We start from the raw sequence: 57,671 nt of genomic DNA on the forward strand, positions 1-57,671 counted from the left end.
GTCGGCCATTGTCTTTGCAGTAGAGGTGGGCAACTTCGTCACGAATGAACTCAAAGTCGATAGCAGAATCAATTTTGCGTACAAGATGGTCTTTGGGAACCAGTTGTTCCATCGTCACCATTTCGAGTTCGTACTGTTGTGGAGAGGGTTCTTGGAGCATGTCAGAGTATCCATATTTCGATACTCCTATTAGATCAAAGGTCTAGCTCAATAGCTAGACCTTTGTCAGCAGTCTGAGGCGCTCATTAGAGCGCCTTTTTACTATCTTAAGTGAAGGATTAAACCCACTTCGTCTTAGTTGCTTCTTTCACTGCAGACATAACGAGCGTCGGTAGTGATGCGGCCATGATGACACCGAATAGGTGACCTGCTGCCAGTGCTTCCGTGTTGAAGATTAGCTGACCTAGACCTGTGTAGATAACCCCTAGCGATAGAATCGCTGACACTGATACCGCACCTAGTAGGTACTTGTTGGTGAATGGGTTTCTGCGGTATAGCGACGTAAATGTACGTGAGTCAAATAGGTGCCATAGCTGAGCAAATACTAGCATCGCAAATGCCATTGTCTGTGCGTAGTTTGCAGAGAAGCCATTCGTTAGTGCCCAGTTGAACGCCATGTAGCTCATGCCACCCAGTGCTAGACCGCGAGTTAGGATACGAGTACCTAGATGGTCGCTGAAGAAGCTCTCGTTACGTTTGCGAGGCTTACGCTCCATCAGATCTTTCTCTTCTGGCTCAACACCTAGCGCTAGCGCTGGTAGACCATCCGATACCAAGTTGATCCATAGAATCATCAGTGGAGTTAGCGGCAAGATAGCCTCTGGCCCCATCATTAGGAACGCAAACAGAATAACCGATACTTCACCTACGTTCGCTGTCAGAGCCTGACGAATGAACTTACGAAGGTTATCGAAGATTTGACGACCTTGGCGTACCGCTTTCACGATAGTGCTGAAATTGTCATCCAGTAGGATAAGGTCACCTGAGTCTTTCGCTACAGATGTACCAGTGATACCCATAGCAACACCGATATCAGCGCGGCGCAGTGCTGGTGCATCGTTCACACCGTCACCTGTCATCGCTGCTACTTCATTGTTGAACTGCTGAGCCTGAACGATACGTAGCTTGTGCTCTGGTGTTACACGGGCAAATACTGCAACTTCCGGACAGATCTGACGAAGCTTGTCATCGTCCATCTCATCAAGCTCTGCACCCGTTACAACCAGATCTTTCTCACTGCGGATGATACCGATATCACGTGCAATCGCTGCCGCTGTTAGCGCGTGGTCACCGGTGATCATTACCGTTCTCACACCTGCTTGGTAGCAGCTTTCAATCGCATCGCGTACTTCTGGACGCGGTGGATCCATGATGCCGTAAAGACCCAGTACCGTAATGTCTTTTTCTAGCTCTTCGAAGTCACGCTCTAAGTCTGCTTCTGTTAGCTCTTTGAAGCCAACCGCTAGGGTACGTAGTGCGTCTTGAGCAAAGTTCTCAATTGCCGCTTCGTAGTTTGCAACGATCTCCGCACTTGGGCTCGTCGCGAGTGCTAGGTTGCCGTCCGATGCTGTTGGCGTGTGCTCAACAGACGTACCGTCAACCATGAATCCTGCTGCGTTGCGAAGAATCACATCTGGCGCACCCTTGATAGCAAGGAAGTGGTTGCCCTCAGGGCCTTTCACGATAACCGAAGCCATCTTACGAGAAGAGTCGAACGGGAACTTCTCAACGATAGAGTAGCCACCTGACGTTAGCATCTCAGACTGGTTCAGACCTGCCTTCGCTGCTGCCACAATCAAAGCACCCTCAGTTGGGTTACCACGCACGGTCGACTTGTCGCCGTCCATGATGTACTCAGAATCGTTACATAGCGTCGCGACGACTAGACCCTTCATCATCTCAGGGCTTTGCTTCGCATCTGTGCTGTGCGATAGCGGCTTGAATTGACCTTCAGGGCTGAAGCCTTTACCGCTTACTTCCCAGTAACGACCGCTTGCATCGTACGCCTTCATTACCTGCATTTGGTTTTGAGTCAGCGTACCTGTCTTATCTGAACAGATAACCGTAGTCGAACCTAGCGTCTCAATCGCAGCCAGCTGCTTAGCAAGCGCGTTGTTCTTCACCATGCGAGTAGAACCCATGGTTAGAACGATAGTGATCACCGTAGGAAGACCTTCAGGAATCGCGGCTACAGATAGTGAGATACCTGTGTTTAGGATCTCTAGCCATGGCATACCGTAGTAAAGACCGATAGCACACACAACCGCTACCACGCCCAGTGCAACTAACATTAGCGTCTTCGCGATGGTGTCCATGCGCTCTTGCATTGGCGTCTTGGTTTCTTCGGTATTCGCCATTAGGTCAGCGATATGACCTACTTCGGTCTGCATACCTGTCGCAACTACTACACCTAGACCTGTACCCGATGTCACCATCGTGGTCATAAAGCCCATGTTTAGCTGGTCGCCAAGACCTACGGTTTCGTCTTCGATAACCTTAGACGTCTTGTCTACCGGCTCAGACTCACCTGTTAGCGCGGCTTCGTCGATAGATAGACGGTTAGCCTCAAGAATACGTACGTCAGCCGCCAGGATGTCACCTGTGCTGATTTTTAGGATATCACCCGGAACGATGTCGCTCGCTGGGATGTCAATCCACTCACCATCACGCTTAACCTGCGCCGACGGTGCCGCCATTTGACGTAGCGCTTCCATGCCTTTCTGAGCTTTGAACTCTTGCCAGAAAGCAATCAACGCGTTGATAAAGATGATCGCCGTAATCGCGATCGCATCCACTAGGTGCCCGGTGAAATAGGAAACAATGGCACCGACTGCAAGAATGAAGATCAGTGGATTTTTGAATTGGTGGATAAACAGCTCAAGCGCAGATTTGCCTGCCTTCTCTTGCAGCTCGTTTTTTCCGTATTGTGATTGACGCTCGGCTACTTCCTTTGAAGTCAGGCCTTGCTCCGCCGACACACCCTGCATCTGCTGGGTATTCTCAACGGTTTCAGTGAACCACTTTTTAGTCATGGGGTAACTCTCCAAGTAAATTCAGTCGACATCGGTAGAACGACAAACCGATAAAAAACAATCGCTGAATAAAATGATGAAAACGCCCCGCTCTTAATTTGCATTTTTATTAACAATTAATGCGTAAGCGGAAAGCCAAATTACGTTACCCGAAACCCAATATCCTTGTAATTAACTTTCGGAGTGCTTGCATGCACTCTAGGACGCTTCTTTGATTTAAAACAAACTTGATTTTTATTCAAACCTCAAAGGGAACAAGGCTTTGTAAGCAATGATTAATAACACCTAATTTTGGCTGAAATGATACTTCTGTTTTTTCGAAGAATGAAAGTGAGTGACATTATCGGGACGATGGTTGAGGGGGACATTTTGGTAGCGAAATGGGATTTGGAGGTTTTTATTCAATAGTTATTCAGTGGAAATATATCATTTGGATCGGAAGAATGACCACATTGCGATGCGACGATAGGAGCTAGCATAAGTTCTCCCCCTTGCTAAGGGGGAGCTAGAGGGGGTAAATGCGGCGAACTCCTTATGCGTCAACAATCGGAAGTTTACACCTGAGTTTAGAAACCAATATAGAAGCGCGATCGCTGAAACTCCTGCGCATTCACCCCTCCCAGCCTCCCCTTAGTAAGGGGAGGAGCTAATGGCTCGCTAACGCATCGCCCAGTCATTGGAAATAACAAAGCCTTGCGACGCTAGGAGCAAAAGACTAACTAAGCACTAATCCCAGAATGACGCAGCAACGCATCAATCTGCGGCTCACGGCCACGGAAGCGCTTAAACAGCTCCATCGGCTCTTCACTGCCACCCATCTCGAGGATGTTGTTTAGGAAGCTTTGACCGGTCTCTTTATTAAAGATGCCCTCTTCTTCAAAGCGCGAGTACGCATCGGAAGATAGCACTTCTGCCCATAGGTAGCTGTAGTAACCAGCGCTGTAGCCACCAGCAAAGATGTGGCTAAAGCTATGCGAGAAGCGGTTCCACTCTAAGCTTGGCAATACAGCGACCTTGGATTTCACATCCGCGAGTGTTTCGAGTACGCGTGCGCCAATGTCTGGATCGTATTCAGTGTGCAGCGTGAAGTCGAACAGACCGAACTCAAGCTGGCGCAGGATAAACATCGCCGATTGGAAATTCTTCGCTGCCAACATTTTATCGAGCATGGCTTTTGGTAGCGGCTCACCGGTCTCGTAGTGACCTGAGATAAACGCTAGCGCCTCTTCTTCCCAGCACCAGTTCTCAAGGAACTGACTTGGTAGCTCAACCGCATCCCAAGGCACACCGTTAATACCAGACACAGCACCAGTATCGATCTTGGTCAGCATGTGGTGGATACCGTGACCCGTTTCGTGAAATAGCGTCACCACTTCATCGTGAGTGAACATAGCAGGCTTGTCGCCCACTGGCTTGTTGAAGTTACACGTTAGGTAAGCCACTGGAGTTTGCAGTTCGCCATCAGCATTGGTGCGGCGCACTCGGCATTCGTCCATCCACGCTCCGCCACGTTTGTGCTCACGAGCGTAGAGGTCTAGGTAGAAGCTGCCGCGCAGTGTGCCTTCACTGTCGAAGATATCAAAGAAGCGTACCGACTCATGCCAAGTATCCACGCCTTCACGTTCAGTAATCTTCATACCGAAAACACGATTAAGCACTTCGAACAGGCCGCTAACCACTTTTGATTCTGGGAAGTATGGACGCAGTTCTTCGTCTGAGAACTGGAATAGGTGCTGCTTTTGCTTCTCACTGTAGTAAGCGATATCCCAAAGATTTAGCTCAGTCACACCAAACTCTTTTTCAGCAAACTGGCGTAGCTCTTCAACTTCACGCTCACCTTGAGGCTTCGCCTTGGTCGCTAGGTCGTTCAAGAAGCCAAGCACTTGTGCTGGGCTCTCAGCCATTTTCGTTGCTAATGATTTCTCACTGAAAGTGCCAAAACCAAGTAGACGTGCAATTTCGTGACGCAGCTTTAGCTGCTCAGAAATGATTTCTGTGTTGTCCCATTTACCCGCATTCGGACCGCGATCCGAGGCACGAGTCACGTACGCTTCGTACAGCTCTTTGCGCAGCGCTTGGTTATCACAGTATGTCAGAACCGGAAGGTAAGACGGAATATCCAGCGTTAATAGATAGCCCTCAAGCTCTTTGGCTTCAGCCGCTGCCTTCGCGGCGGCCAATGCTGATTCCGGCATACCCGCGAGTTCTTTCTCATCGGTGATGTGCTTGGTCCAGCCCATAGTGGCATCGAGCACGTTGTTCGAAAACTGTGAGCCGAGCTCTGACATGCGTTTGCTGATTTCGCCGTAGCGATGCTGCTCGTCTGCAGGCAAACCAATACCTGAAAGCTCAAAGTCACGTAGGGAATCTTTGATGGTTTTTTGCTGAGCTTGGCTGAGCGCAGCAAACTCATCACTGGCTTTGATCGCTTTGTATGCTTCATACAAACCTTTGTGCTGACCCACCCAAGTGCCATATTCAGACAGAATAGGTAGACAGCTCTCATACGCTTCGCGCAGCTCGTCGCTGTTGACCACAGAATTCATATGGCTCACTGGTGACCAAAGGCGGCTTAGCTTGTCATCAATCTCTTCGATTGGCGCAACAACATTATCCCAAGTCGGGTTGGTATTGCCTTCAAGCACCGCATCAATCTTCGCGCGGCAGGCATCAATCGCTTGCTCGACTGCTGGTTTCACATGTTCTGGTTTAATTTGTGAAAAAGGAGGTAAGTCGGTAAACGTCAGTAATGGGTTTGACATGCAGCGTCCCTTTTTAGTTATTGGGTTCCCTCACTCATTTGGTAGCAAGTGAGCGTAATTATTAAATAAATGTAGTCATTGGACTCGAATTTCAATCCTTACGACATGACGAAGTTGTAAGATCTCTGCCGCTTCGGGAAAGAAGAGGTTATACTTCGTGCATTATTGTCTAACCGAGTCTTTATTTTGCTGAGCTATCGTCACAGTTTTCACGCGGGCAACCATGCCGATGTCGTGAAGCACATAGTACAAAGTCTTATCCTTAATTCTCTAAAAAACAAGGAAAAGCCATTCGTTTATCACGACACCCACTCAGGTGTAGGTCGTTACGATCTGACCCATGAATGGTCAGAGAAAACGGGCGAATACAAGCAAGGTATCGGCAAGCTTTGGGGTAGTTCAGACATCCCAGAAGACATCGCCAGCTACATCGAGTCGATTGATACGCTAAATAACGGCGATGCGCTGCGTTACTACCCAGGTTCACCACGTGTGGCGCGTGCGCATCTGCGCCCGCAAGACCGTATGGTGCTGACCGAGCTGCACCCAAGCGACTTCCCGCTACTGGAGCAAGAGTTTCATCGCGACCGTCAGGTTAAGATCTTTAAAGAAGATGGCTTCAAGCGCCTTAAAGCGAGCCTGCCACCCGCAGAGCGTCGCGGCTTAGTGTTGATTGACCCACCCTACGAACTTGCCAGAGAGTATCGCGATGTGGTGACCGCAATTGCACAAAGCCATAAGCGCTGGGCAACCGGTATTTACGCGATTTGGTACCCAGTGGTGAACCGTTACGACATCGACGATATGATTGATGGTCTGGAAGGGCTTGGCATTCGCAAGATCCTACAGATTGAGCTTGGGGTGTCTCCTGATACCAACGAGCGCGGCATGACGGCTTCGGGCATGATTGTTATCAACCCACCATGGATGCTTGAGCAACAGATGAAACAGATCCTGCCTTACCTTAAAGAGAAGATTGCCCCAGCAACAGGTCACTTTAAGGTAGAGTGGATTGTTCCAGAATAAGCTCTAACAAAGATTGGCGAACAAAACACAAGGCGCAAGCATCTGTTTTTCATAACAAGCTTGCGCTTTTTTATTACCTTAATCACCTTCACTTAAAAATATTTCGACTTTTTTGAAATTATTTTCGTCTTTTTCAAACACCCTTCGTCTTACTAGTGAAAGTACTGAAGCAGTACACCCAAATAACATCCTAGTGAGGAAACCAACATGATTAAGATTGTTAGCTTTAAGATTTGTCCCTTTGTTCAACGCGTGACAGCAGCACTGGAAGCTAAGCACATCCCTTACGAGATTGAGTACATCAGTCTAAAAGACAAACCGCAGTGGTTTTTAGATATCTCACCGAATGGCCAAGTGCCTGTCATGGTGACCGAGTCCGGCACGGAGTTGTTGAGTCTGATGCGATTATTGAATACATCGAGGATGAGTATGGTCCACTAGAACAAGGCGTCACCAATGAGCAGCGCGCTCTTGACCGCGCATGGAGCTATCTAGGCTCGAAGCACTACCTTGCTCAGTGCGGCACCATGAGCAGCAAAGATAAGGCAACCTTTGAAGAGCGTGCAGATAAGCTGATTAAAGCGTTCCAAAAAGCAGAGAACCAACTGTCGGGTGAGACAAAGTTCTTTAAATCGGATGCGCTCAGCAATGTAGATATGGCATGGCTACCGCTATTGCATCGAGCTGCCATTGTTAAAGCACACTCTGGGTATGATTTTTTCTGTGGTCTACCGAAGATGCAAGCATGGCAGCAAAACATTCTCGAGTCGGGTTGGGTTGAGAAAACCGTATCTGAAGACTTCGATACGCTGTTTAGCAACTTCTATCTCACTAATACCTATCTGGCCGAAGGTAAGGATATGGCGCCAACATCAGGCTGCGGCACCAGTAGCTGCTGCGGTTAATCATAACGCTCTGAGGGCGTTAGCTCTCAGAGTCATCGACATTAATCGTTATTAGTCATAATCAACGCAACTTTTTCCCATTGGAGAAAGTTGCTAGACTCGATTTATCATACGGACAGAGATTGTGGCTAACATTTTGGGTTGTTGAGTTCTGACTACATCGCCCCAATATGCTTTAGTACAAGCAATCAAAATATTTATAAGCTCTTGGAGAACGTAATGGCAACGCATTTTGACTATATCTGTATTGGTGGCGGTAGCGGCGGTATCGCATCTGCAAACCGTGCGGCAATGTATGGCGCGAAGGTTGCGCTTATCGAAGCGAAAGACCTAGGCGGTACTTGTGTAAACGTTGGCTGTGTACCTAAAAAGGTCATGTGGCACGGCGCGCAAATTGCTGAAGCCATGAACCTATACGCGGAAGACTATGGTTTTGACGTTGACGTTAAAGGTTTCGACTGGAACAAGCTCGTTGAGAGCCGCCAAGCGTACATTGGTCGTATCCACCAATCTTACGATCGCGTACTAGGTAACAACAAAGTAAACGTTATCAAGGGCTTTGCTAAGTTCGTTGACGCAAAAACTGTTGAGGTTGATGGCGAACTATACACGGCTGACCACATCCTTATCGCTGTCGGTGGTCGTCCAACAATTCCAAACATCCCAGGTGCTGAATACGGTATCGACTCAAACGGCTTCTTCGACCTAGATGCACAACCTAAGCGTGTGGCTGTTGTAGGTGCGGGTTACATTGCTGTTGAGATCGCAGGCGTGCTAAGCGCACTGGGTACAGAGACACATCTGTTCGTTCGTAAAGAATCACCGTTACGTAGCTTTGATCCAATGATCATCGACACACTAGTAGAAGTGATGGATGCAGAAGGTCCAACGCTGCACACTCAATCTGTGCCAAAAGAAGTGGTTAAAGAAGCAGACGGCAGCCTGACTCTTCACCTAGAGAACGGCGAGAGCCAAAACGTTGACCAACTTATCTGGGCAATTGGTCGTCACCCAGCAACGGACGCAATCAACCTAAGTGCAACGGGCGTTGAAACTAACGATCGCGGCTACATCAAGGTAGACGAGTACCAAACAACCAACGTTGAAGGCATCTACTGTGTGGGCGATATCATGGAAGGTGGTATCGAGCTAACACCAGTGGCAGTTAAAGCGGGTCGCCAGCTTTCTGAGCGCCTATTTAACAACAAGCCAAACGCGAAAATGGACTACGACCTCGTTCCAACCGTGGTATTCAGCCACCCACCAATTGGCACTATCGGTCTAACTGAGCCAGAAGCGGTTGCGAAATACGGCGAAGACAACGTGAAAGTGTACACATCTGGCTTTACAGCCATGTACACCGCCGTCACTAAGCACCGCCAACCATGTAAGATGAAGCTAGTATGTGCGGGCGACGATGAGAAAGTCGTAGGTCTACACGGCATTGGATTTACGGTTGATGAGATGATTCAAGGCTTTGCGGTAGCGATGAAGATGGGCGCAACCAAAGCGGACTTTGATTCAGTGGTTGCTATCCACCCGACAGGCTCGGAAGAGTTCGTGACAATGCGTTGATACCGTTAATGTGACTAAGCGTTAATCGCGACAAACGTACATTACCTAAAAGCCCAGCCATTGCTGGGCTTTTCTACATCTAAAGTTTCGAACCACCACACATCTTTACGCAATCGAGTTATTACTCATTCCCTCCCGCCATGAATCGCCTCGCAGCAATCCAACAACAAGCGCAGAACTAATGGTTTTCACAGTAACCAGCACATAGCCTTTGTTTTAGTTTTTTCTGCTAGCTAATAGATCTCTCTTAGCATGAGTCTCTACAAACTAGCCCAATGAAATATAAGGAACGTGAAATGAAACCCAGCCAATTGTTGGTTACGGCAGCACTTGTAGGTACAAGCCTGCCAGCACTTGCCGTCAACCCTCAGCCCGACCCTACTAATCCGACTGGCTATGTATTGTTGAGTAGTGAAGTGCAGGCAAGCGCTGCGGCACAAACCAGTGACCCGATGTACGCGGTTTGGGCTAATGCGCTTTCGACAGCACCGAATACCATTGTTGACGCGATTGATGCGGGACTGGCCAGCAACCCTGATAACGTCAAGCGAGCAGAGCGCGTGTTCCCTCGCTCGGAGTGGGACTTTCTCACTCAAATGGCCGCCCCGGAATACACCTATCAGCGATTTTTACAGGCCATAGGTAAGTTTCCCGCGTTTTGTGGTGATTACACCGATGGACGTGATGCTGATGCTATCTGTAAACGTTCTATCGTTACGGCATTTGCCCACTTTGCTCAGGAAACAGGGGGGCATATCGCCATTGATAACACCTGGGATAACCCACTGGCTTTAGAAGAATGGCAACAAGCCTTAGTACATGTGCGCGAAATGGGCTGGTCCGAAGGACAAGAAGGCTACACCACAGGGTGCGGTCAAAATGATTGGCAAAACAAGCGCTGGCCATGTTCACCTAACCAAGGGTACTTCGGTCGCGGCGCCAAGCAGCTTTCCTACCATTTTAACTACGGCCCTTTCTCGGAAGTGATGTTTGATGGTGACGCAACCGTTCTTCTTGATAACCCAGCCTTGGTAGCAGATTCTTGGCTCAATCTCGCCTCTGCCATCTGGTTCTTCTTAACCCCACAAGCACCAAAGCCCGCGATGCTGCACGTGATTGACCGGACTTGGACACCCTCGCAGCGTGAGATTGATGCAGGCATTGGTTATGGCTTTGGCACGACCATCAATATCATCAATGGTGGTATCGAGTGTGGTGAACAGAACAAAACCAAAGGACAACCGGTCAACCGTATTCGCTATTGGGAAGGACTCGCAGCGCATTACCAAATCCCGACTGAGGCCGATGAGGCGAATACCTGTTGGCAACAAACACCTTACGGTAGCCTGAACCTCAATGGCGCTACCGACGTGTTATACACCAACTGGGAAGCAAGCTGGAAATATCATGCCGATCGCCCTGGCGGGGTCTCGTTTGAATGTAACCTGGTCGGGTATCAAACGGCATACTCTGCGCTTGTCCCTGGCGATTACGAGAAGTGTGTGACTAATTTTTATGGCTCACATGCCAATTGGCCTGAAGTTCGTATCGTTGATCAGCTACCCAATACAGGTGGTGGCGATACTGATGGAGGCAATGACGGCAGTGATACCAGCACACCATCTGGCGTCATCGTTTGGGAAGCGGGAGTGACCCAAGTCGACGTGGGCGATACCGTGACACACCAAGGCAAGTGCTTTACCGTGAAAAACAAACCTGGAGTTTGGGAGACGCCCACTCAAACCAATTGATTCTGGGAACAGGTCACCTGCCCATAGACTAGCAAGAGCCGCAGCTTGGTTTTTAGCTGTGGCTCGAGTCCTCTTTTTGACTTACTTGCCTGAGTTCAGGGCAATTTTTACACAACTCTGATCCACTCTCCCTTTCCTAGGTCGGAAAACTTCCTTATAGTTTGTTAAGACTGTAAGGAGTTGTTAATGGACAAAAAACACGTTTATTTCTTTGACGCTATGCGCTGTGTCGCCGCACTGGCGGTGATCATCATTCATGCTCTTGGGCCTTACCGTCATGAATTAGGACAAATCCCAATGGGCGAATGGGTCACGGCGATCACCTTTAACGGCTTCAGTCGCTGGGCAGTGCCGGTATTCATACTGATCACAGGTGCATTGATGCTCAATGACACACGCCCATTTGATCTCAAATATTACCTATCGCGCCGACTCGGCAAGGTGTTGATCCCATTTTTGGTGTGGTCGCTGTTTTATGCGTATTTATCAGGCTGGACGATTGAGGGCTTTGATGGCGGCACGGTGAAAGAGGTACTGGCAGAGAGCTACCATCACCAGACCTATTACCACCTTGGGTTCTTCTACTACTTCATTCCTTTGTATGCGGCTATTCCGTTTCTGCAAATCTTTGTTCGCAAGTTTGATGATGCAGCGCTCTACGCCTTCACGGGTCTTTGGCTACTGACGACTCTGCTGTTTTTGATGCGCATCGACGGTCCTTGGAGTGAGCAGTTTTGGCTATATATGGGATTATTGCCCCTTGGCTACATTCTGTATCAGAAGCTGCCTGCCAGTCGCAGCGTGATTATCGCCTCGGTGATTTTAGGTGTGGGTGCTATGGCCCTGAGCAGCTATATGGTGGTGCAAGGCAGTATCGAAGCCGAACGCTATTATGTGGGTCGCTGGTTCTCTTATAAGACGCTGAATACCGTCTTGGCAGCCAGTATGATTTTCATTGTTTGTAAGGCGTACGCCGATAGCCTAGCACCGAAGGTGAAAAAAGTAGTGAGCTTTATCAGCCAATACAGCCTTGGTATCTACATTCTACACCCACTGTTTTTGTGGCCTATGAACGAGCTCGGGCTACATCATGGTCACCCTATTTACATGATCCCATTCTGGGTTGTTATCAGTGGCGGCTTAGCACTGGCAACTAGCTGGCTTTTGGCTCGCAGTGCCAAGACCCGCTGGTTACTGCCGTAAAGGCAATTGCGTTTACTTCCCTACACACACCACGTTTAGCAGGGTGTTGCCTTTTAACGGTGACACCTTGCCGTTGGTGAACAGCCCCTTTTGACCATCTCCCCAATAGGGCATTTGTAGCGGCCATTGATTATTGACCATGACCTTAGAATCCACCAAAGCTTGCCACTCACTGTTGCTCACCAAATGCATATCAAGATCGCTGCACACCTTAATCGCGCTGTTGTAGCTTAGACGATTCCACGCCTTGTCATGTTCCATATAAAACTGGTGGTCACCGCCTGAAAGGTAGGGAACCGCATAGCGCTTACCATCAAGTTCTGCGGAAAGTCTGACTGAGAGTGGCGAGGGTTTAGTGGTTGGTAGTTCAGGAATGGTCGCTGCCTTTTTAACGGACTTGCTCGTGGCCGGTGAAGAGGATTGAGAAGCGGCTGGCTTAGGAATGGCTTGCTTTGCGAGTTTTTGCTCTGAGACTTGAGGCTGAGCGAAGGCTGCTTTGACGCCTGTGGGGTTTGATTGAGACGAGGACGAAGCCTTTGCAGTCTTCTCGCCGCGCTCCACCACTCGGATAAAGGCATCGCGGTAACCGCGGACTCCCTTCACCTCATTTAAGTCTTGCTTAGCTTTATTCACATCCGTATAGGGACCAATTAGGCAGCGGTAGCTGCTTTTTTGCGGCAACATCCAAACATCAGAAGATATCTCAGAGTACAGTGGCATGGCTTGTTCCAAAGGCATGGGCGCTTCGAGTATCCCACATTGAATCCAGTACACCGCGCCATCAGACACTGGCACCGTATTCCCCCACACACCATTTCCTATTGGGCAATTTTTCGCAAGAACAGGGAGTTGATTGATGGAGGCTTGGCTAGCATCACATAGCGCATCATCAGCCAACGCCCCTGACGATATGACCAATATTCCGAGCAGAACACTACTACGCAGCCAGCTTATTGATGCGCTCGCTAATCCCTTTACTCTGCTAAAAGAGCTCATATCTATCCCCTGAACACTTCTTGTGAAATTTGCGACACAAATAAAAAGAGCCGCAATGATTTGCGACTCTTAGTGTAGTGAGGATTGGGTTTAAAAATCAATCACTCTCGATCACCCTTTGTAGATTTTCGGGTTAAATACATCACGCAACCAGTCACCTAATAGGTTGATTACTAGTACTAAAGTGACCAGAACCAGACCAGGAAATGCCGTGATCCACCAAGCACCAGAGAAGATGTACTTAAAGCCGATACTGATAAGAGCACCCAGCGACGGTTGGTCAACCGGCAGACCAAGTCCAAGGAACGACAGCGCCGCTTCAGACATGATCGCGTTCGCCACCTGTACTGTTGAGATAACCAAGATAGGCGACAAACAGTTAGGAAGAATGTGACGGAACATGATGCGAGGCGCTTTAAAGCCCATCACACGTGCTGCTTCTACGTACTCTTTCTTCTTCTCAGCCAGTACCGAAGCACGAATGGTACGTGCATACTGTGGCCATTCGGCAATACCAATGATCACCACCAGCATCAGCACCGCATACTGACTGAAGAACTCGCTACCAAAGCTCGCCTTAAAGATAGCGGAGACAATGATCGCTACCATCATGGTTGAGAACGACAGCTGAACATCCGCAAAACGCATTAGGAAGCTATCAACACGACCGCCGAAGTAACCTGCTGACAAGCCAATAACGGTACCCAGAAATAGTTGAAGACCGACTGCCGCAAAACCAATCGTCAGCGATAGACGAGAGCCGTAAAGAATCGTCGACAGAATATCACGACCTTGCTCATCGGTACCCAGCGGGAAAGTTGCGTCGCCGTCTTCCATCCAAGATGGTGGCAGCTCGGCATCCATAATGTCGATGGTACTGAGATCATACGGGTTATGCGGTGCAATCAGCGGAGAAGCTAACGACATCACTAGAATCACCATAAACACAGTGAAACTCGTCATCGCTACCTTGTCGCGCTTGAAGTAATACAGAAAATCCGATTGTTTGAAACGCTCCCAACGTGAAGGAACGACTTGTACTGCTTGTGTCATGGTTATGCTCCTTTACCAGTTAGGTTTACTGTTGGGTTAATCAAGCCGTATAGCAGGTCGACGATAGTGTTAGTCACTACAAAGATAAGACCTACAAAGATAACGTACGCGGTGATAAGCGGCGTATCTACGCGGTTGATTGCCTCTAGGAAAAGGAAGCCTGTACCAGGCCACTGGAATACGGTTTCGGTTAGGATGGTGTACGCCACCATGGTACCGATTTGTACGCCACCTACCGTCAATACTGGTAGCATGGTGTTTTTAAGCGCGTGTTGGTAGTAGATCTTATGCAGAGCTAGACCTTTCGCCTTACCAAACTTGATGTATTCCGAGCTCAGCACTTCTAGCATCTCTGCACGCACTAGACGAATAAACAGCGGCAACATAATGGAAGCCAGTGCGATACACGGTAGCACTAGGTGCGCCAGACCATCAAGCGTTAGGAAGCCAGAGTCCCAACCAAACCAGTTCGCGGTTTCACCTCGTCCGTAGGACGGGAACCAGCCCAGTTCGATAGAGAACACATACATCAACATGATTGCCGTTAGGAAAACAGGGATCGAGATACCGATGCTGCTTCCTGCCATCACGACTTTGGTAAAGAAACTCTTCGGGTTAATTGCAGAGTAAACCCCAAGAGGGATAGATAAACAGATTATGATTAACGTGGCACCAAATACCAGCTCTAGCGTCGCCACTAGTTTGCTCGCAATCACTTCAACCGCTGGACGCTTGAAGAAGTATGAGTTGCCTAAATCACCTTGTACCGCGTTACCAAGAAAACGCGCGTATTTCGTAATGAAGGGATCGTTGAGGCCCATTTCATCACGCATCGCTTGACGCTCTGCTTCTGAAACCGACTGACCTACAAGTTCACGCAACGGGTCGCCCAGGTTATCCTGAATGGCAAACGCCACCAAACTGATCACAAACATCACTATCAGTGCCTGAAACAGGCGCTTGACCAGAAACGAAAACATTCCTTGCCCCTTATGTATCCATTACATTAAAAATTCGTTCAGCCTAAAAAACGCGCTCTGCTCGCTGAACAAAGCAGAGCGCGATTATCTGTCGCTTACTCAGCGAGAGAGTGCCGCCTATTTAACGACTAGGTCACCAAAGTATGGGAAGTTCATGCCGTTGATGATTGGGCCAATCTCAACGTTAGACTTCGCTGCCCATGATGGATCTTGCCAGTGTAGAGGAACAAACGCCGCTTCATTGTAAAGCGTTGCTTCTACTTGCTTAAGCATCGCGCTACGCTTCGCTAGGTCTGTCTCAGAGTTAGACGCTTCAACAATCTTGTCCACTTCTGGGTTCGAGTAGTGACCACAGTTGTACTGACCACGACCAGTCTCTTCGTTACGAGTCATCGTTAGGAACTCTGTGAAGTTCGCTGAATCTTCTGTATCTGGGTGCCAGCCGATCATCATCATGTCTGCTGCACACTTATCAAACTCTGGCCAGTATTGCGCTTTAGGCATTGTCTTCAGATCAACCTTGATGCCGATCTTAGATAGCATTGCTGCTGCCGCTTGAGCGATTTTGTCGTCGTTCACGTAACGGTTGTTTGGTGCCATCATAGATAGCGTAAAGCCGTTCTCGTAGCCCGCTTCCTTCATTAGCTCTTTCGCTTTCTTCAGGTCGTAGCGTGGTACTAGCTCTTCGTTGTAACCCGCATAACCAACTGGGCTTTGCTGACCAGCAGGTGTCGCAGCACCTTTCATGATCTTCTTAGCAATACCTTCGTTGTTGATTGCGTGAACGATAGCTTGACGAACGCGAACGTCTTTTAGAGCTTCGTTGCTGTTTTGGTTCATTTGGAACGTGATTACACGCGTACCAGGCATAGTGTATAGGTTGATATTGCTTGCGCTATCCACACGCTTGTAGTCGTTTGGTGCTACTGGAGCAATCATGTCTACATCGCCAGAAAGAAGTGCTGCTACACGCGTTGCCGCTTCTTTGATTGGTACAAGTGTTAGGTTATCAACGTTACCTTTTGATTCGGTATCCCAGTAGTTAGGGTTACGCTCAAACTCAACCTTGATGCCTTGCTCACGAGATTTAACCGTGAATGGGCCAGTACCAGAAACGTTAGTAGAAGCAAAAGAGTTACCGTGCTTAACGATTTCGCCTTTGTCTTTACCGTCTTCTGTTGTACCAGAGTAGAACTTGCTGTCCATTGGGAAGATGTACGTTGCCACGTTCTCAACTAGCGGGTAAGTACCGTCAGTCTTGATTTCGATGGTGTAGTCGTCAACTTTAGTCAGTGATACTAGCGGCGCGAAGATACCTTTGAAGTCAGCAGACTTCTTAAGACGCGCAAATGTCCATACTACGTCGTCAGCCGTTAGCTCGTTACCAGAGTGGAACTTAACGCCTTTACGTAGGTTGAAACGCATAGTTTCGTTGTCGACACGCTCCCAAGACTCAGCCAAACGAGGCTCAAATTCCATGTCTTGGTTAAAACGTACTAGTGGGTCAAATACCATGTGTGAAAGCTGCATCACACCGCCCGATAGCTGCTCTTGTGGATCAAGCGTTACTGGGTCAGCGTCGTATGCTACGGTGATGTTTGCTGCTGCAGCGCTAAAGCTTAGGCCAGCTGCCATCAAAGCCACTGCTAATTTACTTTTCATGGTTTTCATTGTGCATAACTCCTTCATGCGGGGATCCGGATCCCTTTTTGTTGTGTTTGCTTCTGCTTATATTTCCATTAGGAACTTATTTGGCTTACGCCGTTTTTACTACGTCTTCTCTTAAACCTGTAAATTCAGGCATCAAGGAAATCAGTTGCTTGCTGTATTCGTGTTGTGGGTCGGTAAACAATTGCTCGGTTGGTGCCACTTCCAGTAGCGTACCCATTTGCATGACACCCACTCGGTCACACATCTGACGGATAACCGGCAAATCGTGACTGATGAACAGCATGGTGAGGTTCAGCTCTTGCTGAAGGTCTTTAAGTAGGTTCAAAATCTGCGCCTGAACGGATACATCAAGCGCTGATGTCGGCTCATCACAAATCAATAGACGTGGACGCGTTGCCAGTGCGCGAGCGATAGAGATACGCTGACGCTGACCACCAGAAAACTCGTGCGGATACTTCACACCGGCCATCTTGCCAAGACCCACGTGCTCAAGCAGATCTTCAACAATCTGTTTGGTTTCTGACTCGTTAGCGGTCAGTTTGTGGAAACGAATTGGCTCAGCGATGATGTCGTAGATCTTCATGCGCGGGTTCATTGAGGTGTACGGGTTTTGGAACACCATCTGCATCTGACGACGCATCGGACGACGCTCTTTCTCCGACTTAAGTGAGGTTAAGTCGATACCCTCAAACGTCACCTTACCTGAGTTTGGAGCGTACAGGCCGGCGATAACTCGAGCAATGGTAGATTTACCTGAACCCGACTCACCTACTAGGCCAAATGTCTCACCTTCGTGAACCTCAAAGCTCACGTTGTTCGACGCCTGAACGTACTCACGACGACTTTCGAACAAAGAATCTTTGGTCACAAAGCGCAGGTTGACGTTCTCTACGTTAAGCAGTGGTCCTGTGTAATCACGGTGATCTTGGCTCTGACCTAACCAGTGGTTTTTCACATCAAGCGGCTCCATTTCATGAGCTTCTTCGATGTAACTAACCAGTGGGAAGCGATCCAGTTTCATGTCTGAACGAGGAACCGCTGAGATTAGGCTGCGCGTGTATGGGTGATCTGGGTCGCCCAGTACTTTCTTCGTCGCACCAAACTCAACTAGGTCACCGCGATACATAACTGCCACGCGGTCAGTCACGTTAGAAACCACACCCATATCGTGCGTCACTAGCATACAACCCACGTTGTTCTTGATGCACAGGTCTCGAATCAAACCTAGGATTTGATCTTGAATTGATACATCGAGTGCCGTGGTTGGTTCGTCGGCAATGATAAGGTCAGGTTCACCCGCTAGCGCGATAGCGATAACCACACGCTGACGCATACCACCAGAAAACTGGTGTGGGTATTGCTTAAGACGGTTTTCAGGCTGTGGAATACCCACTTGCTTCATTAGGTTAAGCGAGCGCTCATAGGCTTGCTCATCCGTCACCTTCATATTGGCGTGGATGGTCTCTTTTAATTGTTGCTCAACCGTGAAGAGTGGATTAAGTGAGGTCATTGGGTCTTGGAAAATAAACCCGATTTTTGAGCCACGAACTTTTCGCATCTGTTCAGGAGATAAACCGGAGATTTTCTCTCCATCCAAGAACACTTCGCCACCAGCGATAGTCCCTGGAGGTGATAGCAAATCGATCACCGCATTACCTACGGTCGATTTACCTGCACCAGACTCACCCACAACACCAACTATTTCGCCGCGTTCAATATTGAACGACAAATTTTTAACCGCGGCATGTACCCCATGGCGAGATGGGTATTCGATACGAAGATCTTTAACTTCTAATAATGACATTACCAGACCTCTACTGCTTTGGCAGTTTTCTGCCCCTGTCTGAAAAATTGAATCCATTCTTAGGCAGCATTTTCTGCTGACTAATTACAAGTGCATCAATTTGGCAAATCTTTCACAGAAAAGCAACAAAAATAGGATAAAAATTCGAAATTGAGCAAATCTAAAGCAGTATAAATAAATATTTATGCACATTAACTACATATAGTAATGAGAGTACCCATCTAAAAACTTGATGTAGCACCAATAAAACGCACTATAAAACGATCATAAATCGCTATGCATCACGATATTAGCCATATTAATGACTAAAGCAGTGCGAATAGTTATTCCGTAATCATTTTAACACTATGGAAACATAAGTTTTGTAACAATGCCGTTTGCAGAACTAAAGTCTAGATCTTAATCACACTTCACAAGCGAAACGCTCAAAGATCGAGAGTAGGCAACATTTTCCGCTACATTAAATTGCAACATGATTGCGGCATGCAATATAGACAAAACTCTGGGATTCTGGAGTTAGCTAGAGTGAAACACCATTTCTTATCAGACAAGAATCGTAGAAATGTTATTCAGCCAAGCTCCAATAAGACAACAGGCTATTTATAAAGAGGGAAAACACGATTCAACGAGAAAATGCCGCTAATCGGACAACGGAATGATATGTGACTAGATACATGACCTAATGACACATAGTTTTGGTGATCATGTCGGGTTTTCAATTTGGCGCTTTCTAGCGTGTAGATGAGAGAACCTCGTATGACGAGGCAGCTTCGAATGATACTAGTGAAGAGGAATTCGATTGGTTCGACACTCGACGACTGGGCTTCCATGGGACTGGCCTTCCAGCCCCCGACTCGCATGGGTTTTCCTTAAAACCTGCAAACCATATATACGAAAAAAGCCTCGTCTTTCGACGAGGCTTTCGAATGGTGGTCGGTGAAGAGGGATTCGAACCCCCGACCCTCTGGTCCCAAACCAGATGCGCTACCAAGCTGCGCTATTCACCGACAATGTTTTATTACGAGTCAACTCGTAAGGGGAAGCAAATGCTACCAAAATAAATGGGGTGGCTAACGAGATTCGAACTCGCGACCACCGGAATCACAATCCAGGGCTCTACCAACTGAGCTATAGCCACCACAAATTTTGTTTTGTTACCGTCATCAACAGTAACTGAAATAGTGGTCGGTGAAGAGGGATTCGAACCCCCGACCCTCTGGTCCCAAACCAGATGCGCTACCAAGCTGCGCTATTCACCGACAATGTTCTTTTCAGAACGCTTTCGTTTCGATTAAATCAAAACTGGAGACAAAAGTCACCGAAATAATGGGGTGGCTAACGAGATTCGAACTCGCGACCACCGGAATCACAATCCAGGGCTCTACCAACTGAGCTATAGCCACCACTATTTTTTGCCAATAATTATATCCGGATGGCACGCCCGAAAGGATTCGAACCTTCGACCTTTGGCTCCGGAGGCCAACGCTCTATCCAGCTGAGCTACGGGCGCATGCCCTATCGGCGGATGGGAATAATACGGATATCACACTATGCCGTAAAGTACTTTTTTAACTTTTTTTTTCGTTTGTTGGCTTTTTCAGCACTTTGGTACAGAAAATACTAGCTTTACGATGTGATTCACCCCGTGAAGCTGAAAAGTTGTGGTTTATTGCAACAAGTTAACAGGATATAATCACCCAATGTTTACATTGATTTAACAGCCGTTAGATCAGCAAGCAGAATAAAATCGTATAAATGAATAGCAAGCAGCGACTTGCTACCTTGTTGGATAGTAAAGTGAGTTTAATGGATATGTCTCGTCGAATCTTAACTGTGTTGTTCGCCGCACTAACTTTTTCTACTGCCTCTTTTGCAGCGGATGTGAGCCAAGAAGAATATGACGCTATCGCAGAGCGTATTAAACCCGTTGGTGGCGTTTACTTAGCAGGTAGCGAACCTGTTGTTGCAGAGCCAACTGGTCCACGTGATGGTGCCACTGTTTACAATACCTTCTGTACTGCTTGTCACTCTATTGGTGTCAGCGGTGCTCCTAAAACGGGTGACGCTGGTGACTGGGCACCACGTATCGCGCAAGGCAAAGACGTGTTGGCTGATCACGCCATCAACGGCTTTAACGCGATGCCAGCGAAAGGCTCTTGTATGGATTGTTCTGACCAAGAAATCATTGATGCTATTGAGCACATGATCGCGGGTCTGTAATCCAGCATTACGCACTGTATATAAAGAAGGGGCTCACTATCTAGTGAGCCCCTTCTTTATATACAGTGCAATCTGGCGTTACTTCTTATTAAACATCGCGCGAATATTGGCGATATGCGCCTGACCTTTTTGCATGCGCTCTTCCGCTGACACCGGCTTTTTCGCTTGCTCCCATTCAACATCATCAAACGGCAGCTCATCGAGAAATCGGCTGTGCTCAGGCTTGATTAGCTCACCAAACTGACGGCGCTCCTTACATATCGTAAAAGTCAGCTCTTTTTGCGCGCGAGTGATGCCGACATACATCAAGCGGCGTTCTTCTTCGACATTGTCCTCATCGATGCTGGTTTGATGCGGCAAAATGCCCTCTTCTGACCCTATCAAATAGACATAAGGAAATTCCAACCCCTTTGAGGCATGCAGCGTCATCAATTGAACCGCATCGCTGTCATCATCTTCTTCACCGCGTTCCATCATGTCGCGCAGGGTTAGACGTTGAACCACTTCTTTTAGCGTCTTCTCTTCTTTGTCGTAGTTGTCACCCTCTAAATCAGCAACAATCCACGAATAAAGATCAGAGACGTTCTTCATGCGCATTTCAGCCGCTTTTGCGCTAGATGACGTTTCGTACAGCCAATCTTCATAGTTGATATCACGAACCAAGGCTCGCACAGCCTCTACTGTATTGCCGCGCTCTGCGTTATCGGCGATAGCGACGATCCATTGGGTAAAGCGGCGCAGGTTTTCAAGGCCGCGGCCGGTAAGGTGCTGCTCTAACCCAAGCTCGAAGCTTGCCTCAAACAAGCTTTTGCCTCGCATATTGGCATAACTGCCCAGCTTCTCCAGTGTTGCAGGACCAATTTCGCGACGCGGCGTGTTTACGATGCGCAAGAAAGCATTATCATCGTCTGGGTTCACGAGCACACGTAGATACGCCATGATGTCTTTGATCTCGGCGCGCGCAAAAAATGACGTGCCTCCTGAGATCTTGTAAGGCACACGGTTTTGCATCAATACCTTTTCAATCAGGCGCGACTGATGGTTGCCTCTATATAAGATGGCATAGTCACGATACTCAGTTCGATTTACAAATCGATGAGCAATAAGTTCGCCAGTGACGCGTTCTGCCTCATGCTCCTCGTTTTTGGCTTTAAGTACTTTGAGCTTTTCACCGTCAGGGATCTCGGAGAACAGCGATTTCTCAAATACGTGCGGGTTATTGGCGATCAAGATATTCGCCGCGCGCAAAATTCGACTGGTTGAGCGATAGTTTTGCTCCAGCATCACCGCTTTCAGGTTTGGAAAGTCTTTGTTGAGCAATACAAGGTTCTGCGGTTTCGCGCCACGCCATGAATAAATGGACTGATCATCATCGCCTACAACGGTAAATCGAGCCCGTTCGCCAACCAACAGCTTAACAAGTTCGTACTGACTGGTGTTGGTATCTTGATACTCATCCACCAGCAGATACTGAACACGTTTCTGCCAACGCTCACGGACTTCTTGATTGGTCTTAAGCAAAATCACAGGAAGCGCGATCAGGTCATCAAAATCGAGCGCGTTATAGGCTTTCATCTGGATTTGGTACATCTCAAAGCAGTGCGCAAACAGTTGTTCTTGTTCTGAACGTGCACTGCCTTTGACCTGCTCTGGCGTGAGCATGTCGTTTTTCCAGTTCGAAATAGAGCTGAGCAGCGAGCGGAGGAGATCCTTATCACCATCAAGCTGTTTTTCAGTCAGCTCTTTAAGCAGTGCCATCTGGTCCTGATCATCAAACAAAGAGAAACCTGCTTTCAAGCCCAGCGCCTTATACTCGCGGCGAATAATATTCAGCCCCATGGTGTGGAAGGTCGACACCATCAAGCCTTTAGATTCATTCTTACCAAGCGTCTGTCCAACACGCTCTTTCATCTCCCGAGCGGCTTTGTTGGTGAACGTCACCGCAGCGATATTTCTCGCCTTATACCCGCAGTTTTGAACTAGGTAGGCTATCTTATTAGTAATCACGCGGGTTTTACCTGACCCTGCACCAGCGAGAACCAGGCATGGACCAGAGACGTATTTCACCGCCATATCTTGCTGCGGATTTAGCTTCATTAATGTGCTCACTACTCACGACTTGTAACGCGCACATAATAGACTGCTACCGATGACAATGCCACGCTCTGTAGGAGTTTTTAACTTTTATAGAATTCTGATTAAAAATAAGTTGCACAAATAGGCGTCAATTGTTTTATAATGAATGAACGTTCATTCAGTTATTGGTTGGATGGCTCATGACAACTGTAAATACCAGCGACAAACGCCTACAAATACTTGAAGCGGCTCAAAAAATGGTAGCCGAAGTAGGCATTCAAGGTGTATCTATGCAGAAGCTAGCCAATGAGGCTGGCGTCGCTGCAGGCACCATCTATCGCTACTTTGACGACAAAGACCATTTGTTGGAAGAGTTGCGACAGTATGTGGTCGCGCGTATGGCGAAAGCCGTACAAGCGGGCGTGGATGCAGACAAGCCACTGAAGGAACAGTATAGGACCATGTGGCTAAATATTTGGCGAATGGCGGCATCGAATATCAATTCGTTAAAGACACGCGCCCAATATGATTCAATTCCTTCGAAAAATTGTTATAGCACTCGGGAACAAGAACGAAAAATGTTTGCCCAAGTCGATAACCTATTCAACGAAGGAAAGAAACAAGGGGTTTTCAAAAACCTCGATAATGAAATTCTTTCTGGACTAAGCTTAGAAGCAAGTGTTTCGCTTGCGCGTAAGCATGCTCTGGGTCTCTATCAACTGGATGACGATGCGCTGGAATCAGCTATCGAAGCCAGTTGGGATGCAATTATAAAACACTAATGTGGAGTTCTCGTTAGAATGAAAAAGTGGACATTTTTCATGCTACTTATCGCAATACTGCTATTCGGCAGTGTGATAGGTTTCAACCTGTTCAAGCAACAGAAGATTGCTGAGTATTTAGCAAATCGCCCTGAGCCTGAATTTCCAGTCACCGTGACCACGGTTCAACCTGTTGATTGGGTACCGGTTATCGAAGCCATCGGTTTTGTTGAGCCTAACCAAGGTGTCACACTGACTTCAGAAACCAGCGGCGTGATCAGCAATATCTCATTTGCTTCAGGCTCAATGGTTGAGAAAGACCAGCTTCTTGTATCTCTGGATTCAGACGTAGAAAAAGCGAACCTTAAGAGTTCACAAGCACGTCTGCCTGCAGCGAAAGCGAAATATGAACGCTACCAAGGTCTTTACAAGAAAGGCTCTATCTCGCGCGAAGCATACGATGATGCAGAAGCAAGCTACTTCTCTCTATCGGCTGACATCGAGAGCCTAAAAGCACAGATCGACCGTCGTGAAATCAAAGCACCATTCTCTGGTGTCGTTGGTATCCGTAACGTGTTCCTTGGTCAGTATCTGCAACCAAGTGACGATATCGTGCGCCTTGAAGACACTAGTCTAATGAAGCTGCGTTTTACTGTTCCTCAGACCGATTTCTCTCGCATTTCTATTGGACAAGATGTCGATATCTTCGTTGATGCGTATCCAAATCAGCCATTTAAAGGCTCTATCTCGGCTATTGAGCCTGCGGTAAGCATTCAAAGCGGCCTGATCCAAGTGCAAGCGGATATTCCAAATAACGATGGCAAGCTACGTAGCGGCATGTTCGCTCGCGCTAACATCATTCTGCCTAAGCTAGAGAACCAAGTGACGCTACCGCAAACGGCGATCACGTTTACGCTATATGGCGACAACGTATATGTCGTGACTGATGTTGATGGTGAGAAACGCGTTAAGCAGCAAGTCGTTAAAGTTGGCGAGCGTACTGGCGATATCGCCCACATCCTAGAAGGTGTGAACCCAGATGACGTTATCGTTACCTCTGGTCAGGTACGTCTAAGTAACGACGTGAAAGTCAAAGTGGTGGAAAGCGATGCGACTGTCCCACCAGCTGAGACACCGATGCTGTAATTGGAGGCAAAATGCGTTTTACTGATATTTTCATAAAACGTCCTGTTCTTGCGGTATCGATCAGCTTCTTGATTGCCTTGCTTGGTTTGCAAGCGGTATTCAAGATGCAGGTACGTGAATACCCAGAAATGACGAATACGGTTGTCACCGTGACAACCAGTTACTACGGTGCAAGTGCCGACTTGATTCAAGGCTTTATTACTCAGCCTCTGGAGCAAGCCGTCGCGCAAGCCGACAACATTGACTACATGACGTCACAGTCTGTGCTTGGTCAATCGACCATCACGGTAAACATGAAGCTTAACACCGACCCGAACGCGGCGCTGTCAGACATTCTGGCAAAGACCAACTCGGTTCGCTCTCAGCTTCCTAAAGAAGCCGAAGACCCAACGGTAACCATGTCGACTGGTTCGACGACCGCGGTACTTTATATCGGCTTTACCAGTGATGAGTTGGCGTCGAGTCAGATCACCGACTACCTAGAGCGCGTAATCAACCCACAGCTATTTACCGTTAACGGTGTATCTAAAGTAGATATGTACGGTGGTATGAAATACGCACTACGCGTATGGCTAGACCCACTGAAAATGGCCGCGCTGAAGATGACGGCTTCGGACGTGATGAACGTTCTGAATGCCAACAACTATCAGTCTGCAACAGGTCAAGCAACGGGTGAGTTCGTTCTGTATAACGGCAGTGCCGATACTCAGGTATCGAACACCGAAGAGCTGAAGAACCTAGTTGTAAGCTCGAGCGACGGCCAAGTAATTCGCTTAGGTGACATCGCGAAAGTGACGCTTGAGAAGAGTCACGACGTTTATCGTGCGAGTGCTAACGGTCAAGAGGCTGTAGTAGCGGCCATCAACGCAGCACCAAGTGCCAACCCGATCAACATCGCAGCCGATGTGCTTGAACTTCTTCCTCAACTTGAGAAGAACCTGCCTAGCAACATCAAAATGAACGTGATGTATGACTCAACGGTGGCAATCAACGAATCAATTCAAGAGGTTATCAAAACTATCCTTGAAGCAGCGTTGATCGTACTTGTGGTTATCACTCTGTTTTTGGGTTCATTCCGTGCGGTTCTGATCCCTATCGTCACTATCCCACTATCCCTGATTGGTGTAGCCATGGTGATGCAAGCGATTGGCTTCTCATGGAACCTGATGACGCTGCTAGCGATGGTATTGGCTATCGGTCTAGTGGTAGATGATGCGATCGTTGTTCTTGAAAACGTTGACCGTCACATTAAGCTCGGTGAATCGCCGTTCCGCGCGGCCATCATTGGTACGCGTGAGATTGCGGTACCGGTTATCGCGATGACACTCACACTAGGTGCGGTATACGCGCCGATCGCCTTGATGGGCGGTATCACGGGCTCGCTGTTTAAAGAGTTCGCTCTGACGCTGGCAGGTTCGGTATTTGTATCCGGTATCATCGCATTGACGTTATCGCCAATGATGTGTTCGAAGCTACTTAAAGCGAACGAGACACCAAACCGTTTCGAGCAGAAAGTACATGATGTACTTGATCGCATGACCGCTCGCTACGAGAAAATGCTCACAGCAGTAATGCAGCACCGTCCGGTTATTATCGGCTTTGCAGTTATCGTGTTCGCGTCACTTCCGATGCTGTTCAAGTTCATTCCAAGTGAACTGGCACCGTCAGAAGATAAAGGCGTAGTGATGTTGATGGGTACGGGTCCGTCGAATGCGAACCTAGACTATCTACAAAATACCATGAACGATGTGAACAAGATTCTGAGCGATCAGCCTGAAGTGGCGTTTGCACAGGTGTTTACCGGTGTGCCTAACTCAAACCAAGCGTTTGGTATTGCATCAATGGTGCCGTGGAGTCAACGTGAAGCAAGCCAAGCTGAAGTAGCAAACCGTGTAGGTGCTCTCGTCGCTGAAGTACCGGGTATGGCTGTGACTGCGTTCCAAATGCCAGAACTTCCTGGTGCAGGTTCAGGTCTGCCTATTCAGTTTGTTATCACGACACCAAACAGCTTTGAGAGTTTGTTTACTATCGCGACTGACATCTGGGGTGAAGTACAACAAAACCCACAGTTTGTTTACTCAACACTGGATTTGAACTACGACTCAGCCACGATGAAAATCAATATCGACAAGGATATGGCTGGCGCCTATGGCGTGACCATGCAAGATATCGGTATTACGCTGAGTGCTATGATGGCCGATGGCTACGTGAACCGTATCGACCTAAATGGTCGTTCGTATGAGGTAATCCCTCAGGTTGAGCGTAAGTATCGTCTAAATCCAGAATCGATGAACATGTACTTTGTTCGCTCGGATGATGGTCAAGCTATCCCACTAGGTAGCCTTATCAGTATCGATGTGGTTGCGGAGCCCCGCTCACTGCCTCACTTCAACCAGCTGAACTCAGCAACGGTGGGTGCAGTACCTTCACCGGGCGTGGCAATGGGTGATGCGATTGCATGGTTTGAATCGATTGCAGAAAGCAAACTGCCAAGCGGCTACAACCATGACTACATGGGTGAAGCACGTCAGTACGTAACTGAAGGTAGCGCACTGTATGCAACGTTTGGTCTGGCACTGGCGATCATCTTCTTGGTACTGGCTATCCAGTTTGAGTCGATTAAAGACCCATTCGTTATCATGGTTTCGGTACCGCTAGCGATTTGTGGTGCCTTGATTGCTCTTGCTTGGGGCGCAGCGACCATGAACATCTACTCGCAGGTTGGTTTGATTACCCTAGTAGGTCTCATTACCAAGCACGGTATTCTTATCTGTGAGGTAGCGAAAGAAGAGCAGCTTCTGCATAAGAAGAGCAAGATGGAAGCGGTCATGGAAGCGGCGAAAGTACGTCTTCGCCCAATCCTAATGACCACAGCGGCGATGATCGCAGGTCTTATCCCACTGATGTACGCATCAGGTGCGGGTGCGGCTCAGCGCTTTAGTATCGGTATCGTAATCGTTGCTGGTCTTGCGATTGGTACGCTGTTTACGCTATTTGTACTGCCAGTTATCTACACCTACTTGGCAGAGCGTCATAAGCCACTACCTGTGTTTGTTGAAGACAAAGACTTAGAGAAAATTGCTCGAGTTGACGAAGCTTCAGCTGCATGCAAAGAGAATCGCGTATAAACAGTTAATGTGATTCTACGTTGTTCGTTAAAAACAGCGTTAGTTAGAAAAAGGCCACATTGTGGCCTTTTTTATTACGCTAAATAACGACATTGCCCGGTGGATTACATAGAATAGTGGGGTTACTTAAGGAGTTACCAGACATGTTTGACCCAAAGAAACTTGAACAGATTGCTAAGCAGATTCACGACTCTATGCCACAACCCGTGAAAGAGCTTGGTGCGGATGTTGATCAGAAAGTACGTCAAGTGATTCAAGGCCAATTGAATAAGCTTGATGTGGTTAGCCGTGAAGAGTTTGACGTGCAGACTCAAGTACTGCTTCGTACTCGCCAAAAGCTAACGGAAATGGAGCAAAAACTTGCTGAGCTAGAGCAAAAGCTAGCAGACAAGTAACCATTTGTTCGCTGCATTCCGAGCATTAGGCTCGAATGGCACAGACAAAAGAAAGGGGCTACCGATTGGTAGCCCCTTTTTACTATGTTGTGTTTACGTTTTATTTATTCTTGGTCGGCTTAGCCGCCTACAGCGATGCGCTTCATGTCTGTCATGTAGCCACGTAACTCTTCACCGATGTACTCAACAGGGTGGTTGCGGATAACGTCGTTTACTTCGATTAGTTTGCCGTTATCTACTTGGTTAGAAGTCTCACCTAGACCTTTACCGATTACGTCAGTACCTACTGATGGCATGAACTTCTCGCGAAGAAGTGGTGTTGCTACGTTCGCGAATAGGTAGTTACCGTATTCTGCTGTGTCAGAGATTACTACGTTCATTTCGTATAGACGCTTACGTGCGATCGTGTTTGCAATCAGTGGTAGCTCGTGTAGCGACTCGTAGTATGCAGACTCATCGATGATGCCTGATGCCGTCATTGCTTCGAATGCTAGCTCAACGCCCGCACGAACCATAGCCACCATTAGGATACCGTTGTCGAAGTACTCTTGCTCAGAGATTTCCACATCTGATGCTGGGTAGTTTTCGAATGCTGTTTCAGCTGTCTCTGCGCGCCAACCTAGAAGGTTCACGTCGTCATTTGCCCAGTCAGCCATCATAGTGCTAGAGAATTCGCCTTGGATGATGTCATCCATGTGCTTGTTGTAAAGCGGACGCATTAGGTCTTTTAGCTCTTCAGACAGGTCAAACGCTTTCACTTTCGCAGGGTTAGATAGACGATCCATCATGTGCGTGATGCCACCGAATTTCAGTGCTTCTGTGATGGTTTCCCAACCGAACTGAAGTAGTTTACCTGCGTAGCTTGGGTCGATGCCGTCAGCAATCATCTTCTCGTAACATACGATTGAACCTGCTTGTAGCATGCCACATAGGATAGTTTGCTCACCCATTAGGTCAGATTTAACTTCAGCAACGAATGAAGACTCTAGAACACCTGCACGGTGACCGCCTGTTGCTGCTGCCCATGCTTTAGCGATTTCAAGACCATCACCTTGAGGGTCGTTCTCTGGGTGAACTGCGATAAGAGTCGGAACACCAAAACCACGCTTGTATTCTTCACGAACCTCTGTACCTGGACACTTAGGCGCAACCATGACAACCGTTAGGTCTTTACGGATTTGCATACCTTCTTCAACGATGTTGAAGCCGTGAGAGTAGCCTAGTGATGCGCCTTCCTTCATTAGCGGCATTACCGTCTCAACCACGTTAGTGTGCTGCTTGTCTGGAGTTAGGTTAACAACTAGGTCAGCTTGAGGGATTAGGTCTTCGTAGCTACCCACAACGAAGCCGTTGTCTTTCGCGTTTTTGAACGATTGACGTTGCTCATCGATAGCTGCCTGACGAAGTGCGTAAGATACGTCTAGGCCAGAATCGCGCATGTTCAAGCCTTGGTTTAGGCCTTGAGCACCACAACCAACAATGACTACTTTCTTACCTTTTAGGTAATCCGCTTCTGAAGCAAATTCAGAACGATCCATAAAACGACAACGACCTAGTTGGTCCAATTGCTCACGCAAGTTAAGAGTATTGAAATAGTTAGCCATAGTGGGGCTCTCCTGTTGAATTCTGTCCGTAGTGTCGATGCTTATCATCGAATGACTTCATACTAAAACAGAGACCCAATTGCTTAAAGTGATATATTCACAATTTGTCATTGCAATTAATGCAACTACCGATATCTTTAGTGTTATGAATATTAAAAGTCTCCAAGCTTTTATCCATCTTTGTGAGAGTAAAAGCTTCAGTAAAACCGCGACCGCGATGCACGTCAGTGCCTCCGCACTTAGTCGTCAGATTCAAAAGCTTGAGCAGGATACTCATCAAAGCCTATTCTTGCGTGACAACCGATCTGTAGAGCTCACTCCAGCAGGTAAAAAGCTGCTACCGATTGCCATCAATATCGTCAGTGAATGGCAGCAGTTTCAATCTGAAAGCCAACATGGTGAAAACGAGCTCAGAGGCAAACTTCGGTTGTTTTGCTCAGTCACCGCCAGCTATAGCCATTTACCTGAACTGCTTGCGGAGTTCAGGCTGCTCTATCCGTACATCGAATTCGAACTATCGACAGGCGATCCAGCCCAAGCGATAGACAAAGTCATGAATGATGAAACGGATATCGCTATCTCTGCACTGCCTGAACTGCTCCCCGCGCGCTTGGAGTTTGAGACGATTAGTGAGATCCCCTTATCTGTTATTGCGCCAGCCGGGGTAAGCAGCTTTGGCTCTGAGCTAGCCGATGGTATGCCTGACTGGAGTAAAATCCCATTCATTGTCCCAGAAGCTGGCACCGCTCGCGAACGCGCAAATTACTGGTTCAAAAAAATGCGTATAAAGCCCAATATCTATGCTCAAGTATCCGGTCATGAGGCGATTGTTAGCATGGTGGCATTAGGATGTGGCGTCGGTATTGCGCCAGAAGTCGTCATCGTCAACAGCCCAGTCAGAGACAAGATACAGCGCTTGAAACTAGAGCCTATAAAGCCATTCAAACTCGGTGTGGTGTGTAAGCGCTCTAACTTGGATAACCAGCTACTCTCTGCATTTTGGAAAGTGGCGGAAAAGGTTTATATCCAACCATAACTTGGCTCACTGACGGTTGTGACAGAGAGGTGATACTTTATTACTCTGGTTATCGATATCATATTGCCGATTCTCTGCCCGAAAGGTTTTTACCCTTATGTCCGCATTCAAAAAAACGCTACTTGCTTCTGTTTCAATTGCTTTATTTGGCTGCTCAACGGCTCCCGATAGCGTACCTGTCTCGAACAAAAACTATTGTGCCGACCTCGTCGATAAAGAGCGCTTGCCTTTGTCTCACTACACTCAGCCTTTTGAGACTGAAATGAAAAATGGCACAGGCGTCTATGTTTTAGAGCAAGGAGCGGAAGCAATGATGTCCCGTGCTTGGTTAACAGAGCGCGCTGAAGCCTCTATCGATGTACAGTACTTTATCTTCTCAGTCGACAACGTAGGGTTGATTGCGACTGACTATCTCGTAAGAGCGGCTGAGCGAGGCATACAGGTGAGAGTTCTTGTCGATGACATCATGCTCAATGCCAAGGGAGATGAACTTCTCATGTTGGCAGCGCATGAGAACTTTGACATCAAGATATATAACCCCAACGCCAATATCGGTAAGAATATAGTTCAAAAGATGACAACTGTTATTACCGACTTTCACGGCATCAACCAACGCATGCACAATAAAGTCTTTTTAGTCGACGACCGGGTAGCGATCACTGGAGGAAGAAATATTGCCGACGAATACTTTGGGTTTGATCATGAGTACAACTTCAGAGATCGCGATGTATTCCTAGCTGGCAAAGCAGTTAACGCGATCGATACCTCCTTCGAGCAATACTGGAATAGTGAGCTCAGTGTCCCAGTCGAAGATCTCTTCAAATCCAACCCATATAACGGCAATCCTGATTTTTCACGATTGCATTCCTATGCGTGTAACCCTGAGCATTTTCATCCCGAGATCAGAGCAGAGATAGATAAGGTACCTGAGACCTTTCAGGCACTATCTAAAGAAGGGAAATTCCTATTCGTTGATAAGGTAGAGTATATAGCGGATGAGCCCGGCAAAAACGATCAACAAACGTTCTTGGGTGGAGGTAGTATCACTCGAGATAAGTTGGTCGAGCTAGCAGAGAGTGCTCAATCCTCCATTCTGATCCAAACACCCTACCTGGTCACAACCAAAAAAGATCGAGTCTTTTTACGTAGTCTTGTAGAAAAAGGCATATCCATACAGATCCTGACGAATAGCTTGGCCTCTAACGACAACCTAGCAGCCTTTAGCGGCTACCAAAGAAATAGGAAACAACTGCTGGCCACTGGGGTTGAGGTTTATGAATTTAAGCCCGATGCTAAAGTCAGGCAGCGAGTAATGACGGAACACATGTATAAAAAGCTACCGACTACGCCTATTTTTGGTCTTCACGCGAAAACAATGACGATTGATGACACCATTACCGTTGTTGGTACCTACAACCTTGACCCACGTAGTGCTAACTTGAACACGGAGAGCTTTGCCATCATCCATTCTCCAGAGATCACTGAGCATGTCTCAGCCGCTATGAAGGTGGAAATGGAGCCTGAAAATGCATGGCGGATAACTGCAGATTTCAATCCAGATAATGAAGTTAGCGTCACTAAAAGGGTCGGAGTGAAACTGCACCGAGTCGTGCCTAAGAATATCCTCTAGCTACAGCACCGTTGTTTAGCGACAAACCGCAGAAACGAAAAAGGCCCTGACCTAAGTCAGAGCCTTTAAATATGGCAGGGGTGGACTGGGTCGGCATTCCGGAGGTTTGATGGGACTTGCCACCAAGCGGGCTAGAGATTCAGAGGGACGCCTAGTTATCCCAACACATTGCTTTGAAAAAGCGAAAACAAAAAAGGCTCCGACCTAAGTCAGAGCCTTTGAATATGGCAGGGGTGGAGAGATTCGAACTCCCAACACGCGGATTTGGAATCCGCTGCTCTGCCAATTGGAGCTACACCCCTAAAGTGTTATCTAATCTATGTTATTTAATGGCTTAAATCAACACGTTAGATTCAAAAAAGCCTCGTCGTTAGACGAGGCTTCTTAATAAGTGGCGGAGTGGACGGGACTCGAACCCGCGACCCCCGGCGTGACAGGCCGGTATTCTAACCAACTGAACTACCACTCCGCAGTGGTCTATTTAAAGTCTTATCTCAATCGTGCTTTAAACAGATATTGTTCAAAGCCTGGCGATGTCCTACTCTCACATGGGGAAGCCCCACACTACCATCGGCGCTATTGCGTTTCACTTCTGAGTTCGGCATGGAGTCAGGTGGGTCCACAACGCTATGGTCGCCAAGCAAATTCTTTAATTCGGAAAGCTGTTTTCTCTTATATTAAGAGCGTGTTCTCATACACATTCAAAGTTCTTGCTTTGAGTCCATCAAAACCCTTTGGGTGTTGTATGGTTAAGCCTCACGGGCAATTAGTACAGGTTAGCTCAACGCCTCACAACGCTTACACACCCTGCCTATCAACGTTCTAGTCTCGAACAACCCTTTAGGACACTTAAAGTGCCAGGGAAGACTCATCTCAGGGCTCGCTTCCCGCTTAGATGCTTTCAGCGGTTATCGATTCCGAACTTAGCTACCGGGCAATGCGTCTGGCGACACAACCCGAACACCAGAGGTTCGTCCACTCCGGTCCTCTCGTACTAGGAGCAGCCCCCTTCAATCTTCCAACGCCCACGGCAGATAGGGACCGAACTGTCTCACGACGTTCTAAACCCAGCTCGCGTACCACTTTAAATGGCGAACAGCCATACCCTTGGGACCGACTTCAGCCCCAGGATGTGATGAGCCGACATCGAGGTGCCAAACACCGCCGTCGATATGAACTCTTGGGCGGTATCAGCCTGTTATCCCCGGAGTACCTTTTATCCGTTGAGCGATGGCCCTTCCATTCAGAACCACCGGATCACTATGACCTGCTTTCGCACCTGCTCGAATTGTCATTCTCGCAGTCAAGCGGGCTTATGCCATTGCACTAACCTCACGATGTCCAACCGTGATTAGCCCACCTTCGTGCTCCTCCGTTACTCTTTGGGAGGAGACCGCCCCAGTCAAACTACCCACCAGGCACTGTCCGCAGCCCCGATAAGGGGCCGACGTTAGAACATCAACACTACAAGGGTGGTATTTCAAGGACGGCTCCACTAATACTGGCGTACTAGTTTCCAAAGCCTCCCACCTATCCTACACATGTAGGGTCAATGTTCAGTGCCAAGCTGTAGTAAAGGTTCACGGGGTCTTTCCGTCTAGCCGCGGGTACACTGCATCTTCACAGCGATTTCAATTTCACTGAGTCTCGGGTGGAGACAGCGTGGCCATCATTACGCCATTCGTGCAGGTCGGAACTTACCCGACAAGGAATTTCGCTACCTTAGGACCGTTATAGTTACGGCCGCCGTTTACCGGGGCTTCGATCAAGAGCTTCGACCTAAGTCTAACCCCATCAATTAACCTTCCGGCACCGGGCAGGCGTCACACCGTATACGTCATCTTACGATTTTGCACAGTGCTGTGTTTTTAATAAACAGTTGCAGCCACCTGGTATCTGCGACTCCCCATAGCTCCATCCGCAAGGGACTTCACCGCGAGGAGCGTACCTTCTCCCGAAGTTACGGTACCATTTTGCCTAGTTCCTTCACCCGAGTTCTCTCAAGCGCCTTGGTATTCTCTACCCGACCACCTGTGTCGGTTTGGGGTACGATTCCTTACAATCTGAAGCTTAGAGGCTTTTCCTGGAAGCATGGCATCAATGACTTCACTACCGTAGTAGCTCGACATCGTGTCTCAGCCTTAAAAAGAGCCGGATTTACCTAACTCTTAAGCCTACGCACTTGAACCTGGACAACCGTCGCCAGGCCCACCTAGCCTTCTCCGTCCCCCCATCGCAATTGTAAGAAGTACGGGAATATTAACCCGTTTCCCATCGACTACGCCTTTCGGCCTCGCCTTAGGGGTCGACTCACCCTGCCCCGATTAACGTTGGACAGGAACCCTTGGTCTTCCGGCGAGGAGGTTTTTCACCCCCTTTATCGTTACTCATGTCAGCATTCGCACTTCTGATACCTCCAGCAGACCTTACAATCCACCTTCAACGGCTTACAGAACGCTCCCCTACCCAATATACAAAGTATATTGCCGCAGCTTCGGTTTATAGCTTAGCCCCGTTACATCTTCCGCGCAGGCCGACTCGACTAGTGAGCTATTACGCTTTCTTTAAATGATGGCTGCTTCTAAGCCAACATCCTAGCTGTCTAAGCCTTCCCACATCGTTTCCCACTTAGCTATAATTTGGGACCTTAGCTGGCGGTCTGGGTTGTTTCCCTCTCCACGACGGACGTTAGCACCCGCCGTGTGTCTCCCGGATAGTACTTACTGGTATTCGGAGTTTGCAAAGGGTTGGTAAGTCGGGATGACCCCCTAGCCTTAACAGTGCTCTACCCCCAGTAGTATTCGTCCGAGGCTCTACCTAAATAGATTTCGGGGAGAACCAGCTATCTCCAGGTTTGATTGGCCTTTCACCCCTAGCCACAAGTCATCCGCTAATTTTTCAACATTAGTCGGTTCGGTCCTCCAGTTGATGTTACTCAACCTTCAACCTGCCCATGGCTAGATCACCTGGTTTCGGGTCTATATCCAGAGACTGAACGCCCAGTTAAGACTCGGTTTCCCTACGGCTCCCCTAAACGGTTAACCTTGCCACTGAATATAAGTCGCTGACCCATTATACAAAAGGTACGCAGTCACACCACGAAGGTGCTCCTACTGCTTGTACGTACACGGTTTCAGGTTCTATTTCACTCCCCTCACAGGGGTTCTTTTCGCCTTTCCCTCACGGTACTGGTTCACTATCGGTCAGTCAGTAGTATTTAGCCTTGGAGGATGGTCCCCCCATATTCAGACAGGATATCACGTGTCCCGCCCTACTCGATTTCACTGATGATGAGATGTCGGTTACGGGGCTATCACCCTGTATCGCGGCACTTTCCAGAGCCTTCACCTGTCTCATTAAAAGCTTAAGGGCTAATCCAATTTCGCTCGCCGCTACTTTCGGAATCTCGGTTGATTTCTCTTCCTCGGGGTACTTAGATGTTTCAGTTCCCCCGGTTCGCCTCGCTGAGCTATGTATTCACTCAGCGATACCTACTTATGCAGGTGGGTTTCCCCATTCAGGAATCTCAGACTCACAGGTTATTACTACCTAATCTGAGCTTATCGCAAGTTATTACGCCTTTCATCGCCTCTGACTGCCAAGGCATCCACCGTGTACGCTTAGTCACTTAACCATACAACCCCAAAGGGTCTTTGTTACGTAACCAAAGTTGTCTGCAATTTTTATACATGATGCAGACTCGATTTTGCCGGACTCAAATTCCAAGAACACTTGAATGTGTTGGTACCTACATCTTTCGATATAGGATTTGAGAACTTTTAATTGAATAAGAACAATCAATTCTTATTCGTCAGCTTTCCAAATTTTTAAAGAGCATGTTTTCTACAGCAATAAAGCTTTCGAAACCATTTTTAAGAGCACTTAAAGCTTTTCTTTTAAAAGAAATGCGCTTAAAGATGGTGGGCGATACCGGGCTCGAACCAGTGACCCCCTCCTTGTAAGGGAGGTGCTCTCCCAACTGAGCTAATCGCCCACGAAAATCATTCCGTGGAATGTTCAAGAATGGTGGAGCTAAGCAGGATCGAACTGCTGACCTCCTGCGTGCAAGGCAGGCGCTCTCCCAGCTGAGCTATAGCCCCATTTCTTGAGAGTTCCTTCAAAGAAGGAATGGTGGGTCGTGCAGGATTCGAACCTGCGACCAATTGATTAAAAGTCAACTGCTCTACCAACTGAGCTAACGACCCAATGGTATCCCGTAGGGGAGTCGAACCCCTGTTACCGCCGTGAAAGGGCGGTGTCCTAGGCCTCTAGACGAACGGGACACTAAGCAGTAAGTGTTGGGCACTTACTATTTTCTGCTTTCGCTTTTCAGCAAAAACAAAATCTCTTTATCTTTACAAACCTAATCAATCTGTGTGAACACTCATCGCAATAATCTATTCGTATAAGGAGGTGATCCAGCCCCAGGTTCCCCTAGGGCTACCTTGTTACGACTTCACCCCAGTCATGAACCACAAAGTGGTGAGCGTCCTCCCGAAGGTTAAACTACCCACTTCTTTTGCAGCCCACTCCCATGGTGTGACGGGCGGTGTGTACAAGGCCCGGGAACGTATTCACCGTGGCATTCTGATCCACGATTACTAGCGATTCCGACTTCATGGAGTCGAGTTGCAGACTCCAATCCGGACTACGACGCACTTTTTGGGATTCGCTCACTTTCGCAAGTTGGCCGCCCTCTGTATGCGCCATTGTAGCACGTGTGTAGCCCTACTCGTAAGGGCCATGATGACTTGACGTCGTCCCCACCTTCCTCCGGTTTATCACCGGCAGTCTCCCTGGAGTTCCCACCCGAAGTGCTGGCAAACAAGGATAAGGGTTGCGCTCGTTGCGGGACTTAACCCAACATTTCACAACACGAGCTGACGACAGCCATGCAGCACCTGTCTCTCAGTTCCCGAAGGCACAAGACTGTCTCCAGTCTCTTCTGAGGATGTCAAGAGTAGGTAAGGTTCTTCGCGTTGCATCGAATTAAACCACATGCTCCACCGCTTGTGCGGGCCCCGTCAATTCATTTGAGTTTTAATCTTGCGACCGTACTCCCCAGGCGGTCTACTTAACGCGTTAGCTCCGAAAGCCACGGCTCAAGGCCACAACCTCCAAGTAGACATCGTTTACGGCGTGGACTACCAGGGTATCTAATCCTGTTTGCTCCCCACGCTTTCGCATCTGAGTGTCAGTATCTGTCCAGGGGGCCGCCTTCGCCACCGGTATTCCTTCAGATCTCTACGCATTTCACCGCTACACCTGAAATTCTACCCCCCCTCTACAGTACTCTAGTCAGCCAGTTTCAAATGCAGTTCCGAGGTTGAGCCCCGGGCTTTCACATCTGACTTAACTAACCACCTGCATGCGCTTTACGCCCAGTAATTCCGATTAACGCTCGCACCCTCCGTATTACCGCGGCTGCTGGCACGGAGTTAGCCGGTGCTTCTTCTGCAGCTAACGTCAAATGATGCCGCTATTAACGACACCACCTTCCTCACTGCTGAAAGTGCTTTACAACCCGAAGGCCTTCTTCACACACGCGGCATGGCTGCATCAGGCTTGCGCCCATTGTGCAATATTCCCCACTGCTGCCTCCCGTAGGAGTCTGGACCGTGTCTCAGTTCCAGTGTGGCTGATCATCCTCTCAGACCAGCTAGGGATCGTCGCCTTGGTGAGCCATTACCTCACCAACTAGCTAATCCCACCTGGGCATATCCTGACGCGAGAGGCCCGAAGGTCCCCCTCTTTGAGCCGAAGCTATTATGCGGTATTAGCCATCGTTTCCAATGGTTATCCCCCACATCAGGGCAATTTCCCAGGCATTACTCACCCGTCCGCCGCTCGACGCCGTTAACGTCCCCCGAAGGTTCAGTTAACTCGTTTCCGCTCGACTTGCATGTGTTAGGCCTGCCGCCAGCGTTCAATCTGAGCCATGATCAAACTCTTCAATTTAAGATTTTGTTCGGCTCAATGAATACTGAACATTACATAAAAGTAATGTTTGAATTGACTGTGCTGAATCTTTCGATTCAATGGTCACTTCGTTTCATTGAAACCTAATTTGATACCGCTCTTTATTAAGAGAAATATCTAATTTGATTATCATCAACGAGTGCCCACACAGATTGATAGGTTTATATTGTTAAAGAGCTTGTTTCGAGCTTCGGACTAAGCATCCCTCTCAAAACGGATGGCCATTTTAGCGAGATAAGTTTTCGTGTCAACCACTTTTTTCAACTTATTTTGCTAAGCTTCTTAGAAGCTTGTGACCTTCTGACTCGTTGGGGATTTCGTTGTCCTTTCCCGTGTCAGCGAGGGGGCATTATAGAGATCGAAATCACATTGGCAATACCCTAAATGCAGTTTTTTCGCATTTTTTGTTTGTATGGTTATTTTTTGTGCTTTGGCGCTGTAAATTACTGCAATAACTCGCCAAAATAGCCCCATTCCACAGATTTAGAGACTGATATGACTTCAATTCGCAGTTACAAGGGCATAAAGCCACAATTAGACAGCTCCGTCTATGTAGATGAAACCAGTGTTATCGTCGGTGATGTCCGCTTTGGTAAAGATGCCAGTGTTTGGCCCCTAGTGTCAGCGCGTGGTGATGTGAACCATATAGAAATCGGTGAGCGCACTAATATCCAAGACAACAGCGTATTGCACGTTACCCATAAGAATGCGGAAAACCCTGAAGGCTACCCATTACTCATAGGTAATGACGTGACTATCGGTCATAAAGTAATGCTACACGGCTGCACCATCAAAGATAGGGTTCTTGTGGGCATGGGGAGCATCGTACTTGATGGCGCAACCATTGAGTCCGATGTGATGATAGGAGCAGGTTCGCTGGTGCCACCTAATAAAGTTTTAGAAAGTGGCTACCTCTATGTAGGCAGCCCGGTCAAACAGGCTCGTCCTTTAACCGATAAAGAAAGAGCCTTTTTGCTGCGCTCTGCCAATAACTATGTGCAGAACAAAAATGACTATATGCAGGAAGTAACGATCATTCGTTAGTTAATGATAATGCGTCCCTGTTCATCGAAAGCCTCATCTTCAACGAGGCTTTCAGCTATCTCTTCTATATCAAAGCGCGCCGCTTCAAACTGCTCGAAGGCGTTTTCCTTTGAAACCTCACTGGAGTTATTAAGCTTACCCAGCTTGTCCAGACTCACCAAACAGATAATCAACATTCCAGCCTGCTGAGCATGAAACTCAACCATGCCGGCTTCCTCATTCCAAGTAAGCTGGTCAGAAAACAAAATGGACTGATTCATTCGATTAACCTTCTAGGTTCTTTCTTAGTTCTCGTAATATCTGCTTAGTACCCGGTCTCAAACCTCGCCATAGCATGAAGCTTTCGGCCGCTTGCCCAACTAACATACCTAAACCATCATAAGCGAATCTTGCGCCAGAGTCCTTGGCCCATTGATTGAATGTCGTGAGCCCTTGACCATAAGTCATGTCATAACTCACGGTGTGGTTAGCAAAGATAGCACTGCTAACATCAGGAAGCTGTTTATAGAGACTGGTAGAAGAAGAGTTGATGACCACATCATAAGCGTTTGCTATATCGCTCATTGGCACCGCTGCAATTGGGCCAAACTCATCAAAAAGCTCAGAGAGCTGCTGTGCTTTTTCAAAAGTACGGTTGGTGATGGTTATAGATGCGGGCTTTTGATCGAGAAGTGGCTTGAGAACACCTCGAGCAGCACCACCAGCACCAATCACTAATATGGAGGCGCCTTCTAACTGAACTTGGTGTTGTAGCAGATCTTGAACTAAGCCTTCGCCGTCGGTGTTATCTCCAATGATTTCGCCGTCATCAAGTTTCTTGAGCGTATTGACCGCACCGGCAAGCTGCGCGCGCTCGGTCAGACGACCTGCGAACTGATAAGCGTCTTCTTTAAATGGTGCGGTAATGTTGCACCCTTTACCACCCGATAGAAAAAAGTCCGTTGCCGCTTGCTTGAAGCCTTCAGGTTCTGGCTCTTGGCGACCATACTCTAGGTTTTGCGAGGTTTGTCGTGCGAAAAGTGTATGAATATACGGTGACTTACTTTGTGAAATGGGGTTACCAAATACAACGTACTGATCGGGCTTGCTCATGTCTGTGCCTACTGTCCTTGCCTAATGGGTGCCGAAAGGTATAGCTCGACACTATCATTTCGACACACATTCGCCAAGTTGAACTGTGGCTATCCGCTCGACTACCACTCTCTAGGTTTTAGATAGTCGCTGTACAGTTTCGCCTCGGCACTTCCCTCTTCGGGTTGGTAACTGTATTCCCAACGAGCCAATGGAGGCATCGACATCAGAATGGACTCTGTACGGCCGCCACTTTGCAAGCCAAACAGCGTCCCACGATCATAAACAAGGTTAAACTCTACATAGCGTCCGCGACGATACAGTTGGAAATTACGCTCGCGTTCACCGTAAGACTCATCTTTGCGCTTCTCGACTATAGGCAAGTAAGCATCGGTATACCCATTACCTACCGCCTGCATGTAGGCAAATGAGCGTTCAAATCCCCACTGATTGAGATCATCAAAGAATAAGCCACCTACACCGCGAGTTTCATTTCGATGTGGCAAGAAGAAGTAATCATCACACCATTTTTTATGCTCTGCATAGACGTCTTCACCAAATGGCTGACAGATTTGCTTAGCGGTATCATGCCAGTGCTGGCAATCCTCTTCGAACGGATAAAACGGTGTCAGGTCAAAGCCTCCACCAAACCACCAAATCGGATCTTCCCCCTCTTTTTCTGCAATAAAAAAGCGCACATTGGCATGTGAGGTAGGGATATAAGGGTTTTTAGGGTGAATAACTAACGAAACCCCCATCGCTTCAAACTTACGCCCGGCTAACTCTGGTCGATGAGCCGTTGCGGAAGCGGGCATCTTGTCACCAAACACGTGTGAGAAGTTCACGCCGCCTTGCTCAAACACGTGGCCGTCTTTCATCACTCGGCTGCGACCACCGCCACCTTGTTCACGTTGCCACTCATCTTGTTGAAAGACAGCAACACCATCTTGTTGCTCGAGTTTTTGGCAGATATCGTCTTGAAGCTGAAGTAAAAACGCTTTGACTTGATGTTTATCGACTTGCTGCACAGGGTCTCCTTAGCCTTGTCGTAGTACTTTTAAGGTGCGCGCATCGCGGATTTCACTAGGCTTGTTTCGACCGCCCGTTTCACCCTCGAGAATAGCCGCTAATCGGTCACCGAGCTGATCTTTCACTTCTTCTGTCGTCATGCATGATGGCATGCCGGAAAGGTTAGCACTGGTTGATGTAATCGGCTTGCCGTAGGCCAAGCACAGTTTTTGCACCAGTTGATGGTCGGTCACACGCACCGCAATAGTATCAAAAGCACCGCTTAACCAAGAAGAGACTCGCGAGCTGGCTGGCATGATCCAGGTATAAGGCCCTGGCCAGGTCTGTTGAACACTCTCAAGTTGTTGCTGCGTTAGTTGTGTTTCATCTATATAGGGACGCAGCTGTTCAAAGTTGGCCGCGATGAGGATAAGACCCTTCTCTACCGGACGCTCTTTAACAGCCAGCAGCTTTTCAATCGCCTTAGTATCATCTGGATCGCACCCAACACCGAACACGCCTTCCGTTGGATAAGCAATTACTTCACCGGATTGAAGCGCCGCAACTGTGGTTTGAAAATTATCCACCGAGACTTCCTTTTATTAAAAGCTAAACAATTATTTTACATTTCAACGGCACTATGCTCAAAAGCCGAGTGAGAATCCAGAAAAAAACACAAAATTCACCCACGCAAACGTTTTCCTAAGAAAAAAATCCTCGTATAATGCGCGCAAATTAGTCCATTTGCACACGCCTTGAAGGAGCTTCGGATGAAAGTCGGCATTATTATGGGTTCAAAATCAGATTGGCCAACCATGAAACTTGCAGCAGAAATGCTGGATCAGTTTGGTGTGGATTATGAAACCAAGGTTGTTTCTGCTCACCGTACACCGCAACTACTCGCTGACTACGCGACCTCTGCTAAAGAGCGTGGCATCTCAGTTATCATCGCCGGCGCAGGCGGTGCTGCACACCTTCCGGGCATGGCTGCAGCATTCACAAGCGTTCCTGTATTAGGCGTTCCAGTTCAAAGCCGTGCCTTAAAGGGCATGGATTCATTACTGTCTATCGTGCAAATGCCAAAAGGCATTGCGGTTGGCACACTGGCAATTGGTGAAGCAGGTGCAGCAAATGCCGGTATCCTAGCAGCGCAAATCATTGGTGTTCACGATAATGCCGTGATGGAAAAAGTTGAAGCGTTCCGCAGCCAACAAACAGAAACCGTACTTGCTAACCCAGATCCTTCTGAGGACTAACAATGAAACATGTACTGGTTCTAGGGGCCGGACAACTGGCACGTATGATGTCACTGGCTGGCGCTCCATTGAATATTCAAATCTCCGCGTTTGACGTGCGTAGCGAGAATATCGTTCACCCACTAACACTTGAAGTTTTGGGTAACGGTCTAGAGCAGGCGATCGCTCAAGCTGATGTGATTACCGCTGAGTTCGAACATATTCCACATGACGTGCTCGCAATCTGTGAGAAGAGTGGCAAGTTCCTACCTTCGACAGAGGCCATCAAAGCCGGTGGTGACCGTCGCATAGAGAAAGCACTTCTCGACAATGCCGGAGTGAAGAACGCTAAATACGCTGTCATCAACACACGTGATGATTTCGACGCGGCCATTGAGCATGTTGGTCTTCCAATGGTGCTCAAAAGCGCTTTAGGCGGATACGATGGTAAAGGCCAGTGGCGATTGAAAACGCTTGATGACGTCGATGCTATCTGGACCGAAATGGCACAGTGCATTGCTGAATCAGACAGCCAAGCCATTGTTGCCGAGGAATTCGTTCCTTTCCAACGCGAAGTCTCATTGGTTGGTGCTCGCAACAAACAAGGTGAGATTGCTATCTATCCACTGGCGGAAAATGTGCACACCAATGGCGTATTGACACTATCTACTGCGATTGATGAACCTGAACTTCAAGCACAAGCGGCGCAAATGTTTACCGCTGTTGCGGAGTCTCTGAACTATGTGGGTGTACTCGCGCTTGAATTTTTCGATGTCAATGGTCAATTGCTTGTCAACGAGATCGCTCCTCGCGTGCACAACTCTGGGCACTGGACTCAGCAAGGTGCTGATACCTGTCAGTTCGAAAACCACCTGCGCGCAGTATGCGATATGCCGCTGGGCTCGACACAAGCCATTCGCGCGACATCAATGGTAAACATTTTAGGTGAAGATACCCTGCCAGAAGCCGTGCATGCTCTGACTGGCTGTCACGTGCACTGGTATGGTAAAGACAAACGCGCTGGTCGCAAGATGGGTCACATTAATGTGACTGCAGACGACAAAGCCGCGTTAAAAGCACAGCTGCTTGCGTTGTCTGAACTCCTAGATGAGACGGCATTTCCTGCACTTAAACCTGCCGCTGAAGCACTTTAAGCTTGGTTGTACTCTAGAATTTAAAACGGCTCCCATTGGGAGCCGTTTTGTTATTCGCTTGCTTGCACTTTATGGCAGCGCCTTGAAGCGCACTCGAGCACCGTACCCGATGCCCGCTTCTTTTCTACCAGCAACTCAAAACCACAATATTGACAGTACCCCTCGACTGGAGGGTGATTAACTGCGAACTTACACTTCGGATACTGATCACAGGCATAAAAGGCCTTGCCGAAGCGAGACTTTCTCTCTGTCAGCGCGCCTTTCGCACATTCTGGGCAGGAGACCGACGCTTGCGTTGGCTGCTCTGGCTCTTCTTGCTTGTTAGGTGATTGAATGAAATGACATTCTGGGTAGTTACTGCAGCCGATAAACATCCCAAATCGTCCTTGGCGCAACAGTAGCTCTGAGCCACAGTCAGGGCACGCTACACCTAACTCTTTGATGATATGACCATCATTTTGATGCAAGGGTTTAATGTAATCGCAACTAGGGTACTGATCGCAACCTAGAAAAGGGCCGTGTTTGCCATTTTTAAGGATCAGCTTACCAGCGTCACATTGAGGACACGGCTCATGATCCAGTGCATGCTCATGAGCCGAGAAAAGTTGATTGTCGATTTTACCACTCATGGTGTTCTCTTAACGCAAGCAACCCAATTGATTGGGCTGGGAGGATTAATGCACCACACCTCGTTCAGCGGTGTAGATGAGTTCTTCCATGAGAGTGTACGCGTTTTCGTTGCCTGGAACATTGAACAAAACCATTAAAATGATCCATTTCAGGTCATCGAGCTCAAAGTCGTTGGTTTCCAGTCCCATTACACGGTCGATAACCATTTCACGAGTTTCTGTGGTCAGTACACCAATCTGTTCTAGGAACATCAATAGTCCACGACTTTTCACATCCATGCGCGTCATTTCTTGAGCGGTGTAGATCCGTGTCGAGGTCGCGGCACTCATCGCAATGGCGGAGTGATTGTCGGTGTTTTGCAGCTCAGCTAGATCCTCAAGCCATTCGAGTGCCTTGTAGATATCTTTTTGCTTAAAGCCTGCTCTTAACAGCTCATCCTCAAGTTCGTCTTGGTCTACCTGCAGATCTGCATCGCTATGCACGTAGGTTTCGAACAGGTACATCAGTATGTCCATCATCATAGCTAGCCTCTCCCCTTAAGAATATAACCACCGTTTACAGCAACAACATGACCCGATAATTCGAGCTCTAAAAGCTGTTGCATGACCTCTTGAACAGGAATATGGGTCTTTTGCGCCAAAATATCAACCGGCGTTGCCTCTATTCCTACGTTAGCCAACAGATCTGCAAATGGCAATTCTTCTTTATCAATAACTTGGTCAAAAAGTGTTGGTTGTACTTTTTTAGACCAGTTAGACAGAGATTCTATTTCACACAATACATCTTCAACATTTTGTACGAGACAGGCACCGGCTCGTATTAATGAATGACACCCCGAGTGATAGGCATGGCGAATGGAACCGGGAATAGCAAAAACTTCACGTCCTTGCTCCGCTGCATATTTTGCGGTTATCAGTGAGCCACTTTTTTCTGCCGCTTCCACCACCACAACACCGAGCGATAACCCGCTGACAATTCTATTTCGTCTCGGAAAGTACTCGGCTCTCGGCTTTATCCACGGAAGGTGTTCACTCACCAAGGCTCCGTGCTGAGCAACCCTTTGCGCGAGGGAACGGTGGCGGGCTGGATAAATAGAGCCTAGCCCTGAGCCCAATACCGCTATGGTTTTCCCGCATGCATCTAGTGCTCCCTGATGAGCATGGCCATCAATTCCGAGTGCCAGACCGCTTGTTACACAATAGCCATATCGAACAAACTCAGCCGCAAAGCTGCGCGCAGTCTCGAGCCCGCCTGTACTGGCATTTCGGCTGCCTACCATGGCGATCTGCTGCTCGGACAACACACTCACATCGCCTTGGACATAAAGAATAGGAGGACAGCCCTTAGACTCACGCAATAATGGCGGATAGTGCTCATCTTGATGGGTTAAGATGTGGTTGTCAGCACCACTGCTCCATTCCATCGCTTTATATGCAAGCTCAACTGACTTACGCCGAATAAAGCTCACTTGATTTGGCTTGAGCCCTATCGCAGATAAGGTTTGTTCATCTGACTCCACAATGTTGCGTGGGTCATCAACGGCTAGCAGCTTATAAAACGTGACGGGACCAATTCCCGGACACAGGGAAAGGCGAAGCCAAGCGACTCTTGTATTATCATCCATAGCATTCATCCATACCTTTCATCGATAGCATGGTCCATTAACTGGTCGGTGTTTTATCAGGATTGGCCACGATAGTTTGGCGAGTAATGGGCTCACTGGCCTCGGTAATGAGAGCGATACTGAAAAACGGATAGCTGCGAATCACCACAAGATGCCCAATTTCTATCGTCGGTAATTGTTGTGATAGCCCTTCTTGGTAGGTGTCAGTCAATCCGTGCTCCCCTTGAGCGAACTGAAACGCCTGTGCCGGTCTCACCAGTGTGTAGCTACTCCCTTGCTCAATACCAGACACAAACCCGTGATTAAGTACCACCGCCTGACCTCGAACCGCATAATGGGTGGCTTCCATCATGCCAACAATAGCAAGTCCATCGACGGGTATTCCGGCGTGAGGTTCGAAAGATTGGAGGTGTTCAGGCGTTTGAATCGACGACAGAGGAATCACCACATCCTGCTGTTTAACTTCATGAATGAGCCTTTCAATCTCAAGCGTTGTGATGTCAGCACTCTGTGATTTAGTCTTCGCGACTGCCACCATCCTAACCTGCTGCATACTGTACTCTGGTTGCAATGCAGAGAATGTTTGGCTTACGCGGTAAATGGCCCAATCGGTCTCATTACCTTGATAGTTGATATAAACATCATCTTGCGCGGTGACATACTTTAGCCCGTTGCTGGAGCCAATCACTTTGGGAAAATCTCGCAGCTCACTACTTAAGACCAATCCTTCTGTGCGTGTATAGCGAGCTTGCGTTATCGCGTTAATTGCAGCGATCGGTGCTTTGCTAGCGATTTGAATACTCGGCGATAGCTTCTCAAGTTTTTTACGAGTCAATCTTGGCTGGCCATCGACCCAGCTCAGCGACAATCGATCACCAGGATAAATAAGGTGTGGATTATGGATATGTCGATTCTTGCCCCAGAGTTCAGGCCAGCGCCACGGAGAGTGCAGATAAAGGCTGGAAATAGCCCAGAGCGTGTCGCCCTTTTTCACTTGGTAGAGTGAAGGGGCTTGGTCTTTTAAGGTGAGTGAATTATCAGCGAGGGAGGGAAAACCTAAAACGAGCGTGACGACAACAATGTAACCCCTCAATAACAGCACATTTCCCTGCTTCATACACCGCAATCCTTCGCTTTGTTTCAAGGGATGCTGTCATTTAGGTTGGAAAATGTCTAGAATTGAACCAACGAAGTCCAAGCCTATTCGGCACAGTTCAACATTTTGAGTGTATATGTCTGTATTACAAGTATTAACTTTCCCGGATGATCGCCTAAGAACGGTAGCAAAGCCCGTTGAAGCGGTAACGCCGGAAATCCAAAAAATCGTCGACGACATGATTGAAACCATGTACGACGAAGAAGGTATCGGTCTGGCAGCAACCCAAGTTGACGTTCATCAGCGAATTGTTGTGATTGATATTTCAGATACTCGCGACGAGCCTATGGTTCTGATCAACCCAGAAATCACTGAAAAACGAGGTGAAGACGGCATCGAAGAAGGCTGTCTATCGGTTCCTGGCGCCCGCGCATTGGTGCCTCGCGCAGCTGAAGTCACCGTAAAAGCGCTAAACCGCGACGGTGAAGAGTTCACTTTCGATGCGGACGATCTACTGGCTATCTGTGTTCAACATGAGCTTGACCACCTAGAGGGTAAACTGTTTGTTGATTACCTATCCCCTCTAAAGCGCAAGCGTATTAAAGACAAGCTTGAAAAAATTAAGCGCTTTAACGCTAAGCAGTAATCGAATAAGAATTTAAGTTAAGAGAGGTCAGTGTGAGCCAATCATTACGTATTGTGTTTGCCGGTACTCCAGACTTCGCCGCCCGTCACCTGGCGGCGTTATTGTCTTCGGAGCACGAGGTTGTTGCTGTTTATACCCAGCCAGATCGCCCAGCAGGTCGTGGTAAAAAACTCACCGCAAGTCCTGTTAAAAACATTGCGCTTGAGCATGACATCCCGGTTTATCAGCCCGTCAATTTTAAATCTGATGAGGCAAAGCAAGAGCTAAAAGATCTTAACGCTGACATCATGGTTGTCGTGGCGTACGGTCTTCTGCTTCCTCAAGCTGTTCTAGATACACCCAAGCTTGGTTGTATCAACGTGCATGGTTCGATCTTGCCTCGCTGGCGCGGTGCCGCGCCGATTCAACGCTCTATTTGGGCGGGTGATGCAGAAACTGGTGTTACCATCATGCAGATGGATATCGGTCTTGATACTGGCGACATGCTAAAGATCGCAACGCTTCCGATTGAAGCCACCGACACCAGCGCGACTATGTACGATAAGCTCGCCGAGTTGGGCCCAGAAGCTTTGGTTGATTGTCTTGGCGATATCGCGTCAGGCAATGCCACTCCAGTAAAACAGGACGATGAGCAAGCCAATTACGCCAGTAAGCTGAGCAAAGACGAAGCTAAGATTGATTGGTCTCAAGATGCCGCGTTTATTGAGCGCTGCATTCGTGCATTTAACCCGTGGCCAATGAGTTTCTTCTCTGTTGAAGAGAACAACATCAAGGTTTGGCAATCGCGCGTTGAAGCGAATGCGACAGACGCCACACCGGGGACTATTCTTAAGGCTGATAAAACAGGAGTTTACGTCGCAACAGGCAAAGACACCTTGGTTCTGGAGCAGATTCAGATCCCAGGCAAAAAAGCCATGTCTGTGAGTGATGTTCTTAATTCCAAAGCTAGCTGGTTTGAAGTCGGTAGTATCCTAGGATAACGATACCTACCGCGTACGATATTTAGGGCCAGTACTGACCAGTACGGGCCCTAGTTTGTTTTCATAGCAACACAATTTTAGGTAACTAACATGAACGTTCGCGCTGTCGCGGCTAATATCCTTTTCCAAGTGGTTGATAAAGGCCAATCGCTATCGAGTGCTCTTCCATTGGGTCAGCAGCAGGTGAAACCTCGCGACCAAGCACTGCTACAAGAGATCTGCTTTGGTGCACTTCGAATCTTGCCTCGTCTTGAATCTGTCGCCTCCGAATTAATGGATAAACCCCTAAAAGGCAAACAGCGCGTATTTCATCATTTGATTTTGGTCGGACTCTACCAAATCGGTCATATGCGTATTCCTGCGCACGCCGCGGTTGGTGAGACAGTGGAAGCAACCAAAGCGCTCAAAGGCCCAAGACTGCGCGGCTTGATTAATGCGGTACTGCGTAACTACCAGCGCAATCAAGAAGAGCTAGACCAAAAATCGGTAAGCCACAACGCAGGTAAGTATGGTCATCCAAGTTGGCTGCTGAAGCTGCTGCAACAAAGCTACCCAGAGCAGTGGGAGAGCATTGTTGAAGCCAACAACATGAAGGCGCCTATGTGGCTGCGCGTGAACCACCAGCACCTACCTCGTGATGACTATCAGGCACTTCTCAAAAATGAAGGCATAGATTCCACCTCTCACCCAGAAGCGCAAGATGCCCTAAAATTGGCCGCGCCTTGCGATGTGACCAAGTTACCAGGTTTTGAGAAGGGTTGGGTCTCAGTTCAAGATGCGGCGGCACAGCTATCGATTAACTATCTACAGCCACAAGATGGCGAGCTGATCCTAGACTGCTGCGCAGCGCCAGGCGGCAAGACTGCACATATCCTAGAGCGCACCAAAGAGAGTCAGGTTGTCGCGATTGATTGTGACGAAACTCGTCTTAAGCGCGTTCATGACAACCTAAAACGTCTGAATCTTCAGGCGAAGGTCGTCTGTGGAGATGCAAGAACGCCACAAGAGTGGTGGCAAGGCGAGCAGTTCGATCGCATCTTATTGGATGCACCATGTTCGGCAACAGGCGTTATTCGCCGCCACCCCGACATTAAATGGCTGCGCCGCGCTGACGACATTGAAGCACTCGCTGAGTTACAACGCGAAATCTTTGATGCTATGTGGCAGCAATTGAAAGTAGGCGGTACCTTGGTTTATGCGACATGCTCTATCACGCCGCAAGAAAACAGAGACCAAGTGATTGCTTTCTTGGCTCGTACGGCAAATGCCAAGCTTATCGGCTCAGATAAAGAGAACCCTGGACGTCAGATTCTTCCGGGTGAGCACGATATGGATGGCTTCTATTACGCTGTTCTACAAAAGACGCAGTAATCGACTATTAGATAGTGAACTTAAAAATCAATAGCATGCTAACTTATTGATGGCTATGCTATTGGCGTAATGAGTTTATAAAAAACAGAAGAGCGAAATGTTATGAAAATCATCATTCTTGGAGCTGGTCAAGTTGGTGGCACCCTAGCGGAGAACCTCGTTGGTGAAAACAACGATATTACTATCGTCGACCGCGACAGCGACCGCCTAAGAGAGCTGCAAGATAAGTATGATTTGCGCGTGGTGAATGGTTACGCCTGTCACCCAGACGTTTTAAGAGAGGCCGGCGCACAAGATGCTGACATGTTGGTCGCGGTGACCAACATGGACGAAACCAACATGGCAGCCTGTCAGGTCGCGTTCTCGCTCTTCAATACACCAAACCGCGTGGCACGTATTCGCTCTCGTGAGTACCTGATCGAAAAAGAGAGCCTGTTTAACTCGGGTGCTATCCCTGTTGACCACCTTATCGCGCCAGAAGAGCTCGTTACCAGCTACATCGAACGACTGATCCAATACCCAGGTGCATTGCAAGTAGTCAGTTTTGCCGACGAGCGAGTTAGTTTGGTCGCGGTTAAAGCTTACTACGGCGGCCCGTTGGTTGGTAATGCGCTGTCTACATTGCGTGAGCACATGCCACACATTGACACCCGCGTAGCAGCAATATTCCGTCAAGGGCGCCCTATTCGTCCTCAGGGTACCACCATCATTGAAGCTGATGACGAAGTATTCTTTGTCGCGGCAAGTAACCACATACGCTCGGTCATGAGTGAGCTACAGCGTCTGGAAAAGCCGTATCGCCGTATCATGATTGTGGGTGGTGGTAATATCGGTGCCAGCCTCGCTAAACGTCTGGAGCAAACCTACAGCGTTAAACTGATTGAACGCAGCTATCAGCGCGCTGAAAAACTCTCAGAAGAATTGGAAAACACCATCGTATTCTGCGGTGATGCCGCTGACCAAGAGCTGCTTGCCGAAGAAAACATCGATCAAGTCGATGTGTTTATTGCCCTCACCAACGAAGATGAAACCAACATCATGTCAGCCATGCTGGCGAAGAAAATGGGCGCTAAGAAGGTGATGGTACTGATCCAGCGTGGTGCCTACGTGGACTTGGTGCAAGGCGGTACCATCGATGTGGCGATTTCACCGCAACAAGCCACGATTTCAGCGCTACTTACACACGTTCGCCGCGCTGACATCGTTAACGTTTCGTCACTGCGTCGCGGCGCTGCCGAGGCCATCGAAGCCGTTGCACATGGTGACGAAACCACCTCCAAAGTAGTTGGCAAAGCTATCGGCGATATCAAACTACCACCAGGTACCACCATTGGCGCCATTGTGCGCGGTGAAGAGGTATTGATTGCCCATGACCGAACCATTATCGAACAGGACGACCACGTGGTGATGTTCTTGGTTGATAAGAAATACGTGCCTGACGTTGAGGCATTGTTCCAGCCGAGCGCGTTCTTCTTGTAAGGCAATTTTATGGTTAACGCCCGCCCGGTCTCGTTCGTAATAGGGTTAGTGCTCTCTAAACTCGCCCTGTTCATGTACGTACCGACATTGGTCGCCTTCTTTACGGGTACTGATGGCTTCCTCGATTTTGGTCTAGCGGTCATCATCACCCATGTTGCGGCATTCTTGTGTCTATCCATAGGCCGAACCAAACACTTTAAGCTTGGTGTTCGAGATATGTTCTTGATCACCAGTTTAGTGTGGACCATTGCCAGCGCTTTCGCGGCGTTGCCCTTTGTTTTCATCAACCACATCAGCTTTACCGATGCCTATTTCGAAACCATGTCAGGTATCACGACAACAGGCTCTACCGTACTCAGTGGCCTAGACAATATGGCACCGAGTATTTTGCTGTGGCGGTCCATCTTGCAATGGCTTGGCGGCATTGGCTTTATCGTTATGGCGGTGGCGGTGCTCCCCATGCTCAACGTGGGTGGTATGAGGCTGTTCCAAACCGAGTCTTCCGATTGGTCCGATAAGAGCAGCCCACGCACCAAGACTGTCGCGAAAAACATCGTTGTGGTGTATTTAGTGCTGACTGGGCTGTGTCTGCTTGGTTATCTCGCCACTGGTATGAACCTTTTTGATGCCATCAACCACTCCTTTACCACCCTGTCCACCGGAGGATACTCAACCTCTGACGGCTCAATGAATCATTTCTCACAGGGCTCACATTGGGTCGGTACCGTGTTTATGTTTTTGGGTGGTCTGCCATTTCTGCTTTTTGTTGCTGCACTGTCTAAACGAGATCCTAGGGTGCTTTTGAATGATGCTCAGGTACGAGGCTTCGGTTATCTATTTCTAGTCTCTAGCACCGTTGTTGCGCTTTGGCTGTTTATTGAAGATGGCTATGCACTCACCGATGCCTTCCGCGTATCCATGTTCAATATCGTCTCTGTCGTCACCACTACTGGATTTGGACTGGAAGATTTCACCGCTTGGGGACCGCTCCCATCCGTGGTCTTTGCCTTTATGATGATGGTCGGTGCCTGCTCAGGCTCGACATCCGGTGGTATCAAAATCTTTCGTTTTCAGATTGCGGTGACTCTGCTTCACAAGCAGATGATGAAGCTTATCCATCCTTCAGGCGTGTTTGTTCAACGATACAATCAAAGGCCAGTAAACGACGACATCGTCCGTTCGGTTGTCGCCTTTGGGTTGATGTTCTTTGTGACCATTATCGTGCTGGCGGGCGCACTCAGTGCCATGGGACTGGATCCAGTGACTAGTATCTCTGGCGCGATAACGGCCGTTGCCAACGTGGGTCCTGGAATGGGATCGGTAATTGGTCCAACAGGAAACTTTGCCCCTCTACCGGATGCCGCTAAGTGGTTACTCAGCTTTGGCATGCTGATGGGACGCCTAGAAATCCTAACCCTAATCGTATTGTTCTTCCCTGCGTTCTGGCGCCGCTAAGCATTTTGACGGAGCGCTAAATAGGCTCTACGTACCAATAGACGGCGAAGAAGTGACACGCCGCGCCACCGAGCACAAATAGATGCCAAATAGCATGATTGTAAGGAATGCGCTTATTGGCGTAGAACACCACACCGAGCGTGTAAATCGCGCCACCAGCAGCCAGAAGAATCAAACCGGATGGGTCGAGATGTTTGGCAAGCTGGTAAATCACGATCAGCGACAGCCATCCCATCACCAAATAAGTAATCAATGATGCGCGCTTAAATCGATACACGAAGAACAGCTTCATAATGATGCCTATCACGGCCAACGCCCAAATCACGATCATCAATCCCACCGCGAGAGGCGTCCTCAGGCTGACAAGCATAAATGGGGTGTAGCTGCCGGCGATAAGCAAGAAAATGGCGCAATGATCAAAGGTCTTGAGCCAGCGCTTACTGCTTGGGTTTGGGATGGAGTGATACAGCGTTGAGGCGAGAAATAAGGTAATCATGCTACCACCATATAAGCTCATGCTGGTGATGGTCATGACGTCGGCACCTGCTGCCAGCGATCGCTGCAGCAGCATTATCAATCCGATAATAGAAAGGATAACGCCAATGCCGTGGGTAACACTGTTTGCCCACTCTTCACGTAGACTGTAATTAGAAGTGATCGTCGACATTGAGCATACTCTCATTTTCGCCAGAAAATCAGAGTATGCCACATTCAGCGAACATGTGTTAGCTCAAACTTAGGTGGTTTGCTCTAGATAATCGAGCACTTGTTGTCCAGCCTCTTCACCTGACAGGGAACTTGGCAGTGTCAATTCTCGTTTCAGTTGACCTAGACCAATCAAGCTAGAGAGCATACCTTTCACTCCCTCTTTATTGCGGTCAATCTCAAACCACAGCTTGAGCTCATCTTCACTTCGATAGGCGATGATCTCGAGTTCACGCCAGCGCCCGTGGTAAGGACCCGTGGTTGGCACAAACTCAAACTCTTGAACAAAGGGCATCGCAAAGCCCTTAGCTGCCTCGCATTCAACCTGACGAATGCGCAGCCCTTGGTCTTCAAGTGCGACGAAGATGCCATCAATCAAAGGATCGGGACGAACGGTCAGCATGTCTTTGTCTTGAGGGTCCGCCGCCATAGCGATATCCAAACCGGTTTCCAACCAGACTCGAGAATCACCAATCGTCACGGGCGTGTTCCAAGGCACATCTAGCTCGACATCAAAGTCACGGGTTTCCCCGGGCTCGATGGTAAAGGCGTATGGAAGTGTCCACGATTGCAACTCGTAGGTCTTGGAGACTTTCTTTTTAGGGACGCCATGGTGGTTACTGTTGTCGTTTTGGTTTTGAGCCACTTCATCAATATAGCGACAACACAGTTTAAGCTTGATGTTATCCACCGTTTGCGCCGTTTTACCACCATACACATGAATGGTCATTTTTGCCGTTTCCCCTGGGTGGAGAAACTCTTGATGCAGGACAGAGTCAACTTTGGCCGCCCCTATCCCAAAACTTGCTAAGGTTTTTTTGAAAAAGACATACTTACTTCCCTTTATAACCAAAGACACTGTTAGTGTTGTATCGTAAATCTGCCGAGAAAACAAACGATATGCGCACAGAGTCAGTGAAGAAAAATTAACCACTTTTTTTATGGGATCTATCGAACATACCAAAGCTTACTGCTATTCTATGCGTGGTGTGCATGCACACCGTAATTCCTGATTACTTATTTGGAGTGGCATTAGTCAAAAAAGAGCGACATTGGGAGTCTATTCAGTGTTTCTCATAAGTAGTCAGGCCAACTATTTGGCAACGGAATTGCCTGACTTGTTAGGTTACAACAATATGCGCCCAACACCCGTCAGGTTCTCGCACTCAGTACATCGCAGTGCGTCAATGCGTCGTCGCAGTGGTTTTGTCTCTGCTCCTGTCGCGAAAAAAGTCGCTCCTTCAATGACCCTGGTTGAGCAAGGTGTCCGAATGACATCAACGCCAACACGCGTTGTTAAAGCAGCTTAATAAAAAGCGCAGTCTGTCTGCGCTTTTTTTTGCCTTCCATTTCACCACATATTGGTATTCTCAATGAACTTTGATACTTTTACTCAAAAATACCTATAAATTTTGTGGAGAAAGTTATGAAGTGTCACCGCGTCAACGAACTAATCGAGCTCATTCACCCTGAATGGCAAAAAGATTCTGATCTTAACTTGTTGGAATTCCTAGTGAAGCTTGCTAATGAAGCGGGCTATGATGGCAAACTGGAAGAATTGACCGACGATGTACTCATCTATCACCTAAAGATGCGTAACAGTAAAAAAGACGAAATGATCCCAGGCCTTGCCAAAGACCAAGAGGATGATTTCAAGACAGCTTTGCTCAAGGCTCGCGGCATCATCAAATAACGAATAGTTATAAAAACGACCCTCTAAGGGTAATGCTTGTAAGTTAAGAAGCATCTAACACCTTTTAGAAGGTCTAGTCGCATAGCGACTGGGCCTTCTTTTTACTGCTCTTGGATAGCTTCTATCCCGCCTTTCTGGCAACGTAAAACTCTCAGCCATATCTAGGATATAGTTCATCACCTCCGGGATTCTTCCGGGTGCGACGGCAGGAAGGAGTTGTAACTGTCCTATTAAGAACAACGAGGCTTGTTTAAAGCCTATCTGGTAAGGCATTACCTTATTTTGGTCGTAGGCCATTTGGCACATCAAGAACCGCAGTAGGTTATAGGCCAACAGCATACCCCACAGTTCTTGTTCTATTAACTCGGGCTTTTTACTTCTTAGGGTCAGGTTGTTTTGGAGCATATATTGTTTCATTTCTCGATAGCCCAACTCTATCTCCCATCGATGGCTATATAGCTCCGAGATGTCTTTTCCTGGGTAGCGTAAAGGGTCAGTCATCGAGGTCAACAACCGTACCTCTTTACCCTTAATAGTCTTAGTTATCAATCGAGCTTCCAGTGTTTCCGGTGCGTCGTGCCACTTTTTCCTAGCTTGAGGGGATAGCTTTAATTCGACCAACTCTTGCCCACGCCCTAATTTGCGGAGCATTGTGTATTGGGCCCCTTTACGCATTGGAATAAGCCAATGTCTGTCTACCCCTGTTGTTTGCCAGCGGTGTAATAGACCTAGAGCATAAAAACCTCTATCGAAGATAGTTAGGCTATGGTCGGGAGAGTGAACGATGAGCTCCGTAGTTAAGTCCACTTCGCTCTTTGATGTGGAGTCGAAAGATGCACTATTCAGAAGATGACTTGTCAGTTCCATATGGCAGACCATTCGAACCTGAGGGTATTCGGACGAGCATTTTTGATTCCGAGTTCGACTGAAGCGTTCGTCATTGTCTTTAGTATCAGGAGTTCGCCAGACTACACCGTCGACCGCATGCAGTGTTAAACCATGCCAGTCTGGATGGGGCGTTTTGTCATTCCAGAGCTTCTGCGTTTGAGTAAAAACCGATTTCATGACATCGGAGCCCAGCCTTTGTCTTGCTTGGATTACTGCACTCGGAGCAACAAATGGCTTCTTACCTGGGAGAAGAATATCCAGCTTCGAGACGACTTTCTCCATGGACAAATGGCGATACAAAGACATCCCAACAACACTCCAAACCATCATTTCCATTGGCAATCTTCGTCTACGAATAGTCGTAATCCCTGTATCTTCCAAACATTGGGAAATGAGTTCTGGCGAAAGCAGATCAGATAAACCCGAAAGTTGCTCTGCAGAGAATTGATGAACTTGGTTAAGAGCCTGTCTTAAAAACATAAAAAAATCCGAGTGCATTGAATACACTCGGATTTTGACACTTTGAATGGATCGTTCAACCGATCATTTAGTTGTTAACTGATCGGCATTACCCTCTAAGGGTCGTTTTTTATATGAGACTTGGCTAATTTTGTTGTTAAAGGTTGATAGCCTTAAAGAAATGAAATTGTTATCAGGGTTATAATCCTTGGGTTTTCATACTGCGTACTGAATAGAACTGCCACATAAAATGGCATGGCGTCGTACACAGTCAATGCAATGTCGGAATAGATAGAGTGCGTCCGAAACGCACCGTCAGCCCAAGAAGGACACTCAACAATGAGTCAGGATAAAATCGACGTAAAGGATGTAACACCCAAAACGTTCAACCCCAAAACCC

Annotated in this window: 42 protein-coding genes, 11 tRNA genes, 3 rRNA genes and 2 pseudogenes (2 of these 58 only partly in view); 23 read left to right on the top strand and 35 right to left on the bottom strand. The window is 48.1% G+C overall.

All coding sequences use genetic code 11. The features are described 5' to 3' along the window. The 3 genes and pseudogenes from AC6I8U_RS16115 to prlC all read right to left on the bottom strand — a co-directional run. Positions 1-160: pseudogene (locus AC6I8U_RS16115) on the bottom strand (IS1182 family transposase); it reaches 1,315 nt to the left of the window's first position. A gap of 118 nt (positions 161-278) precedes the next feature. After that, complete coding sequence (locus tag AC6I8U_RS16120; RefSeq protein WP_498017359.1) at positions 279-3,032, bottom strand: cation-translocating P-type ATPase; 2,754 nt, start codon at positions 3,030-3,032, stop codon at positions 279-281. Positions 3,033-3,751: 719 nt separating this feature from the next. Next, positions 3,752-5,794, bottom strand: coding sequence for an oligopeptidase A (gene prlC / locus AC6I8U_RS16125; protein ID WP_498017360.1), 2,043 nt, complete (start codon positions 5,792-5,794; stop codon positions 3,752-3,754). Between the two features lie 186 nt (positions 5,795-5,980). On the opposite strand from prlC, the gene AC6I8U_RS16130 reads away from it, so the two are divergent. The 5 genes and pseudogenes from AC6I8U_RS16130 (at position 5,981) to AC6I8U_RS16150 (ending at position 12,254) form a co-directional block, all read left to right on the top strand. Beyond that, positions 5,981-6,820, top strand: coding sequence for a 23S rRNA (adenine(2030)-N(6))-methyltransferase RlmJ (locus AC6I8U_RS16130; RefSeq protein WP_498018380.1), 840 nt, complete (start codon positions 5,981-5,983; stop codon positions 6,818-6,820). A gap of 207 nt (positions 6,821-7,027) precedes the next feature. Further along, positions 7,028-7,725: pseudogene (locus tag AC6I8U_RS16135) on the top strand (glutathione S-transferase family protein). A 219-nt stretch (positions 7,726-7,944) separates the two neighbouring features. Then, entirely contained in the window at positions 7,945-9,300 is a 1,356-nt protein-coding gene (gene gorA, locus AC6I8U_RS16140) for a glutathione-disulfide reductase (protein WP_112461459.1), read from the top strand. 296 nt (positions 9,301-9,596) lie between these two features. Beyond that, positions 9,597-11,051, top strand: coding sequence for a chitinase (locus tag AC6I8U_RS16145; RefSeq protein ID WP_498017361.1), 1,455 nt, complete (start codon positions 9,597-9,599; stop codon positions 11,049-11,051). Positions 11,052-11,237: 186 nt separating this feature from the next. Continuing rightward, positions 11,238-12,254 carry an acyltransferase gene (locus tag AC6I8U_RS16150; RefSeq protein WP_498017362.1) on the top strand — a complete coding sequence of 339 codons (1,017 nt, stop codon included), beginning with the start codon at positions 11,238-11,240 and terminating at the stop codon, positions 12,252-12,254. A 12-nt stretch (positions 12,255-12,266) separates the two neighbouring features. On the opposite strand, the gene AC6I8U_RS16155 is transcribed toward AC6I8U_RS16150, so the two are convergent. From AC6I8U_RS16155 to AC6I8U_RS16200, 10 genes are all read right to left on the bottom strand, one after another. Next, complete coding sequence (locus AC6I8U_RS16155) at positions 12,267-13,250, bottom strand: SPOR domain-containing protein (RefSeq protein WP_498017363.1); 984 nt, start codon at positions 13,248-13,250, stop codon at positions 12,267-12,269. Between the two features lie 111 nt (positions 13,251-13,361). Further along, positions 13,362-14,303, bottom strand: coding sequence for an ABC transporter permease (locus AC6I8U_RS16160; protein ID WP_234494825.1), 942 nt, complete (start codon positions 14,301-14,303; stop codon positions 13,362-13,364). Between the two features lie 2 nt (positions 14,304-14,305). Next, positions 14,306-15,283 (bottom strand): ABC transporter permease, encoded by a 978-nt coding sequence (locus AC6I8U_RS16165; protein WP_042477785.1) that lies wholly within the window; start codon positions 15,281-15,283, stop codon positions 14,306-14,308. Between the two features lie 117 nt (positions 15,284-15,400). Then, complete coding sequence (locus tag AC6I8U_RS16170; RefSeq protein ID WP_498017364.1) at positions 15,401-16,954, bottom strand: ABC transporter substrate-binding protein; 1,554 nt, start codon at positions 16,952-16,954, stop codon at positions 15,401-15,403. A gap of 85 nt (positions 16,955-17,039) precedes the next feature. Next, positions 17,040-18,758 carry a dipeptide ABC transporter ATP-binding protein gene (locus tag AC6I8U_RS16175; RefSeq protein WP_112461466.1) on the bottom strand — a complete coding sequence of 573 codons (1,719 nt, stop codon included), beginning with the start codon at positions 18,756-18,758 and terminating at the stop codon, positions 17,040-17,042. A gap of 930 nt (positions 18,759-19,688) precedes the next feature. Next, positions 19,689-19,765 (bottom strand) — tRNA-Pro (locus tag AC6I8U_RS16180). A gap of 55 nt (positions 19,766-19,820) precedes the next feature. After that, positions 19,821-19,896 (bottom strand) — tRNA-His (locus AC6I8U_RS16185). A gap of 44 nt (positions 19,897-19,940) precedes the next feature. Continuing rightward, positions 19,941-20,017: transfer RNA gene (locus tag AC6I8U_RS16190), tRNA-Pro, on the bottom strand. A gap of 68 nt (positions 20,018-20,085) precedes the next feature. Then, a tRNA-His gene (locus AC6I8U_RS16195) sits at positions 20,086-20,161 on the bottom strand. Positions 20,162-20,191: 30 nt separating this feature from the next. After that, positions 20,192-20,268: transfer RNA gene (locus AC6I8U_RS16200), tRNA-Arg, on the bottom strand. A gap of 296 nt (positions 20,269-20,564) precedes the next feature. Here AC6I8U_RS16200 and AC6I8U_RS16205 point away from each other — a divergent pair. Continuing rightward, entirely contained in the window at positions 20,565-20,978 is a 414-nt protein-coding gene (locus AC6I8U_RS16205; RefSeq protein WP_042477783.1) for a c-type cytochrome, read from the top strand. Positions 20,979-21,056: 78 nt separating this feature from the next. On the opposite strand, the gene rep is transcribed toward AC6I8U_RS16205, so the two are convergent. Continuing rightward, on the bottom strand, positions 21,057-23,075 hold the full coding sequence (gene rep / locus AC6I8U_RS16210) for a DNA helicase Rep (protein WP_498017365.1): 2,019 nt from the start codon (positions 23,073-23,075) through the stop codon (positions 21,057-21,059). Positions 23,076-23,254: 179 nt separating this feature from the next. Between rep and AC6I8U_RS16215 the strand changes: the two genes are divergently transcribed. The 4 genes from AC6I8U_RS16215 to ubiK all read left to right on the top strand — a co-directional run bounded on the left by AC6I8U_RS16215 (position 23,255) and on the right by ubiK (position 28,484). Next, the gene (locus tag AC6I8U_RS16215; protein WP_042477781.1) at positions 23,255-23,836 is read left to right on the top strand and encodes a TetR/AcrR family transcriptional regulator; all 582 of its coding nucleotides are present in this window, start codon (positions 23,255-23,257) and stop codon (positions 23,834-23,836) included. An 18-nt stretch (positions 23,837-23,854) separates the two neighbouring features. After that, positions 23,855-24,961, top strand: coding sequence for an efflux RND transporter periplasmic adaptor subunit (locus tag AC6I8U_RS16220; protein WP_128648336.1), 1,107 nt, complete (start codon positions 23,855-23,857; stop codon positions 24,959-24,961). Positions 24,962-24,972: 11 nt separating this feature from the next. Then, positions 24,973-28,089, top strand: a complete 3,117-nt coding sequence (locus tag AC6I8U_RS16225; RefSeq protein WP_498017366.1) for a multidrug efflux RND transporter permease subunit — start codon at positions 24,973-24,975, stop codon at positions 28,087-28,089. A gap of 143 nt (positions 28,090-28,232) precedes the next feature. Further along, on the top strand, positions 28,233-28,484 hold the full coding sequence (gene ubiK, locus AC6I8U_RS16230; RefSeq protein WP_042477776.1) for a ubiquinone biosynthesis accessory factor UbiK: 252 nt from the start codon (positions 28,233-28,235) through the stop codon (positions 28,482-28,484). 119 nt (positions 28,485-28,603) lie between these two features. On the opposite strand, the gene ilvC is transcribed toward ubiK, so the two are convergent. After that, complete coding sequence (gene ilvC / locus AC6I8U_RS16235; protein WP_006075378.1) at positions 28,604-30,088, bottom strand: ketol-acid reductoisomerase; 1,485 nt, start codon at positions 30,086-30,088, stop codon at positions 28,604-28,606. A 145-nt stretch (positions 30,089-30,233) separates the two neighbouring features. On the opposite strand from ilvC, the gene ilvY reads away from it, so the two are divergent. Beyond that, the gene (gene ilvY, locus AC6I8U_RS16240) at positions 30,234-31,124 is read left to right on the top strand and encodes an HTH-type transcriptional activator IlvY (RefSeq protein WP_394153951.1); all 891 of its coding nucleotides are present in this window, start codon (positions 30,234-30,236) and stop codon (positions 31,122-31,124) included. Positions 31,125-31,221: 97 nt separating this feature from the next. Further along, positions 31,222-32,754 carry a phospholipase D family protein gene (locus AC6I8U_RS16245; RefSeq protein ID WP_498017367.1) on the top strand — a complete coding sequence of 511 codons (1,533 nt, stop codon included), beginning with the start codon at positions 31,222-31,224 and terminating at the stop codon, positions 32,752-32,754. A gap of 225 nt (positions 32,755-32,979) precedes the next feature. Here AC6I8U_RS16245 and AC6I8U_RS16250 read toward each other — a convergent pair. The 9 genes from AC6I8U_RS16250 to AC6I8U_RS16290 form a co-directional block, all read right to left on the bottom strand. Continuing rightward, positions 32,980-33,056 (bottom strand) — tRNA-Trp (locus AC6I8U_RS16250). Positions 33,057-33,146: 90 nt separating this feature from the next. Beyond that, positions 33,147-33,223 (bottom strand) — tRNA-Asp (locus AC6I8U_RS16255). Between the two features lie 56 nt (positions 33,224-33,279). Next, positions 33,280-33,395 (bottom strand): 5S ribosomal RNA (gene rrf, locus AC6I8U_RS16260). Positions 33,396-33,499: 104 nt separating this feature from the next. Next, a 23S ribosomal RNA gene (locus tag AC6I8U_RS16265) occupies positions 33,500-36,388 on the bottom strand. Between the two features lie 284 nt (positions 36,389-36,672). Further along, positions 36,673-36,748 (bottom strand) — tRNA-Val (locus AC6I8U_RS16270). 30 nt (positions 36,749-36,778) lie between these two features. Next, a tRNA-Ala gene (locus AC6I8U_RS16275) sits at positions 36,779-36,854 on the bottom strand. 29 nt (positions 36,855-36,883) lie between these two features. After that, a tRNA-Lys gene (locus AC6I8U_RS16280) sits at positions 36,884-36,959 on the bottom strand. Between the two features lie 2 nt (positions 36,960-36,961). Next, positions 36,962-37,037 (bottom strand) — tRNA-Glu (locus AC6I8U_RS16285). A gap of 123 nt (positions 37,038-37,160) precedes the next feature. After that, positions 37,161-38,712, bottom strand: a 16S ribosomal RNA gene (locus AC6I8U_RS16290). Together the 16S, 23S and 5S rRNA genes with 6 tRNA genes alongside form the textbook arrangement of a ribosomal RNA operon. Positions 38,713-39,228: 516 nt before the next feature. On the opposite strand from AC6I8U_RS16290, the gene AC6I8U_RS16295 reads away from it, so the two are divergent. After that, on the top strand, positions 39,229-39,777 hold the full coding sequence (locus tag AC6I8U_RS16295) for a gamma carbonic anhydrase family protein (protein ID WP_498017368.1): 549 nt from the start codon (positions 39,229-39,231) through the stop codon (positions 39,775-39,777). On the opposite strand, the gene AC6I8U_RS16300 is transcribed toward AC6I8U_RS16295, so the two are convergent. The 4 genes from AC6I8U_RS16300 to tsaC form a co-directional block, all read right to left on the bottom strand. Beyond that, a complete protein-coding gene (locus tag AC6I8U_RS16300) occupies positions 39,774-40,037 on the bottom strand; it encodes a DUF1488 family protein (protein WP_498017369.1) in 264 nt (87 codons plus the stop codon). The genes AC6I8U_RS16295 and AC6I8U_RS16300 overlap by 4 nt on opposite strands. A gap of 4 nt (positions 40,038-40,041) precedes the next feature. Beyond that, positions 40,042-40,869 carry a shikimate dehydrogenase gene (gene aroE, locus AC6I8U_RS16305; protein ID WP_234494863.1) on the bottom strand — a complete coding sequence of 276 codons (828 nt, stop codon included), beginning with the start codon at positions 40,867-40,869 and terminating at the stop codon, positions 40,042-40,044. A gap of 101 nt (positions 40,870-40,970) precedes the next feature. Further along, positions 40,971-41,876 carry an oxygen-dependent coproporphyrinogen oxidase gene (gene hemF / locus AC6I8U_RS16310; RefSeq protein WP_498017370.1) on the bottom strand — a complete coding sequence of 302 codons (906 nt, stop codon included), beginning with the start codon at positions 41,874-41,876 and terminating at the stop codon, positions 40,971-40,973. Positions 41,877-41,885: 9 nt separating this feature from the next. Continuing rightward, the gene (gene tsaC, locus AC6I8U_RS16315; RefSeq protein WP_446570025.1) at positions 41,886-42,443 is read right to left on the bottom strand and encodes an L-threonylcarbamoyladenylate synthase type 1 TsaC; all 558 of its coding nucleotides are present in this window, start codon (positions 42,441-42,443) and stop codon (positions 41,886-41,888) included. 183 nt (positions 42,444-42,626) lie between these two features. On the opposite strand from tsaC, the gene purE reads away from it, so the two are divergent. Together purE and AC6I8U_RS16325 are read left to right on the top strand one after the other, a co-directional pair. Further along, positions 42,627-43,112, top strand: a complete 486-nt coding sequence (gene purE / locus AC6I8U_RS16320; protein WP_042478050.1) for a 5-(carboxyamino)imidazole ribonucleotide mutase — start codon at positions 42,627-42,629, stop codon at positions 43,110-43,112. Between the two features lie 2 nt (positions 43,113-43,114). After that, positions 43,115-44,245, top strand: coding sequence for a 5-(carboxyamino)imidazole ribonucleotide synthase (locus AC6I8U_RS16325; RefSeq protein WP_498017371.1), 1,131 nt, complete (start codon positions 43,115-43,117; stop codon positions 44,243-44,245). Positions 44,246-44,295: 50 nt separating this feature from the next. On the opposite strand, the gene AC6I8U_RS16330 is transcribed toward AC6I8U_RS16325, so the two are convergent. Genes AC6I8U_RS16330 through AC6I8U_RS16345 form a run of 4 tightly spaced genes read right to left on the bottom strand, consistent with a single transcriptional unit; the run spans position 44,296 to position 47,616 of the window. Next, complete coding sequence (locus AC6I8U_RS16330) at positions 44,296-44,874, bottom strand: DNA topoisomerase family protein (protein ID WP_498017372.1); 579 nt, start codon at positions 44,872-44,874, stop codon at positions 44,296-44,298. Positions 44,875-44,919: 45 nt separating this feature from the next. Continuing rightward, a complete protein-coding gene (locus AC6I8U_RS16335) occupies positions 44,920-45,396 on the bottom strand; it encodes a DUF494 family protein (RefSeq protein ID WP_042478052.1) in 477 nt (158 codons plus the stop codon). A 2-nt stretch (positions 45,397-45,398) separates the two neighbouring features. Next, complete coding sequence (dprA, locus tag AC6I8U_RS16340) at positions 45,399-46,499, bottom strand: DNA-processing protein DprA (RefSeq protein WP_498017373.1); 1,101 nt, start codon at positions 46,497-46,499, stop codon at positions 45,399-45,401. 37 nt (positions 46,500-46,536) lie between these two features. Beyond that, a complete protein-coding gene (locus AC6I8U_RS16345) occupies positions 46,537-47,616 on the bottom strand; it encodes a LysM peptidoglycan-binding domain-containing protein (RefSeq protein WP_498017374.1) in 1,080 nt (359 codons plus the stop codon). A gap of 115 nt (positions 47,617-47,731) precedes the next feature. Between AC6I8U_RS16345 and def the strand changes: the two genes are divergently transcribed. From def to AC6I8U_RS16370, 5 genes are all read left to right on the top strand, one after another. Beyond that, entirely contained in the window at positions 47,732-48,241 is a 510-nt protein-coding gene (def, locus tag AC6I8U_RS16350) for a peptide deformylase (RefSeq protein ID WP_042478058.1), read from the top strand. 32 nt (positions 48,242-48,273) lie between these two features. Continuing rightward, on the top strand, positions 48,274-49,221 hold the full coding sequence (gene fmt / locus AC6I8U_RS16355; RefSeq protein ID WP_498017375.1) for a methionyl-tRNA formyltransferase: 948 nt from the start codon (positions 48,274-48,276) through the stop codon (positions 49,219-49,221). A 90-nt stretch (positions 49,222-49,311) separates the two neighbouring features. Next, positions 49,312-50,592: a 16S rRNA (cytosine(967)-C(5))-methyltransferase RsmB gene (rsmB, locus tag AC6I8U_RS16360; RefSeq protein WP_234494872.1), complete on the top strand. Its 1,281-nt coding sequence runs from the start codon at positions 49,312-49,314 to the stop codon at positions 50,590-50,592. Positions 50,593-50,694: 102 nt separating this feature from the next. Next, positions 50,695-52,071, top strand: a complete 1,377-nt coding sequence (trkA, locus tag AC6I8U_RS16365; RefSeq protein WP_042478065.1) for a Trk system potassium transporter TrkA — start codon at positions 50,695-50,697, stop codon at positions 52,069-52,071. A gap of 9 nt (positions 52,072-52,080) precedes the next feature. After that, entirely contained in the window at positions 52,081-53,526 is a 1,446-nt protein-coding gene (locus tag AC6I8U_RS16370; RefSeq protein ID WP_498017376.1) for a TrkH family potassium uptake protein, read from the top strand. Positions 53,527-53,542: 16 nt separating this feature from the next. Here the strand turns inward: AC6I8U_RS16370 and trhA are convergent, their stop codons facing one another. Together trhA and AC6I8U_RS16380 are read right to left on the bottom strand one after the other, a co-directional pair. Next, positions 53,543-54,193: a PAQR family membrane homeostasis protein TrhA gene (trhA, locus tag AC6I8U_RS16375; protein ID WP_394154578.1), complete on the bottom strand. Its 651-nt coding sequence runs from the start codon at positions 54,191-54,193 to the stop codon at positions 53,543-53,545. Positions 54,194-54,262: 69 nt separating this feature from the next. Next, complete coding sequence (locus tag AC6I8U_RS16380) at positions 54,263-55,078, bottom strand: sporulation protein (RefSeq protein ID WP_498018381.1); 816 nt, start codon at positions 55,076-55,078, stop codon at positions 54,263-54,265. 220 nt (positions 55,079-55,298) lie between these two features. Between AC6I8U_RS16380 and AC6I8U_RS16385 the strand changes: the two genes are divergently transcribed. After that, positions 55,299-55,541 carry a hypothetical protein gene (locus AC6I8U_RS16385; RefSeq protein WP_498018382.1) on the top strand — a complete coding sequence of 81 codons (243 nt, stop codon included), beginning with the start codon at positions 55,299-55,301 and terminating at the stop codon, positions 55,539-55,541. 116 nt (positions 55,542-55,657) lie between these two features. Beyond that, positions 55,658-55,924: a YihD family protein gene (locus tag AC6I8U_RS16390; protein ID WP_042478074.1), complete on the top strand. Its 267-nt coding sequence runs from the start codon at positions 55,658-55,660 to the stop codon at positions 55,922-55,924. Between the two features lie 54 nt (positions 55,925-55,978). Here AC6I8U_RS16390 and AC6I8U_RS16395 read toward each other — a convergent pair whose 3' ends face one another. Next, positions 55,979-57,292, bottom strand: a complete 1,314-nt coding sequence (locus tag AC6I8U_RS16395) for an IS4 family transposase (protein ID WP_498017197.1) — start codon at positions 57,290-57,292, stop codon at positions 55,979-55,981. A gap of 318 nt (positions 57,293-57,610) precedes the next feature. Here AC6I8U_RS16395 and ccoG point away from each other — a divergent pair, with 318 nt between their 5' ends. Continuing rightward, positions 57,611-57,671: the 5' end (the start) of a cytochrome c oxidase accessory protein CcoG gene (gene ccoG, locus AC6I8U_RS16400; protein ID WP_498017377.1), read on the top strand. 1,358 nt of this gene lie beyond the right edge of the window; the window shows 61 of its 1,419 coding nt (coding positions 1-61); it begins with the start codon at positions 57,611-57,613; the stop codon falls past the right edge of the window.

It is taken from the genome of Vibrio sp. KUL80 (genome assembly GCF_059725495.1).

What these genes read in the sequence shown, in the direction of transcription:
- AC6I8U_RS16120 (WP_498017359.1), bottom strand. Translation starts at nt 3,032, where the DNA reads ATGACTAAAAAGTGGTTCACTGAAACCGTTGAGAATACCCAGCAGATG.
- prlC (WP_498017360.1), bottom strand. Translation starts at nt 5,794, where the DNA reads ATGTCAAACCCATTACTGACGTTTACCGACTTACCTCCTTTTTCACAA.
- gorA (WP_112461459.1), top strand. Translation starts at nt 7,945, where the DNA reads ATGGCAACGCATTTTGACTATATCTGTATTGGTGGCGGTAGCGGCGGT.
- AC6I8U_RS16145 (WP_498017361.1), top strand. Translation starts at nt 9,597, where the DNA reads ATGAAACCCAGCCAATTGTTGGTTACGGCAGCACTTGTAGGTACAAGC.
- AC6I8U_RS16150 (WP_498017362.1), top strand. Translation starts at nt 11,238, where the DNA reads ATGGACAAAAAACACGTTTATTTCTTTGACGCTATGCGCTGTGTCGCC.
- AC6I8U_RS16155 (WP_498017363.1), bottom strand. Translation starts at nt 13,250, where the DNA reads ATGAGCTCTTTTAGCAGAGTAAAGGGATTAGCGAGCGCATCAATAAGC.
- AC6I8U_RS16160 (WP_234494825.1), bottom strand. Translation starts at nt 14,303, where the DNA reads ATGACACAAGCAGTACAAGTCGTTCCTTCACGTTGGGAGCGTTTCAAA.
- AC6I8U_RS16165 (WP_042477785.1), bottom strand. Translation starts at nt 15,283, where the DNA reads ATGTTTTCGTTTCTGGTCAAGCGCCTGTTTCAGGCACTGATAGTGATG.
- AC6I8U_RS16170 (WP_498017364.1), bottom strand. Translation starts at nt 16,954, where the DNA reads ATGAAAACCATGAAAAGTAAATTAGCAGTGGCTTTGATGGCAGCTGGC.
- AC6I8U_RS16175 (WP_112461466.1), bottom strand. Translation starts at nt 18,758, where the DNA reads ATGTCATTATTAGAAGTTAAAGATCTTCGTATCGAATACCCATCTCGC.
- AC6I8U_RS16205 (WP_042477783.1), top strand. Translation starts at nt 20,565, where the DNA reads ATGGATATGTCTCGTCGAATCTTAACTGTGTTGTTCGCCGCACTAACT.
- rep (WP_498017365.1), bottom strand. Translation starts at nt 23,075, where the DNA reads ATGAAGCTAAATCCGCAGCAAGATATGGCGGTGAAATACGTCTCTGGT.
- AC6I8U_RS16215 (WP_042477781.1), top strand. Translation starts at nt 23,255, where the DNA reads ATGACAACTGTAAATACCAGCGACAAACGCCTACAAATACTTGAAGCG.
- AC6I8U_RS16220 (WP_128648336.1), top strand. Translation starts at nt 23,855, where the DNA reads ATGAAAAAGTGGACATTTTTCATGCTACTTATCGCAATACTGCTATTC.
- AC6I8U_RS16225 (WP_498017366.1), top strand. Translation starts at nt 24,973, where the DNA reads ATGCGTTTTACTGATATTTTCATAAAACGTCCTGTTCTTGCGGTATCG.
- ubiK (WP_042477776.1), top strand. Translation starts at nt 28,233, where the DNA reads ATGTTTGACCCAAAGAAACTTGAACAGATTGCTAAGCAGATTCACGAC.
- ilvC (WP_006075378.1), bottom strand. Translation starts at nt 30,088, where the DNA reads ATGGCTAACTATTTCAATACTCTTAACTTGCGTGAGCAATTGGACCAA.
- ilvY (WP_394153951.1), top strand. Translation starts at nt 30,234, where the DNA reads ATGAATATTAAAAGTCTCCAAGCTTTTATCCATCTTTGTGAGAGTAAA.
- AC6I8U_RS16245 (WP_498017367.1), top strand. Translation starts at nt 31,222, where the DNA reads ATGTCCGCATTCAAAAAAACGCTACTTGCTTCTGTTTCAATTGCTTTA.
- AC6I8U_RS16295 (WP_498017368.1), top strand. Translation starts at nt 39,229, where the DNA reads ATGACTTCAATTCGCAGTTACAAGGGCATAAAGCCACAATTAGACAGC.
- AC6I8U_RS16300 (WP_498017369.1), bottom strand. Translation starts at nt 40,037, where the DNA reads ATGAATCAGTCCATTTTGTTTTCTGACCAGCTTACTTGGAATGAGGAA.
- aroE (WP_234494863.1), bottom strand. Translation starts at nt 40,869, where the DNA reads ATGAGCAAGCCCGATCAGTACGTTGTATTTGGTAACCCCATTTCACAA.
- purE (WP_042478050.1), top strand. Translation starts at nt 42,627, where the DNA reads ATGAAAGTCGGCATTATTATGGGTTCAAAATCAGATTGGCCAACCATG.
- AC6I8U_RS16325 (WP_498017371.1), top strand. Translation starts at nt 43,115, where the DNA reads ATGAAACATGTACTGGTTCTAGGGGCCGGACAACTGGCACGTATGATG.
- AC6I8U_RS16330 (WP_498017372.1), bottom strand. Translation starts at nt 44,874, where the DNA reads ATGAGTGGTAAAATCGACAATCAACTTTTCTCGGCTCATGAGCATGCA.
- AC6I8U_RS16335 (WP_042478052.1), bottom strand. Translation starts at nt 45,396, where the DNA reads ATGATGATGGACATACTGATGTACCTGTTCGAAACCTACGTGCATAGC.
- dprA (WP_498017373.1), bottom strand. Translation starts at nt 46,499, where the DNA reads ATGGATGATAATACAAGAGTCGCTTGGCTTCGCCTTTCCCTGTGTCCG.
- AC6I8U_RS16345 (WP_498017374.1), bottom strand. Translation starts at nt 47,616, where the DNA reads ATGAAGCAGGGAAATGTGCTGTTATTGAGGGGTTACATTGTTGTCGTC.
- def (WP_042478058.1), top strand. Translation starts at nt 47,732, where the DNA reads ATGTCTGTATTACAAGTATTAACTTTCCCGGATGATCGCCTAAGAACG.
- rsmB (WP_234494872.1), top strand. Translation starts at nt 49,312, where the DNA reads ATGAACGTTCGCGCTGTCGCGGCTAATATCCTTTTCCAAGTGGTTGAT.
- trkA (WP_042478065.1), top strand. Translation starts at nt 50,695, where the DNA reads ATGAAAATCATCATTCTTGGAGCTGGTCAAGTTGGTGGCACCCTAGCG.
- AC6I8U_RS16370 (WP_498017376.1), top strand. Translation starts at nt 52,081, where the DNA reads ATGGTTAACGCCCGCCCGGTCTCGTTCGTAATAGGGTTAGTGCTCTCT.
- trhA (WP_394154578.1), bottom strand. Translation starts at nt 54,193, where the DNA reads ATGTCGACGATCACTTCTAATTACAGTCTACGTGAAGAGTGGGCAAAC.
- AC6I8U_RS16390 (WP_042478074.1), top strand. Translation starts at nt 55,658, where the DNA reads ATGAAGTGTCACCGCGTCAACGAACTAATCGAGCTCATTCACCCTGAA.
- AC6I8U_RS16395 (WP_498017197.1), bottom strand. Translation starts at nt 57,292, where the DNA reads ATGTTTTTAAGACAGGCTCTTAACCAAGTTCATCAATTCTCTGCAGAG.